We start from the raw sequence: 57,304 nt of genomic DNA, 5'->3' as shown, positions 1-57,304 counted from the left end.
GGCTTCTTCCGGAGACTTTGCGCGCCAACCTGTCCTATCCCTTTTTCCTGGCCGCCGGTTTTTTGGCTGCAGCCGGTTTCTTGGCAGGCGCGGCCGCTTTGCGGAAGGGCTTCCTGGCGCCATTGCCGCCCTTGGCTTCCTTTTCCGCAATGAGCGCAACGGCATCGTCGATCGTCACCGATTGCGGATCCTTGCCCTTCGGCAGCGTCGCATTCACCTTGCCGAAATTCACATAGGGGCCGTATTTGCCGTCGCGCACGACGATCTTGCCGCCGCCGGAAGGATGCTCGCCAAGTTCCTTGAGCGCAGCGGCTGTGCCGCCATTGCGGCCACTTTTGCCCTTCAATTGCTTCTCGGCGATCACCGAGACGGCGCGATTGAGGCCGATCGAGAACACGTCCTCGATGCTGTCGAGATTGGCGTAGGTGCCGTCATGCAGCACGAACGGCCCGTAGCGCCCCAGCCCGGCCGAAATCATCTTGCCGGATTCCGGATGCTTGCCGACGTCGCGCGGCAGCGACAACAAGGCGAGCGCCTTTTCATGATCGATCGAATCGGCAGTCCAGCCCTTGGGCAGGCTGGAGCGCTTGGCATCCTTACCGTCGCCGCGCTGGATATAGGGGCCGAACCGGCCATTGCGCAGCGTGATCTCCTCGGCGGTATAGGGGTCCTTGCCGAGCAATTTGGTGCCGTCTTCGCCACCGCCGTTCTCACCATTGGGATTGGCGGCGTCGCCAAGCTGGCGGGTGAAGGAGCATTCGGGATAGTTCGAACAGCCGACGAAGGCGCCGAACTTGCCGAGCTTCAGCGACAGGTTGCCGGTGCCGCATTTCGGACAGATGCGCGGGTTCGAACCGTCTTCGCGCGCGGGAAACACCAGCGGCGCCAGTTCCTCGTTCAACGCATCGAGGACGTCGGTGACCCGCAGCTCCTTGATGTCGGCGACGGCGCCGGAAAAATCCTTCCAGAAATCGCGCAGCACGTCCTTCCAGGCGAGCTTGCCGTCGGAGATTTCATCGAGTTTCTCCTCGAGCGAAGCGGTGAAGTCGTACTCGACATAACGCTCGAAGAAGCTTTCGAGGAAGGCTGACAATAGCCGGCCCTTGGGCTGTGGCACCAGCTTGCGCTTGTCGATGGTGACGTAATCGCGATCCTCGAGCGTCTTCAGGATCGCCGTATAGGTCGACGGCCGGCCGATGCCCAGCTCTTCCAGCTTCTTGATCAGCGAAGCTTCCGAATAACGCGGCGGCGGCTCGGTGGTGTGCTGGGTGGCGTTGATCGCCTCGCGTGTGAGCTGCTCGCCGGCACGGATCTCGGGCAGGCGGCGGCTTTCCTCGTCTTCCGAATCTTCTTCCTTTTGCTCGATGTAGGCAGCAAGGAAGCCGTCGAAGCGAACAACGGAACCGACAGCACGAAGCTCGGCGGTACGCGAACCGTTGATGGCCTCGATCTCGACCGTGGTGCGCTCTATCTCGGCCGGCTGCATCTGGCTGGCGATGGCGCGTTTCCAGATCATCTCGTAAAGCCGCGCCTGGTCGGCGTCGAGATACTGCCTGACGGAAGCCGGCGTGCGCATGAAATCGGTCGGACGGATCGCTTCGTGCGCCTCCTGGGCATTCTTGGCCTTGGCGGAATAATAGCGCGGCTTTTCAGGCAGGTATTTGGCACCGAATTCCTTGGCGATCGCATCGCGTGCGGCAGAGATCGCCTCGGGTGCCATCTGCACGCCGTCGGTCCGCATATAGGTGATCAGGCCGGTGGTCTCACCGCCGATCTCCATGCCCTCATAGAGCCGCTGCGCCACCTGCATGGTGCGGTTGGCCGAAAAGCCGAGACCCGACGAGGCTGCCTGCTGCAGCGTCGAGGTGGTGAAGGGCGGCCCGGGATTGCGCTTGGTCGGCTTGGCTTCGACCGACGCCGCCTTGAAGCTGGCGCCTTCGAGCATCGCCTTGATGTCGTCGGCCTGCGCCTTGTTGGAAATGTCGAGCTTTTGCAGCTTCTTGCGCTCGAAGGTGGTCAGCCGCGCCTCGAAATTTTCCTTGCGCGGCGTGCCGAGAATGGCGGCGACCTGCCAGTATTCCTCGCGGACGAAGCGTTCGATCTCGGATTCGCGGTCGCAGACCAGACGCAGCGCCACCGACTGGACACGGCCGGCGGACCGGGCGCCGGGCAGTTTGCGCCACAGCACGGGCGACAGCGTGAAGCCGACCAGATAGTCGAGCGCACGGCGGGCGAGATAGGCATCGACCAGCGGCGCATCGATCTGGCGCGGATTGGCCATCGCCTCCAGCACCGACGCCTTGGTAATGGCGTTGAAGACGACGCGGCTGACCGGCTTGTCCTTCAACGCGCGCTTTTGCTTCAGCACTTCCAGGACATGCCAGGAGATCGCTTCGCCCTCGCGGTCCGGATCGGTGGCGAGGATCAGCCCGTCGGCGTCCTTGACCGCCTTGGCGATATCGGCGAGACGCTTTCCAGACGCGGTGTCGACGGCCCAGGACATGGCAAAGTCCTCATCCGGACGCACCGAGCCATCCTTGGCCGGCAGATCGCGGACATGGCCGAACGAAGCCAGAACCTTGTAGTTCTTGCCGAGGTACTTGTTGATTGTCTTCGCCTTGGCCGGCGATTCGACGACGACGACGTCCATACGGTCTCATATCAGTTGTGATGCGGCAGAAGAATTCCGCTGCGCGCGACGAAATCTCGTTCAATGTGTCGCTCACATGGCCGCGCTTTTGCATCCGGTCAAGGCCAAGCAGTCAAAATGCGGCCCTGCACCGAATGCGCAACCCAGCGGCGCGCCATGCGATTTCCGCAATCCTGGACAAGGGAAATGAGCAGCCTATCGCTGGACAACACCCGGCAATTGATCCTGGAGAACGGGACAAACTCTCCCGCGGATATAAGAGAAACATCGAGCACGCGCCAGCCCCGCTTGAACAGATGCTGTGAAGCGCGCAATCGGTAGCCCGGCATTTGCCCGGATAGTTGCAAGGAATTGGCGTGCTGAAAAGTCGGCCGCCGGGGCGGTTGGGTCAAGCTCCCAGCGACCAGCCGTGTTACCGCCTGTTACAGCGGATCAGAAGCTCAAGGCTTAGTCGGCCTTGGCGATATGCCAGACGCCGCCGACGCCCTCGCCGGTGACGTCGCCGGCCTTCTTGTCCTTGATGAACGTGTAGAGCGGCTTGCCTTCGTAGGCCCACATCCTGGTGCCGTCGGTGCGGTCGACGATCGTCCATTCGCCCTCGGCCTTGGCGTTGGCGTCAGCCTTCAGCGGCGGCCAATTGGCGGCGCATTTGTCGTAACAGTTCGACTTGCCGGCCTCGTCCTTGTCGTAGGTGTAGAGCGTCATGCCGCTGGCGTCGGTGTAGATCTTGGTGCCGCCGACCTCCGCTTCCTTCCACGCCTCGGCGGCTAAGGATCCGGCAGTGCCGAGCAAAAGCGCCGCCATGCCAATTGCGATCGTTTTCATGGACTTCTCCCTGAATGTTCGAAAAGCGCGCGGAACCGCGACTTCTTCTGATCAACGCTGCCCGGCTGCCCTTTCTTCCCGCGCTGTTCTCCATTGATCCAGGCGACGGCGTCGACTTGCTACCCAATCTGATGGGGGCCACGCGATGGTGATTGGCGGACGGACGTTGTCGCGGCTATATGGCTGCGCAGTCATCTGGAGATGGAAATGGCGTTGGACGTCGGCTATGTCAGTGCGATCGGGGCGGGAGCAATTTCGTTCCTGTCCCCCTGCGTGCTGCCACTGGTGCCGCCTTACCTGTGCTATATGGCCGGCGTGTCCGTCGACGATTTCCGCGGCGAAGCCGGCATTACGGCAAAGGCCGGTGTGCGAGGCGCGCTGGTTAATTCCTCCATCGCCTTCGTGCTCGGCTTCTCGACCGTCTTCGTCGCGCTTGGCGCTGGCGCCTCGACCATCGGCCATTTGTTACGGGTCTGGCAGGAGCCGCTGGCAATGGTGGCCGGTGTGCTGATCATCCTGATGGGGCTGAATTTCCTCGGCGTACTGCGTATCCCTTTGCTTTCACGCGAGGCGCGCTTCCAGTCGCAAGGCAAGCCGGCCAGCTTGATCGCCGCTTACGTCATGGGCTTGGCCTTCGCCTTTGGCTGGACACCCTGTATCGGCCCGGTGCTGGGGCCGATCCTGACGCTTGCCGGCGGCCGCGAGACGGTGGGCGAGGGCGCGTTGCTGCTTGCCGCCTACTCGCTCGGCCTCGGTATTCCGTTCCTGATCGCTGCGCTGTTTTCCGGCGCCTTCATGCGCTTTCTCTCGAAATTCCGCCTCCATCTCGGCCGCGTCGAAAAAGCCATCGGCGCGCTGCTGGTGGTCGCCGGCGTGTTTTTCCTGACCGGCGGCGTGCAGACGATGTCATATTGGCTGCTCGAGAATTTTCCGGTGCTGGGGCAATTGGGCTAGGTTTGTAGCCCGACGTGGTCTGTTCAGCCTTCGAAATAGCCCGGCTGGTCGATATCAGCGATCAGCCCAGGTCCGCTCGGCTGCCACCCCAGCAGCGCGCGAGTCCGTTCGCTCGAGGTCGGGACATCCATCGCCGCGAACATCGCGAACCAGCCAAAATGATCGGCGGCTTCTTCCGCAGACTTGGCGAGGACCGGCACGTTCAGGCGCCGGCCGATCACGCCGGCGATGTCCTTGAACGGCACGCCTTCTTCGGCGATCGCGTGATATCGCCCGCCACCGGCTCCATGCTCGAGCGCAAGCCGGTAGACGCGGGCGGCATCGAACCGATGCACGGCAGGCCAGCGATTGAGCCCTTCGCCGATATAGGCCGACACGCCCTTCCTACGAGCGAGGTCGATGAGAATAGGAACAAAGGCGTGGTCGCCCTGGCCATGGACCGACGGAGGAAGGCGGACAACCGATGCGCGCACCCCGCGTGCCGCCAGCGCGGCGGCTGTCGCTTCGGAGGCGCGGGGATAGGAAGCGGACGAGGGGACAGGCGCATCTTGCTCCGTCGCGATACGGGCCCGCGCCTGGAGCGCGGTCCCCGAGGTGACGAGCAGGAGGCGCTCGGAGCCTTCGAGCGCTCCGCCCATCACCTCGATGGCACGCCGGTCCATCTCGCAGTTTTGCGCGAACTTCGAGAAGTCATGGTTGAACCCGGTGTGGATAACCGCATCGGCGGCTGCCGCGCCCCTGCGCAGGCTCTCCACGTCTTCGAGGTCGCCTCGATGCACCTCGGCTCCAGTGGCGGCGAGCGACTTGGCCGATGCCTCCGAGCGGGCGAGGCCGAGCACCTGATGGCCGGCGCCGATGAGTTCTTGAACGACGGCAGAACCGACGAATCCGGTCGCTCCGGTAACGAAAACACGCATCACGACTTGTCCTTGTTCGTTTCTGACCACGACCATTTTCGCGGCCCGGTGACGTCGTGATAGGCGCTTGAGAAAATACGATCTATGCGGTAAGTCCGAATTATCTTCGCAATCGTCCGGAATGACACGTGGATCCTCTTTCAGATGTGCTCTCGCTGCTGAAGCCGCGAAACTATATGTCGGCCGGCTTCGATGCAGGTGGTGAATGGTCGATCCAGTTCCCCGACCAGCAGCAAAGCATTAAGACCGGAGCGGTGGTCTCCGGCCGGTGCTGGCTGTCAGTAGAGGGCGTTGCCGACGCAGTGCGCCTTGAGACGGGGGACTGCTTCCTGTTGCCGAGTGGGCGGCCTTTCCGCCTTGCAAGCGACATGAGTTTGTCGCCTGTTGAAGCCGTCAAGATTTTTCCGCCTGCGCGAGCCGGCGGTGTTGTGACCCACAATGGCGGCGGTGATTTCTTTCTGGTCAGCAGCCGCTTCGCGCTTGGCGGCAATCATGCCGGCATCCTGTTGCGGATGCTGCCAGCCATTGTGCATATCCGCAAAGAGTCGGACAAGTCGGCCCTGCGCTGGTCGGTGGAGCGGATGATGCAGGAGCTGCGCGAGCCACAACCGGGCGGCTTTCTGGTGATCCAGCACCTTGCTCACATGATGCTGGTTCAGGCGTTGCGGCTGCATCTTTCAGAAGGATTGAAAGGTGGCGTCGGCTGGCTCTTTGCCCTCTCGGACAAACAGATGGGCGCGGCGATCAGCGCCATGCATGAGAATCCGGCGCATGGCTGGACGTTACAGGAACTGGCGGAACGGGCCGGCATGTCGCGATCGACCTTTGCGCTCAGATTCAAGGAGACGGTCGGCGCGTCGCCGATGGACTATTTGACGCGCTGGCGAATGCTGCTGGCCGGGGATCGGCTGACGAATTCCAGCGATCCCGTCGCCGTCATCGCGCTGTCGCTCGGCTACGAATCCGAAAGCGCCTTCAGCACTGCTTTCAAGCGGGTCATGAACTGTTCGCCACGGCAATACGGCCGTGGCCGAGCCCCCAGCTTCGCATCACGCAACGAGGCGGAAGCCGCCTGAGCCGATCGGCCTGAGCGTGCCGCGGGTTGGAGGTTCCACCGTCTCACCGGAATTTAACCGCATTGGTGCAGCATGGCGCCGGTGCTACTAACGCTCCGATTCCAGATCCCTTTCAACGGTTGCTGTCCCCATGAGCCAGAGATCCTGCCTGTCCATCATCCTCGCTGCCGGCGAAGGCACGCGCATGAAGAGTGCCGTGCCGAAAGTGCTGCACACAATCGCCGGCCTGCCAATGGTTGCCCATGTCGTCAAGGCGGCCGAAGCCGCCGGCAGCGGCGATGTGGCGCTGGTGATCGGCCATGGCGCCGATGACATGCGCAAGGCCGCACTCAAGTTTGCGCCCAAGGCCGAAGCTTTCGTCCAGGAGAAACGTCTTGGCACCGCGCACGCCGTGCTTGCCGCGCGCGCAGCAATATCAAAGGGGTATGACGACATCCTGGTGATGTTTGGCGACACGCCGTTGATCGATCCAGAAGCGCTCGCGGCGGCGCGGCTGAAGCTGGCCGAAGGTACGGCCGTCGTCGTGGTCGGCTTCCGTACGGAAAATCCTTCGGGCTACGGCCGGCTTATCGAAAAGGCCGGCAAGCTCGTGGCCATCCGCGAGGAGAAGGACTGCTCGGACGAGGAGAAGAAAATCACCTTCTGCAATGGCGGGCTGATGGCGGTCGCCGGCAGGCACGCGCTGAAGCTGCTCGATCAAGTCGGCAGCAAGAACGCCAAGGGTGAGTATTATCTCACCGACATCGTCGAGATCGCCGCTGCGCAGGGACTTGATGTCGTAGCCACCGAAGCCAGTTTCGAGAATGCGCTCGGCATCAACAACCGTGCCGAGCTTGCCCAGGCGGAAGGTATCTGGCAGGCGCGTCGACGGCAGGAAGCGATGCTTTCCGGGGTGACACTGGTTGCGCCCGAAACCGTGTTCTTCTCGCACGACACCGAGATCGGCGCCGACACGATTGTCGAGCCCAATGTTTGGTTCGGCCCAGGCGTGAAAATCGCGACGGGCGCCAAGATCCATGCCTTCAGCCATATCGAAGGCGCCACTATCGCGTCGAATTGCGATGTCGGGCCGTTCGCGCGGCTGCGGCCCGGGGCCGATCTGAGAAACAAAGCCAAGGTCGGCAATTTCTGCGAGGTGAAGCAGGCGATCGTCGAGGAGGGCGCCAAGGTCAACCATCTGACCTATATCGGCGATGCCCGCATCGGCGCAGGCGCCAATATTGGCGCCGGCACCATCACGTGCAATTATGACGGTTATTCGAAATTCTTCACCGATATCGGCGAGGGTGCCTTCATCGGCTCGAACTCCTCGCTGGTGGCACCGGTGTCGATCGGCAAGGACGGCTACATCGCCTCAGGCAGCGTCATCACCGAAAGCGTACCCGACGATGCGCTGGCCTTCGGTCGCGCCCGTCAGCGGACTCTACCCGGCAAGGGCAAGGAGTTGCGCGAACGGTTTGCTTCGGCCGCGGCGGCCCGCAAAAAAGGGTAGGCGCGACGAGCGGGATCATGTCTTTGACTGATTTCTGGAGCCGTTGGGCCGAGATAGGATACAGAAGCGGAGAAACTGAGCAATTGCAGTAACCGGATTGCAAGTGCGCCCTGTCATGGTGCATCTGTGCAGGATAGTCCGGCTGATACCGGACGAAATGGAATGTGATTTTTCGCGACAGCCCGGCAGTCTCTAAATGGCGCCGGGTTTGAGGTCGGAATCGGGGGCAGGCGCGATGTGCGGTATCGTTGGAATTGTCGGTAACTCGCCGGTCGCGCCGCTTATCGTCGATGCGTTGAAAAGGCTCGAATATCGCGGCTATGACTCGGCCGGCGTCGCCACGATCGAGCACGGCAGGCTTGACCGCCGCCGCGCCGAGGGCAAGCTGGTCAATCTCGAGCGCCGGCTGAAGGATGAACCGCTCGACGGCATGATCGGCATCGGCCACACGCGCTGGGCCACGCATGGCGTTCCGAACGAGAGCAATGCGCATCCGCATTTTTCCGACGGCGTCGCAATCGTCCATAACGGCATAATCGAGAATTTCGCCGAATTGCGCGACGAGCTGATGCGCGACGGCTACAGCTTCGCCTCACAGACCGATACCGAAGTCGTCGCGCATCTGGTGGCGCGCGAACTGGCCAGGGGGCTGAAGCCGGTCGAGGCGGCGCATAAGGCGCTGAAGCGGCTAGAAGGCGCCTTTGCGCTCGCCATCATGTTCAAGGGCGACGAGGATTTGATCGTCGGCGCGCGCAATGGCCCGCCGCTCGCCGTCGGTCACGGCGACGGCCAGATGTTCCTTGGCTCCGACGCCATCGCGCTTGCCCCGTTCACCAATTCGATCACCTATCTGGAAGACGGCGACTGGGCGGTAGTGCGCCGCAACGAGGTCGATATTTTCGACATGGGCGGCAACAAGGTCGACCGCAAACGCCAACAGTCGCTCAGCACGAGCTTCATGGTCGACAAAGGCAACCGCCGCCATTTCATGGAAAAGGAAATCCATGAGCAGCCGGAAGTGATCTCGCACACGCTGGCGCATTATGTCGATTTCGTCGGTGGCGCCTCGAAGCCGCTCGCTCTGCCGTTCGATTTCGCCAAGATCGACCGGCTGGCGATTTCGGCCTGCGGCACCGCCTATCTCGCCGGGCTGATCAGCAAATACTGGTTCGAGCGCTATGCGCGGCTGCCGGTCGACATCGATGTCGCTTCGGAGTTCCGCTACCGCGAGATGCCGCTGTCGAAGAACGATGCCGCTTTCTTCATCTCGCAATCGGGTGAGACCGCCGACACGCTGGCATCGCTGCGCTACTGCCGCAAGGCTGGCATGAAGATCGGCGCGGTCGTCAATGTGCGCGAATCGACCATGGCGCGCGAATCCGACGTCATCCTGCCGACATTGGCCGGCCCGGAGATCGGCGTTGCCTCGACCAAGGCGTTCACCTGCCAACTTTCCGTGCTGGCCTCGCTGGCGGTGCGGGCCGGCGTGGCGCGCGGAACGATTTCGCATGAGCACGAGAAAACGCTGATACGCGAGCTGTCGGAAGCGCCGCGTTATGCGAACCAGGTGCTAAAGCTCGACGGGCAGATCGAAAAGATCGCGCGCGACCTCTCGCACTACAAGAATGTGCTTTATCTCGGCCGGGACACCAATTTTCCGCTGGCCATGGAAGGTGCGCTGAAGCTCAAGGAGATCTCCTATATCCATGCCGAAGGCTATGCTGCCGGCGAGCTGAAACACGGCCCGATCGCGCTGATCGACGAGAACATGCCCGTCATCGTCATCGCCCCGCATGACCGCATCTTCGAAAAGACCGTGTCGAACATGCAGGAGGTGGCCGCGCGCGGCGGCAAGATCATCCTGATCACTGACGGCAAGGGCGCGGCGCACGCTACGGTGAAGACGATGGAGACGATCGTTTTGCCGGACGTGCCGGAAATCATCTCGCCGATCATCTACGCGCTGCCGATCCAGATGCTCGCCTACTTCACCGCCGTGTTCATGGGTACGGACGTCGACCAGCCTCGCAACCTGGCGAAATCGGTAACGGTGGAATAGGTCTCGTTTAAAAACTTCGCCATTCCAAAGCGCCTTCCGGTTCAGTAGTGTCGCGCTGCAAACACACGCTGCGGTGAACCATGTCGGACGCTCTCAAGACCTCAGGCATGACCCGGCTGAGAAACTATTTCCTGACCGGCTTCGTCGTTTGCGCGCCGCTCGCGATTACCGCCTACATTGCCTGGTCGCTTATCGGCTGGGTCGATTCCTGGGTCAAACCCTACATTCCGGTACGCTACAATCCGGACACCTACCTGCCGTTTCCAGTGCCGGGTTTTGGGCTGATCGTTGCCCTGATCCTCATCACTTTCATCGGCTTTATGACCGCCAATATCGTTGGCCGCGCCATCGTCAACTTCGGCGAGCGCCTGCTTGGTCGCATGCCGCTGGTGCGCGGCATCTACCGTTCGCTGAAGCAGATTTTCGAGACGGTGCTGTCGAACAAGGGCGACATGTTCCGCCAGGTCGGGTTGGTAGAATATCCGCGCAAAGGGGTCTGGTCGCTTGTCTTCGTCGCCAGCGAGAAGGAAACCGAGATCAACCAGAAGCTCGACCGGGAAGGCGATCCGCTGATTGCCGTGTTCATGCCGTGTACGCCCAACCCGACGACAGGCTTTCTGATGTATGTGCCGAAATCCGACATCGTATCGCTCGACATGACGATCGAGGACGGAGCCAAGCTGATCGTGTCGGCCGGCCTGGTGGCGCCAGCTGTCAAAATGATGACGGTGAACGGCGAGCAGATCCACGGCGCGCTTGCCAATCCTCCGCTCGACACGATGCCTCAGCCGGCACGCAGGAGCCGCACGGCCTCGTCGCGGCCGAACAGATAGAGCAACAGGCGTAGCGCCGTGCCGCGTTCGGACTGCAGTTCCGGATCGCGCGACAGGATCAGCCGCGCATCGTCGCGAGCGGCCTCGAGCAGGTCGGCATGCACCTCGATGCGCGCCACCTGGAAGCCCGGCGTGCCGGACTGGCGGGTGCCGAGCAACTCGCCTTCGCCGCGTAGCTTCAGATCCTCTTCGGCGATACGGAAACCGTCCTCGGTCTCCCGCATCACCGACAAACGGCGTTTTGCCGTCTCGCCAAGCGGGTCCTTGTAGAGCAGCACGCAGGATGAAGGCTTGTCGCCACGCCCGACCCGGCCGCGCAATTGGTGCAACTGGGCGAGGCCAAAGCGCTCGGCATGCTCGATGACCATGATCGTCGCATCAGGCACATCGACGCCGACCTCGATGACGGTGGTGGCGATCAGGATACGGGTGTCGCCCTGTTTAAAGGCGCGCATCGCCTCGTCTTTGTCGGTGCCTTTCATGCGGCCGTGCACCAGGCCAATGCGGTCGCCGAACAGTGGCTTCAGCGAGGCAAAACGGTCCTCGGCCGACATCAGTTTGATTTCCTCGGATTCCTCGACCAGCGGACAGATCCAGTAGATTTTCTGGTCATCGGCGACGGCGTCGAGCATGCGTCCGATCAGTTCGTCGAGCCGTTCAAGCGGCAAGGTGACGGTGCGGATTGGCTGGCGGCCGGCCGGCTTTTCCGTCAGCTTCGACACATCCATGTCGCCGAATGCAGTCAGCACCAGCGTTCGCGGTATCGGCGTTGCCGTCATCACCAGCATGTCGGGCGCGTCGCCCTTGGCGGTGATCGCAAGGCGCTGGTGGACGCCGAAACGGTGCTGCTCGTCGACGACGGCGAACACGAGGTCATGGAACGTAACCGTTTCCTGGAACAGCGCATGAGTGCCGACGACGATGTCGATGTCACCATTGGCCAGCCCGGTCAGCGTGTCGGCACGCTCGCGGCCCTTTTCGCGACCGGTGAGGACGGCGACACGCAGCCCGGCCCGTTCCGCCAACGGCGCAATCGTTGCAAGATGCTGGCGCGCCAGGATTTCGGTCGGTGCCATCAATGCCGCCTGGCCGCCGGCCTCGACGGCACGCGCCATGGCAAGCAGCGCGATCACCGTCTTGCCGGAGCCGACATCGCCCTGCAAAAGGCGCAGCATGCGTTCGGGGTCGCCGAGATCGGCGTTGATTTCGGCAAGCGCCATTTCCTGCGACATGGTCAGCGAATAGGGTAGTGCCACGCGAAGTTGCTCGACTATGCGGCCGTCGCCGACGAGTGGCCGGCCCGATAATCGGCGGACCTTGGCCCGCACCAGCGCCAGCGATACCTGGCCGGCCAAGAACTCGTCATAGGCAAGGCGCCGCCATGCTGCGCCGTCGACCGAGACGTCGATCGGGTCGGCAGGATTGTGGATGCGGTTGAGCGCATCGGTGAAAGCAGGAAAGGCATGGCGGCGCCGGAACTCGCCGTCCTGCCATTCGGGCAGCACCGGCAGGCGGGCCAGCGCCTGGCCGATGGCCCGGCGCAGCACCTTGCCCGAGAGCCCGGCGGTCAGCGGATAGACCGGCTCGACCAGCGGCAGGTTTTCCGCGTCGCCGGCAAGTGCGATATGGTCGGGGTGAACCATGGTCGGGCGGCCGTTGAACCATTCCATGCGGCCTGAGACGACGACATGCTCGCCTACGGGCATTGCTTTTTCGAGATAGGCAGCATGGGCATGGAAGAAGGTCAGCGCGATCTCGCCGGTGTCGTCATGGGCGTAGACCCGGTACGGGACCGACCTGTTGCCGCGTGGCGGCGGCTGGTGGCGGTCGATGCGTACGTCGAGTGTGACAATGGCGCCCTCGGCCGAACCGGCGATGCCCGGGCGGTTGCGGCGGTCGATGACAGTATGCGGCAGCACGAACAAGAGGTCGCCGGCGCGCGCGGCCCGGTCGCCGAGGTCGGCTGCTACGACTTTTTCGATCAGGGCGCCAACTTTCGGCCCGACGCCGGCAAGCGAGGTGATCGGGACAAACAGCGGATCGAGGAGGGAAGGACGCATGATGTCAGCTTATGTTGCGGCGACTGTAGCGCAAGGCTGACACCGCCTTCTATCCACGCTATATGCGCCGCCTAGGCAAGGATGTTGCAAGATGACCGGAACGAAACGATCAAGCGAGGGCCTCGATGCCCGCCGCCGCAAGCTTTTGTTTCGTTCGTGGCACCGCGGCATGCGCGAGATGGACCTTATACTCGGCAGCTTCGCCGACGCCGAGATCGGCGCCTTGACCGGCGACGAAATCGACCAATATGAGAGGCTCCTCGATATTCCCGACACCGAATTCCTGCCTCTCGTCACTGGCGAACGCCCGGTTCCGGCGGATGTCGACTGTGCCGTCCTGCAAAAAATCCTGGCTTCGCGCCGGGAGATGACCTTCTGAACAACGTGTAGCCATGAGCCTTATCCCTACGATCGGTCTGCCGAAAGGCCGCGCCGGCCAGTTCATTGTCGATGGCGTCGCCGACGGCTACGAAGCCTTTGCCCTGGTGCAGGCTGCGCACGAGATCGCCCCCGACAAGCCGGTGCTGTTCGTGGCCCGCGACGGCCAGCGCCTGCCGGCGATCGTCGAGGCGCTTGCCTTTGCCGCGCCGGGCCTCCCGGTGCTGGAACTGCCGGCCTGGGATTGCCTGCCTTATGACCGTGTCTCGCCCGGCGCCGATGCCGCCGCAAGGCGGCTCGATGCACTGGCTGCAATGATTGCGCTGGCGAAGAAGCCCCACCGCGCCGTCGTCCTCACCACCGCGAATGCGCTGTTGCAACGCATTCCGCCGGCTGAACTCGTCGAGGCGCAGATCTTCCACGCCAAACCGGGCAACCAGATAGACATGAACGTGCTGGTGTCGCGGCTGGAGAATTCCGGCTTCGAGCGAGTGCCGACGGTGCGCGGTATCGGCGAATTCGCGGTGCGCGGCGGCATTCTCGATCTCCTCGCGCCCGGCTGGACTGAGGCGCTGCGCCTCGATTTCTTCGGCGATACGCTGGAATCGATCCGCGTCTTCGATACCGCAACACAGCGCACCACCGGCCAGCGCAAGTCGATGGCGCTACAGGCGATGAGCGAGGTGGCGCTGACGCCAGAGACGATCAGCCGCTTCCGCCGCGCCTACATCGAAGCCTTTGGCGCGCCCTCGCGCGAAGATGGACTCTATGCGGCGGTCAGCGAGGGCAGGCGGTTTGCCGGCATGGAGCACTGGCTGCCGTTCTTCTATGAGCGGTTGGAAACCGTGTTCGATTATTTGCCGGATGCGCCGGTGGTGTTTGATCATCTGGCGCATGAGGCACTGGCCGAGCGCCATGCGCTGATCCTCGATCATTATGAGGCGCGCAAAAAACAGGCCGACGGCGCCTTGAAGGATGCCGTGCCCTACAAGCCGGTGTCGCCGGATTTGCTTTATCTGTCGCCCGAAAACCTGATTGCCTCGCTTGGCCCACGCGAAGCGATAGACTTCACGTCCTTCGATGCGCCCGATGCCGGTGCGAAAAAGGTTTTCCATGCTGGCTCGCGCCATGGTCGCAGCTTCGTCGAGGAGCGCGCCGACCCTAACGCCAACGTCTTCGACGTCGTCGTAAAACACATTTCCGACGAGCGCGCTGTAGGCCGCCGTGTCCTCGTCGCCGGCTGGACTGAAGGTTCGCTCGACCGGCTCGGCCAAATCCTGGCCGAGCATCATCTTGGCAATCTGAAACCGGTGGCGACGCTTGCCGAAGCCGAAAAGCTTGAGCCTGGGCAAGCGGGACTGGCCGTGCTGCCGCTCGAATCCGGCTTCGAGACGGAGAAACTGGTCGTCATCGCCGAGCAGGACATTCTCGGCGACCGACTGATCCGGCGTTCGAAGCGCAAGAAGCGCGCGTCCGACTTCATCGCCGAGGCTTCGGCATTGTCCTCAGGCGATATCGTCGTCCATGCCGACCATGGCATTGGCCGCTTCATCGGGCTGCGCACCATCGAGGCGCTCGGTGCGCCGCACGATTGCCTCGAAATCCACTATGCCGGCGACGATCGGCTGTTCTTGCCGGTGGAAAACATCGAGTTGCTGTCGCGCTATGGCTCGGATTCGGCCGAGGCGACACTCGACAAGCTTGGCGGCGGCGCCTGGCAGTCGCGCAAGGCACGGCTGAAGAAACGCCTGCTCGACATGGCCGGGCAGTTGATCCGCATCGCCGCCGAGCGACAAATGCGGGCCGCACCGGCGCTGCTGCCGGCGGAAGGCCTCTATGGCGAGTTTGCAGCGCGTTTCCCCTATGAGGAAACCGACGACCAGCAAACGGCGATCGATTCGGTCAGGGATGATCTGGGCGCTGGAAAGCCGATGGACCGGCTGATCTGCGGCGATGTCGGCTTCGGCAAGACCGAAGTCGCGCTTCGTGCTGCCTTCATCGCGGCGATGGAAGGCTTTCAGGTCGCGGTGGTGGTGCCGACGACATTGTTGTCGCGCCAGCATTTCAAGACCTTCTCGCAGCGCTTCTCCGGCCTGCCGATCCGCGTCGCCCAGGCCTCGCGGCTGGTCGGCGCCAAGGAACTGGCCGAGACCAAGAAGGGCGTCGCCGAAGGCCAAGTCGACATTGTCATCGGCACGCACGCACTGCTCGGCTCCTCGATCTCGTTCAAGAATCTCGGCCTGCTGATCATCGACGAGGAGCAGCATTTCGGCGTCAAGCACAAGGAGCGGCTGAAGGATCTCAAGACCGACGTCCACGTTCTGACGCTATCGGCGACGCCGATCCCGCGAACGCTGCAGCTTGCCTTGACCGGGGTGCGTGAGTTGTCGCTGATCGCCACGCCGCCGGTCGATCGCATGGCCGTGCGCACCTTCATCTCCCCTTTCGATCCGCTGGTCATCCGCGAGACGCTGCTGCGCGAGCGCTACCGTGGCGGCCATTCTTTCTATGTCGTACCGCGCATCAGCGATCTCGCGGAAATCCATGATTTCCTGCGCGAATCCGTGCCTGAGCTGAAAGTGGCCGTGGCCCATGGTCAGATGCCGCCCGGCGAACTCGACGACATCATGAACGCCTTCTATGACGGCCAGTACGATGTGCTTTTGTCGACCACAATCGTCGAATCCGGCCTCGATATTCCGACTGCCAATACGCTGATCGTACACCGCGCCGATATGTTCGGCCTGTCTCAGCTCTATCAGCTGCGCGGGCGCGTCGGCCGCTCTAAGGTGCGCGCCTACGCGCTGTTCACGCTGCCCGCCAACCGCAAGCTCACCGATACAGCCGAGCGCCGGCTGAAAGTGCTGCAGTCGCTCGATACGCTAGGCGCCGGTTTCCAGCTGGCCAGCCACGACCTCGACATTCGCGGCGCCGGCAATCTGCTTGGCGAAGAGCAGTCGGGCCACATCAAGGAGGTCGGCTTCGAGCTCTACCAGCAGATGCTGGAGGAGGCAGTGGCCGAAGTGAAGGATTCCGGCGAGGTGCAGGACGGCGGCTGGTCGCCGCAGATCGCCGTCGGCACAGCGGTGATGATCCCGGAAAGCTATGTCCCGGATCTGCAGCTCAGGTTGGCGCTCTATCGCCGCCTTGGCGATCTCGAAAACACTGAAGAGATCGACGCTTTTGGCGCCGAGCTTATCGACCGTTTCGGGCCGCTGCCGGAAGAGGTGAAGCATTTATTGAAGATCGTCTTCATCAAGGCACTTTGCCGCAAGGCCAATGTCGAAAAACTCGATGCCGGACCGAAAGGCGTCGTCATCCATTTCCGCAAGCGCGAATTCCCCAATCCGGTCGGGCTGGTCAAGCTCATCGGCGAACAGGGTTCGCTGGCCAAGATCCGGCCGGACCAGAGCGTCGTCTTCAGCCGCGACTGGCCGACGCCCGAAAAGCGGCTGGCAGGCTCAGCGGTTGTCATGACGCAGCTGGCACGGCTGGTGGAGAAGGCGGCGGCGTAGCAGGGTATCGCTGGTGCTCTGGACCATGACGGCGCTGGTACTTTCGCCCTGCCGTGCCATTCGCCAGCGCTGAGATTCCGGTCTAGAATAGGAAATCGGCTTCGTGTATGCAGCCGCGACCCCATATGGGGCGGATTGGCGGGCGATGGCGTCCGCGTGAAAAGAGCGTTAGGTGCTTCGATGACGAAATGGTCGCCGAATTCGTGGAGAGCTAAGCCGATCCAGCAGGTTCCTGCCTATCCGGACCTTGCCGCGCTGAGGAACACGGAAGCCCAGCTCGCCACCTTTCCGCCGCTGGTTTTTGCAGGTGAGGCACGCAAGCTGAAGAAGCAGCTTGCAGCCGTCGCTGCCGGTGACGCATTCCTTCTGCAAGGTGGCGATTGCGCCGAGAGCTTCGCCGAACATGGCGCGGACAATATCCGCGACTTCTTCCGCGTCTTCCTGCAGATGTCGGTGGTGCTGACCTTCGCTGGCGCTCAACCGGTGGTGAAGGTCGGCCGTGTCGCCGGCCAGTTCGCCAAGCCGCGCTCGTCCGACAATGAGACCAAGGGCGGTGTGACGCTGCCCAGCTATCGCGGCGACATCATCAACGGCATCGAGTTCGATGCCAAGTCGCGCATTCCCGATCCTGCAAGACAGGAGATGGCGTACCGCCAGTCGGCGGCGACGCTCAACCTTTTGCGCGCCTTCGCCCAGGGCGGCTACGCCAGCCTGGAGAACGTGCATCAATGGATGCTCGGGTTCGTCTCCGACAGCCCGCAGGGCGAGAAATACGAGTCGCTCGCCAACCGCATCACCGAGACGATGGACTTCATGAAGGCCGTCGGCATCACCTCGGAGACCAATTATGCGCTGCGCGAGACCGATTTCTATACCAGCCATGAGGCGCTGCTGCTCGGTTATGAAGAGGCGCTGACCCGCGTCGATTCGACCTCGGGCGACTGGTACGCCACCTCTGGCCACATGATCTGGATCGGCGATCGCACGCGCCAACCCGACCATGCGCATGTCGAATATTGCCGCGGCATCAAGAACCCGCTGGGGCTGAAATGCGGGCCGTCGCTGACGCCGGACGGCCTGTTGCAACTCATCGATCTGCTCAATCCGGAGAACGAGCCCGGCCGGCTGACGCTGATCGCTCGTTTCGGCTCCGATAAGGTTGCCGACCATCTGCCGAGGCTGGTGCGAGCGGTACAGAAGGAAGGCCGCAGTGTGGTGTGGTCTTCCGATCCGATGCATGGCAATACGATCGAGGCCGCCGGCTACAAGACACGGCCGTTTGACCGCATCCTGAAGGAGGTGCAGACGTTCTTCGAGGTGCACCGCGCCGAAGGCACGCATCCCGGCGGCATACACATCGAGATGACAGGCAAGAACGTCACCGAATGCACCGGTGGTGCCCGCGCCATCACCGCCGAAGAATTGCAGGATCGCTACCACACCCATTGCGATCCGCGGCTCAACGCCGACCAGGCGATCGAATTGGCGTTCCTGGTGTCCGATCTGCTCAAGAAGAGCCATCCGGTCCAGCACAAGCAGGCCGTCAACGGCTGATTAGAACGTATTCGATCATCGAGGTGGTCAGCGAAACGCGTCCGGCGGGTGTCGCATTTGCTCGTGCCTAACGCACGCAAAACTGGAATCCTGCGAAGCGACGGCAATTGCATCGGGAGGCCGATATGGCTGACAGTCACACCGGATCATGCTTGTGCGGGGCAGTGCGGTTCCAGACACGAGGACCGCTGCGCGGTGTTATCTACTGCCATTGCTCGCAGTGCCGGAAGCAGAGCGGGCATTTTTATGCGGCGACCAATGTTGCCGACCGCGACATCACGATCACGGGCGCGGACAGCATCACCTGGTACGAGGCATCTTCGTTTGCCAGACGGGGTTTTTGCAAGACATGCGGCTCGCTGCTGTTCTGGAAGCCGACAGATGATGGCTATGTTTCAGTCCTGGCCGGGCTGTTTGACGCGCCAACCGGACTTCGAGGGGAATGTCACATCTTCGTCGGCGACAAGGGCGACTATTACGAGGTCGACGACGGGCTGCCGCAATTCGAGAAGTCAACGCCGTCGATCAAGGTGGCAGGCGACTGATTTTTGAAGAGGTCGCCTTATTCCCTTGGTCCAGCCATTGCGCTAATCCCCTGCCGGTGATTCCGAAGGGTTTTGGCATGCAGCGGCTGATCGACGCTTTTTACAACTCGGTGCGGGCATTTCGCAAACTGGCCGCCAGCGAGGAGGCCTTCCAGCTGGAGCTGACGCTGCTTGTGCTTGCCTTGCCGCTCGGCTGGTTCCTTTCGGAATCGTGGCGCGGCTATGCGCTGCTGATCGGCGCGGTGCTGCTTATGATTATGACCGAGGTGCTGAACACCGGCATCGAGGCGGCATGCGACGCGTTCAGCCGTGAATTCAACATCGATATCCAGCTGGCCAAGGATTGCGGTTCGCTGGCGGTGCTTATTTCGGTGGTAATCGCTGCAGGCGTCTGGGGCGTCGCCATCGTCGAGCGGATCCTCGGGGTACCGATCTGACGTTTCAAACATTACATGCCGTCACTGCACTTCTCGTTTTGACCATGATCTTTTCCGAAAAACCGGTACCACTTTTCGGGATCATGGTCTGAGGGGACCGACATGACCGATACCGCCGGATTTCTGCTGCTTGAACGTGAGGGCCTGCCGGACGATCTGCGCTGGCTGGCCGAAAAATATCCGCGCGAGATCTGGCAGGCGCATGCCAACGTCCACGGCGTGGCCAATATGTGGCTGCAGCGGCACAATATGTTCCGCGAGCTTGGCGACAAGCTCACCAGTGGTATCGGCGATTATCGAGAAGGTAGGCTGAACGCGCCGGAATTCGCGCGCTGGTTCGCGCCGCGCCTCAACCATTTCCTCGGCAATCTCGACGGCCATCACAATGTCGAGGACCATCATTATTTCCCGGTCTTCGCCAGGGCCGAGACCCGTCTGAAGCGCGGCTTCGAGATTCTCGATGCCGATCACCGCACAATCCATGAGGGACTGGAGCGCAATGCCGAGGTGGCAAATGCCTTCATCCGCACGCTTCAGGAGAGCGAGGTCAAGCAGCGCTTCGCCGCCGACACCTATGCCGACGAGAACAGCCGGCTGATCGCCATGCTGACCAGGCATCTTGCCGACGAGGAAGACCTGATCATCCCGCTGATCCTGGAAAAGGGCGACCGTGCGCTCGGCATAGATTGACGATCAGCTTCCCTTGCGAAGCTCCTTCTTGGCGAGGAAGTGCGACGCCAGCCAGCCGAGGATAGCCACGACGAGGCCAATTGCCAGAGCGATCAGCAGCCGCTCGTGGCGGGCCAGCGTCTGGCCGACGATGCGCTCGGCGCCCAGCCCGAACACATAACCGACCGTGCAGAACAGCGCCGCCCAGACCACCGATGAGATGGCATTGAGGATGACGAAACGCGCCGCGGCGATGCCGGACAGCCCCGCCGCGATACCACCGACCAGGCGCAGGCCATAGATGTAGCGGTTCGACAGCACGAAGATGTTGGGATGAGAGGTGACGAGGCGATAGGCGTGGCTGAAGCCCGGCCGGGCACGGAGCCTGATCACGAATTTATGGTCGGCGAAGCTCCGCCCCAAGATGAAGAAGAACGTGTCGCCACCGAAAGCGCCGAGCGCTGCCGCGAGGAAAGCCTGCCACAGGACGAAAACATGCTGATGCGCGAAGAAACCGCCAAGGATGGCGGCGCTTTCGCCTTCGGCCACGCAGCCCAGGAAAACCGCGACCAACCCATATTGCTCAATGAGACGATGGATGGCTTCCGTCATGAAGACGTTCGCTGCTTCGACAGAATGCCGTCGATGCGCTTCACCTGCTCGGCCAGCCGGGCGATCTCGTCTCGCATGCCGATGATCTGGCTGTGGCGCAGTTCGTCGAGCTTTTCGTGTAACGCCATGATCTCGATCTCGGCCTTGAGGTTAACCTCATAGTCGTGGGCGGCGTCGATTCGATCGCGCTCGGTCTGGCGGTTCTGCGCCATCATGATCACTGGCGCCTGCAGGGCGGCAACCATGGAAAGCACGAGATTGAGGAAGATGAATGGATAGGGATCGAAGGCGGCGCTCGACAAGAGCCAGACATTGCCTGCCGTCCACAGGATCAGGAAGCCAATGAATGCCAGGATGAAGGACCACGAGCCGCCGATCCGGGCGATGGTGTCGGCCAGGCGATCTCCAAACGTCTGGTGAAAGGCGACGGCCTTGTTGGTGTCCTTGGAAATCGTGGTGCGCTCGAGCGTAGATTGCAGTACCCGGCTTTCGAGCGCGCTGAGGCCGTCCGGCTTTCGCTTCAGCCAGCGGCTTGCCAGGTCCTCGATCGTTTTGTTCATCGTCGCCTCCGTCGTCAGCGATGAGGTAGAAGCTGCCGGTTCATACGAGAAGTGGTAGATTGACGCGATGGGGTCAGGAAACAATGGTGGATTTTCAGAAAATTCGCGCCCGTGCAGCGAAACGCAAAGGCGGTGAGGCAGCCCTTACGTCGCTGCTGGGTCCAATGCCTGACAATGCCGCGGTGGCAAAGATTGCGGATGACCGGATCCTGTCGACCATGGCCGAGCGGGTCTTTGCCGCCGGCTTCGTCTGGCGCGTCATCGAGCAGAAATGGCCGGGTTTCGAGGAAGCATTTCTTGGCTTCGAACCGAAGCGGCTGCTGTTCCAGCCTGACGATTTCTGGCACGATCTCACCGCCGACAAGCGCATCGTGCGCAATCCGCAGAAGATCAAATCCGTACGCGACAACGCGGCCTTCGTCGAGCGTGTGTCGAAGGAGCACGGCGGCTTCGGCAAGTTCCTGGCCGATTGGCCGGCGGATGACCAGGTCGGGTTGATGGCCTATCTCGGCAAGCACGGCAGCCGGCTCGGCGGCAATACCGGCCAGTATTTTCTGCGCTGGCTTGAGTGGGACGCTTTTGTTGTCTCGGCCGATATGGCGGCCGCACTGCGCGATGCTGGACTCAACATCGCGGAGAGCCCGACCTCGAAGAGGGATTTGGGCAGGATCCAGGCGCAGATCAACGCCTGGGCGGCGGAAACCGGGCTGCCGCGCCGACACATTTCGCGCATTCTGGCAATGTCGATCGGCGAGAACCATCCGCCGGAAGCCTTGCGCGAATATATGAGCGAATAGGATCGACTGTTTGGTCCAAACGAACGCCATTGCCCGACGAATTTTGCCGCGCTAAACCCACGGGCATGACAGACAGGACCGCTCCAGACATATTGCGCATCGCCGTCGCCCAGCTCAATCCGACGGTCGGCGACGTCGCCGGCAATCTCGCCAAGGCGCGCGAGGCGAGGGCGGATGCCGCCCGCCAAGGCGCCGACCTCGTGCTGTTCACCGAGCTTTTCCTTGCCGGCTATCCGCCTGAGGATCTGGTGTTGAAGCCGGCATTCCTGAAGGCCTGCGAGCGGGCGGCGGAGGATTTCGCCGGCGATACCGCCGACGGCGGCCCGGGCTTCATCATCGGCACGCCGTTGAAGCGCAAGACCGGCACGCACAATTCGATCATCTTTGCTGATGGTGGCAAAATCCTTGCCGAACGCTACAAGCTCGATCTGCCGAATTACGGTGAGTTCGACGAGAAGCGCGTCTTCCAGGCCGGCCCCGAGATCCAGGGGCCGGTCAATTTCCGCGGCGTGCGCGTGGGAGTGCCTATCTGCGAAGACATCTGGGGCGAAGTTGCCGTCTGCGAGACGCTGGCCGAAAGCGGCGCGGAAATCCTGCTGGTGCCCAACGGCTCGCCCTACTATCGCGGCAAGGTCGATGTCCGCCACCAGATCGTCATCCGCCAGGTCATCGAATGCGGACTGCCGATCATCTATGCCAACCAGCTTGGCGGCCAGGACGAACTGGTCTTCGACGGCGCATCGTTTGCCATAGGTTCTGACAAGACGCTGGCCTTCCAGATGAGCCAGTTCGAGGAGACGGTCAACGTCACCACCTGGAAGCGAAAGAATGACATCTGGGTCTGCTATGACGGACCGATGTCGAAAATCCCTGAAAAGGAGGAGGCCGACTATCGCGCCTGCATGTTGGGCTTGCGCGACTACGTCAACAAGAACGGCTTCAAGAATGTCGTGCTCGGCCTTTCCGGCGGCATCGATTCGGCGATCTGCGCGGCACTTGCCGTCGATGCGCTGGGCGAGGAACGGCTGCGCGCCGTGATGATGCCTTACCGCTACACTTCGAAGGACTCGCTCAAGGACGCCGAGGACTGCGCCCGCGCGCTCGGCTGCCGCTACGATATCGTGCCGATCTTCGAGCCGGTCGAGGGCTTCCTGCACACACTGACGCAGCTTTTCGAGGGCACCAAGGAAGGCATCACCGAGGAAAACCTGCAGAGCCGCGCCCGCGGCACCATCCTGATGGCGATTTCCAACAAGTTCGGTTCGATGGTGGTCACTACCGGCAACAAGAGCGAGATGTCGGTCGGCTACGCTACGCTCTATGGCGACATGAATGGCGGCTTCAACCCGATAAAGGACCTCTACAAGATGCAGGTCTATGCGCTGGCGCGCTGGCGCAACGCGCATGTGCCGCCGGGTGCGCTCGGTCCGTCCGGCGAGGTGATCCCGAATAATATCATCGACAAGGCGCCCTCGGCGGAACTGCGAGAGAACCAGACCGACCAGGATTCGCTGCCGCCCTATCCGGTGCTCGATGACATATTGGAGTGCCTGGTCGAGAACGAGATGGGCGTCGACGAGATCGTTGCGCGCGGCCATGAGCGGGCGACGGTGACGCGCGTCGAGCACCTGCTTTACGTCGCCGAATACAAGCGCCGGCAGGCGGCGCCCGGCGTGAAGATCACCAGGAAGAATTTTGGCCGCGACCGCCGCTATCCCATCACCAACCGGTTCAGGGATGGCGGGTAGGCGATTGGCTGCATAACGGTTTAGCCATGGCCAACTATGAGATCAGCTTTGACATGTCGCAGATCGACTTCCGGGCGACATCCGACATTTTGAAGGAGAGTTATTGGGGCAGCGGCCGCAGCGATGAACTGCACCGCCGCGCCTTTGCCAATTCACTGTGCGTCGGCGCCTATGTCGGCGGCAATCAGGTCGGCTTTGGTCGGGCGATCACCGACCGTACGGTATTTGCCTATCTCGCCGACATCATTGTCTGCCAGGGTATCGCGGGCAAGGCATCGGAACCCGGCTTGTCCAGGCGCTTATCGATCATCCGGATTGCAAGACTGTCACGCATTGGAGCCTGTCGACCAACGACGCCCATGCGGTTTACGAGAAGCTCGGCTTCAGGCCGTCCACCGACGGCCGCTATATGCGCCTCGACCGTATGCCGGCAATTTGAACAGACGCGGCGTACAACCGGCCGTTGTTGCAAAATCGTCTCACTGCTTGGACCAGATGTGCTTTGGGCTATCTACTGACTTGGCGCGGCGTTGAGGCGTCTCTATAAACGCCTCTCCGCGATTCCCCTTCAGGAGGAACCGAATGCCAGGATTTGAGATCGTTATGCGAGGCCGCGAAGCCTAGTCTTGGTCAGTGCGCCGCGACATAGCCTCGCGGCAAGGCTGAACCAAGGCAGGTATTTTGCCGCTGCCGGTCGCCGCCCTCTACAGGGCCGCCAAATACGCCAAACCTCCGCATCTCCGGGCGCCAAACGGCGCCAACGCGGTTTTTCAATTTCTACTTTCGTGGGATCGGGCTCGTTTGTGCCCGAATGACATCATGGCTCGTTTTCGAATAGATTTGCGCGCGGGCGCCTTTCGCAGCGTTCTTGGCTTCACGCTCAGCCATTGGCGGCGTCAGCCGTGGCGGCTTGCCGGCATTATGGGCACGTTCCTGCTGTCGACCTTGGCCGACGTGCTGACGCCGCTCTATTCCGGCCGGCTGGTGGATGCCGTCGCCAGCAGTGCTGCGGCCGACGATGTTGCGTGGAACGCGGCGATGGCGGCCTTTTCGATGTTGGTTGCCCTGGCGCTCACCGGTGTCGTGCTGCGCAATCTCGCCTTCATGGCCATTGTCGAGCTGACGTTGAAGATGATGGCAGATATCGCCGCCGACGCCTTCCACCGCGTCCAGCGCTTCTCCACCGATTGGCACGCCAACAGCTTCGCCGGATCGACGGTGCGCAAGATAACACGCGGCATGTGGGCGCTCGACCTGCTCAACGACACGATCCTGATCGCGCTGCTGCCGTCGGTCGTCATGCTCGTCGGCTCGACGCTGCTGCTTGGCTGGTTCTGGCCGCTGATGGGCGCGATCGTCGCCATCGGTTCGGTTCTGTTCATCGCGGTGACGACGATGCTGTCGCTTGGCTATGTCGCGCCCGCGGCAAGGCTTGCAAATGCGTGGGATACACGGCTTGGCGGCTCGCTGGCCGATGCGGTGAGCTGCAACGCCGTGGTCAAGGGTTTTGGCGCCGAGGAACGCGAGGAGACGCGGCTTGCCGAGGTCGTCGCCAAATGGCGCGGTCGCACGCGCCGCACCTGGATGCGCGGCACCGTCAACGGCACCACGCAAGGGACGATGCTGCTGCTTTTGAGGGCAGCGGTCATCGGCTTCTCCCTGCTTTTGTGGTCGTGGGGGCAGGCGAGCGCCGGCGATGTCGCCTTCGTGCTGACCTCATTCTTCGTGCTGCAAGGCTATCTGCGCGACATCGGCACGCATATCCGCAATCTGCAGCGCTCGATCAACGACATGGAGGAACTGGTCGACTTCCAGTCCGTACCACTCGGCATCGAGGATCGGCCCGGAGCCAAACCGATCCGGATCACCGATGGCCGTATCACCTTCGACAATGTAACGTTCCATTATGGCAGCCACCGCCTGCCGCTCTATCGCGACTTTTCGGTGGACATCGCGCCGGGCGAACGGGTTGGGCTGGTTGGCCATTCGGGCTCCGGCAAGACGACATTCGTCAAGCTGATCCAGCGCCTCTACGACGTGACTGCGGGCAATATCCTGATCGACGGCCAGGATATTGCCAAGGTGGCGCAGGCGTCGCTGCGCGCACAGATCGCAATCGTCCAGCAGGAGCCGATCCTGTTTCACCGGTCGCTGGCCGAAAACATCGCCTATGCCCGGCCGGCCGCCACGCAGGCCGAGATCGAGCACGCGGCGCGGTTGGCCAGCGCGCATGACTTCATCGCCAATTTGCCGAAAGGCTATGGCACGCTGGTCGGCGAGCGCGGCGTAAAGCTGTCGGGCGGCGAGCGTCAGCGTGTTGCAATCGCACGCGCCTTCCTTGCCGATGCGCGCATTCTCATCCTGGATGAGGCAACGTCGAGCCTCGATTCGGAATCGGAGGTGCTGATCCAGCAGGCGATGGAGCGCTTGATGGTCGGCCGCACGACGCTGGTAATTGCCCACCGGCTGTCGACGGTGCGGGCGCTGGACAGGCTTTTGGTGTTCGATCGCGGCCGCATCGTCGAAGAGGGCTCGCATGACCAGCTGATCCGGCTGCAAGGCGGCATCTACCGCCGGCTGTTCGAACGCCAGGCGCTTGAACTGACCAAAGGCCTGGTGATCTGACGGTTACGGCGCCGCACGTCTTGATAGACGTGCAGCGCTGCAGTCTTTTCTTCGCCTTTGTCATGTTCTATGTCTGCCGCCGAGCGCGGGGGCGCGTCTTGTCAACAGCAAAACCATCCGGTACGCCCCGCTCATGACAGTTACCGTCCGTTTCGCCCCATCACCGACCGGCCGCATCCATATCGGCAATGCGCGCACCGCTTTGTTCAATTGGCTGTTCGCCATCAAGAACAAAGGCCGCTTCATCCAGCGCTTCGACGACACCGACGTTGCCCGTTCGACGCAGGAGTTTTCCGACGCTATCCTGTATGACCTGCATTGGCTGGGCATCTTCCCCGACGCCACGGAGTACCAGTCGCGGCGCGTGGAAATCTACGATGCCGCACTGGAGAAGCTGAAGGAGGCGCGCCTCGTCTATGCTTGCTATGAGACGCCCGAAGAGCTCGACCTGAGGCGCAAGGTGCGCCGCACGCGTGGCCTGCCGCCAGTCTATGGCCGTGAGGCGTTGACGCTGACAGCTGAGCAGGTGGCGGAATATGAGGCCGATGGGCGGCGGCCGCACTGGCGCTTTCTGCTGCCCAACTTCACCAGTGATCCGCTGCAGCCGGAGCGCACCGAAATCCACTGGAACGACCTGGTGCGCGGCGAAGAAACCGTCGACCTCGCCTCGCTTTCAGACCCGGTTCTGCGGCGTGAGGACGGCACCTACCTCTATACATTACCTTCGGTCGTCGACGACATCGACATGGGCGTCAGCCATGTCATTCGCGGCGACGACCACGTCACCAATACCGGCGTCCAGATAGCCCTGTTCCAAGCACTTGGCGCGGAGCCGCCGGCGTTCGGCCACCACAATCTCCTGACAACGGCATCAGGCGAGGGACTTTCGAAGCGCACCGGCGCGCTGTCCATTCAGAGCCTGCGTGAGAGCGGCATCGAGCCGATAGCGGTGGCTTCGCTGGCGGTGCTCGTCGGTACCTCGGAAAACGTCGTAGCGGTGCCAACGATGGCCGAGCTAGCCGAGCGCTTCGATCCGGCTGCAACATCGAAATCCGCCGCCAAATTCGACTCAGACGAGCTCTTCGTGCTCAACCGCACGCTGCTGCACCACATGCCGTTTTCAGAGGCGCGCGACCGGCTGATCGTGCTCGGCATCTCCGGCGAACAGGCCGAGCCTTTCTGGCTGGCGGTGCGCGGCAATCTCGACAGACTGGCCGATGCGGCGATCTGGTGGCGTACGCTTCGAGACGGTCCAGAGGAGCCGGCGGAGTTTTCCGACGAGGACCGCGACTTTCTTCGCCAGGCATTCGAGCTGCTGCCGGAAGAGCCTTGGAACGGCACCGTCTGGAAGGACTGGACGGGCAAGATCCGAGCGGCGAGCGGCCGCAAGGGCAAGGCCCTGTTCATGCCGCTCAGGCTGGCGCTTACGGGACAGTCTTCCGGTCCGGAGCTTGCAGATCTGTTGCCGCTGCTGGGTCGGGAAGGAACGTTGGCCCGACGACCCTGACCTTGCGCTGCTCCGGCGGCGGCAGCGATGTCGGCGAGGGCACAGGTTTGGCGGCAAGCCGTCTGATCGCCTCACGGTCGAGGCCGCCTTGCGAATTGGCCAAGGTCTCCGGGTCGGCGCCCGGATCAGGCTTGGCAACCGGCAGCGGAATGAACGGGGTGGTCTCCACGCTCGCCTCGGATTGTGCCGGGGTTGGCGGGTTGCCGGCGATAATCTGGAAATTCTGCACGGCATTGCAGCCGCAGGTCGGCGGCCGGGGCGTGTCGGATTGCTTGTAGAGGTAGGCCGTCGACAGTTCGATATAAGGCCTGCCGGTCACTGAAGACGTCATCGACGCCGAATCGTCGTTCATGCCGCGCGTGTAGAAAACCTGCATCTCGGTGCCGGGGCAGCTCGATTCGCAATTCTTCTGGTCGCGCTCGAAATCGCCCAGCGAGGCAGCATTCGACATCGGGAAGAAATAGCCGTCGCAGGTCCGCACGCACATGGTGCGGAATTCGCGTCGCGGCTGGCCCAACTCGTCGGCGTTGTTGAGGATGCTGCGGATGTTGCGCGGCTGACTTAGCTCTTCAGCCTGGTCGAGCTCTTCGGGCTGGTCGGGCGCACCAGGTTCACTGCCCAAAAGCTGGTCGAGCAGGCTTCGGTTGCCGTTTTCACGGCTGGCTTCGCGGACCGGTGTGGGCGTCGACGCCGCATCATCGCGGCAGCCATTGGCGTCAAGCGAGGCCAATATGCGCGCGCGATCGCGTCGCGAACCACCGCCGGCAAGCTCAGTGCGCTTGGCCTGCAAGGCGTCGAGATTGGCAGCCATGCGATCGATGGTGGCGTCGAGTGCCGCGCATGCGTTGGCGTTGCGGCGAGACAGCGAGAAGCCGCAGCCGGCGCTGCTGGACTGGCTGACGGCTTTTGAAATCTGCTGGCGCTGCCGGACGATCGCGTCGTCATATTTCCTGAGCAGGGCCGGCTTGCCGCCGCCACCACGAGAAGCGGCGGCAAGATCGGCTTCAAGCTGGCGGCAGAGGCGCGAAGCGGCCTGCGACTGAGTGACGGCAATGCCGCACAGTAGCAGGACGCCGAGCAGCGCGGCTGCCCGCGTCAGCTTGCAATGTGCGCCCGTCATCCCTCCGGACCTCCACCTGCCTGTCATTCAGAACTACCGCGCTCGCGGTTAACCGTTCGTTTAGCATACCGCCAATTCCGGCTTCGGCTCAAATCGGCGATGGCTTGCGCCTGTGCGCGATTACGACGAGGGCTGTCATGCCGACCACCCCCCACGGCCTTTTCGGACAGAGCCAGAACCGCGACATCCTGGCGTTGCACGAAAAAGGCGTATTCGCCGAGAAGAATGCCTGGATTCAGTAATGCCCGGAGGCTTGGGATGACCTCGATTACCCGTCGAGCCGCGGTGCAATTTGGTCTTTTATGCCTGGCGATGCCGGTCGCCATGGCGCAGGAAAAGCTTGTCACGCCGGATTGGGGCACCAGATTGGTCGAAGCCGCTCGTGAGCAGATCGGCGTCACCACGCTCTACGATCCGACCTATACACGCCTAGCCTATCCGGGCGGGGACGTTGAGCCAGAGCGGGGTGTGTGCACGGATGTCGTGATCCGTGCCTATCGCCGCGCCTTCGGTCTCGACCTGCAAGAACTGGTGCATGAGGATATGCGGGCCAATTTTGCCGCCTATCCGAAGGCGTGGGGCTTGAAGGCGCCCGACCGCAACATCGACCACCGCCGTGTGCCCAATCTTGCGGTCTATTTCGAGCGGCGCGGTGCTGCCTTGCCCGTCAGCCAAGACCCCGCCGATTATCGGCCTGGGGATCTCGTCGCACAGATGCTGCCCGGCAATCTGTCGCATATTGCCATCGTGTCGTCCAATCGCTCCACTGTGGTGCCGACAAGAAGGCTGGTTATTCACAATATCGGCGGCGGCGCCAGAGAAGAGGACACTTTGTTTGCCTTCAGGCAGACAGGGCATTTCCGGTTCAAGCCAGTCTGAGAAGGCCCATCGCTAGCCCAGATCGACGATGGCTTGCGCCTTATGCGCGGCTTCGACCACTGCCAGTGCCGTCATGTTGACGACGCCGCGCGAGGTGACCGACGGTGTCAATATGTGCGCCGGGCTGTCGGTGCCGAGCAGGATCGGGCCGACATGCAGCGCGTCCATCATCGTGCGCAGCGCGGTCAGCGTGATGTTCGCCGAATCGAGATTGGGAAACACCAGCAGATTGGCTTCGCCCTTCAGCCGCGAATGCGGATAGACGCGTTGGCGCAGCTGCTCCGATAGTGCCGAGTCGGCATGCATCTCGCCGTCGCATTGCAGGTCGGGCGCGATGCGCGCCAGGATCGCCGCCGCCTGCCGCATCTTCATGGCGCTTGGCGAATCGCGGGAGCCGAAATCAGAATGCGACAGCAGCGCTGCCTTGGGCTCAATGCCGAAACGCTGAATTTCCTCGGCCGCCAAAACGGTCATTTCCGCAATTTCTTCGGCGGTCGGATCGACGGAGACATGGGTGTCGGTGAGGAAAATGATCCCGCGCTGCGAGATCAGCATGGACAGCGTCGACAGGTCGCGATCCCGAATGCCGGGGCGCGGCCCGATGATCAGCGTCACGTTGCGCAAATGGCGCTCGAAACGGCCTTCGAGCCCGCAGACCATGGCGTCGGCGTCGCCGCGCTTCAGGGCAAGGGCCGCGATCACCGTATTGTCGGTGCGCACCATGGTGCGCGCGGCTTCCGTCGTCACCCCACGCCGGCCGGCAAGCTCGATCAAAAGGTCGACATAGTGGCGGTAACGCGGATCGTCTTCCGGGTTGATCAAGCCGAAATCGACGCCCGGCTTGATGCGCAGCCCGTAGCGCTTCAGCCGCACCTCGATGACATGCGGGCGGCCGATCAGGATCGGTTCGGCAATGCCTTCCTCGAGCACGACCTGGGCGGCGCGAAGCACGCGCTCGTCCTCGCCGTCGGCATAGATGACGCGTTTGGCGCTCGACGTCTTGGCCATCGAGAACACCGGCTTCATGACCAGGCCGGAGCGGAAGACGAAGCGGTTCAGCTTGTCGATATAAGCGGCGAAATCGGTGATCGGCCGGGTCGCGACGCCGGTCTCGCAAGCTGCCTTGGCGACAGCAGGGGCAATGCGCAGGATCAGCCGCGGATCGAAAGGCGAGGGGATCAGGAACTCCGGACCAAAGATCGGCGTCTCGCCGGAATAGGCACGCGCGGCAACGTCGGACGGCTCTTCGCGGGCGAGCGCTGCAATCGCTCGCACAGCAGCCATCTTCATCTCTTCGTTGATGGCGCTTGCGCCGCAATCCAGCGCGCCACGGAAGATGTAAGGAAAACAGAGTACGTTATTGACTTGATTGGGGAAATCGGAGCGGCCGGTGCAGATCATCGCGTCGGGCCGCGCCGCCCGTGCTGCTTCCGGCATGATTTCGGGATTGGGATTGGCCAGCGCCAGGATCAGCGGCTTTGGCGCCATGTGGTGGAGCAATTCCGGCTTCAGCACGCCGGCAGCAGACAGGCCGAGAAACACGTCGGCGCCGGGCAGAACGTCGGCCAGCGTACGCGCCTCGGTGTCCTTCACATAAGGGTCTTTCCAGCGGTCCATCTCCTCGACGCGGCCCTTATGGGCGACGCCGAACCGGTCCGTGACCCAGATGTTTTCGACCCGCGCGCCGAGCGAGACCAGCAGGTTGAGGCAGGCAAGCGCCGCAGCACCAGCGCCCGACGTGACGATCTTGATGTCCGAGATGGACTTGCCGGCGAATTCCAGCCCGTTGAGCACGGCGGCGGCGACGATGATGGCGGTGCCGTGCTGGTCGTCATGGAAGACTGGTATGCCCATGCGGGCTTTCAACTGCTCCTCGACTTCGAAGCATTCGGGCGCCTTGATGTCTTCCAGGTTGATGCCGCCGAAGGTTGGTTCCAGCGCCGAGATCGTTTCGACCATGCGCTCGATGCCCGGTGCGTCGATCTCGATGTCGAAGACATCGATGCCGGCGAACTTCTTGAACAGCACCGCCTTGCCTTCCATCACCGGCTTGGAGGCGAGCGGACCGATATTCCCGAGGCCCAGCACCGCCGAACCGTTGGTGACAACTCCGACCAGATTGGCGCGGGCTGTATAGTCGGCGGCGGTTGCCGGGTCGTCGCGGATTTCAAGGCAGGGGGCGGCGACGCCCGGCGAATAGGCAAGCGCCAGGTCGCGCTGATTGCCCAGCGGCTTCGTCGCCTGGATTTCAAGCTTTCCGGGACGGGGGTGCTTATGGAAATAGAGCGCCGCTTCGTCGAGGTCGGATCGGGCCGCCTTCTTGCTTTCGCCTGTCATGACGGCCGCCTCCTCAGTTCAGTCCGTTTGGTGTTTTGAGTCTCTTAGCATGCAGCCGAGGCTTTTCGAGAGGTGATATGTCGCAAGCGCGAGCTTGCGGCTTGCACCCCCGCCCTCCTGTGCGGTCTGCCATTGAGATGTTGGGGCGATAGGCGGGGTGCTGCGGCGAGGTACGCCGCCCAGTTCGAATGTCTGGTGGCGCTCGTCGCTCACAGAGGCCTTGCGGCGAAACAAGTCGACATTGCAGTTCTCCAAAATCCGTGAGATTCTTCGAAAAGTCGCACGAAATAGCGTGCGAACAACAAAGCGCCCCGACGTTTTCGGCGGACATCCAAACGCATCACAGATCGTGCCCCTGATTGTCGGTCGGACTGCTTAACCTGCCAAGGGAGGACGACAATGACTGTACGGCCAGACCCGACTTTCCACGCGACTGCCAAGCTCGCAATGCAGGCGCCAGTCGAAAATTTTGCCTACACTTTGATGTTGAGTCCCGACTTCTCTCAGCCAGATGGACTAGCCATAGTTGACGTAAACCCGAAGTCGAAGGACTACGGCAAGGTCGTCCATAGCGTGATAATGCCGAACAAGGGCGACGAGTTTCACCATTTCGGCTGGAACGCGTGCTCTTCGGCCCTTTCGCCGCTGAATGGTCACCCGTTTCTCGAGCGCCGCTTTCTGATCATTCCCGGTATTCGATCTTCGCGCATTTACGTCATCGACACCAAGGGCGGACCGACCAAGGCCAAGATCCACAAGGTCATCGAGCCAGAAGAAGTGTTTGCCAAGACGGGCTATTCCAGGCCTCATACGATTCACTGCGGTCCGGAAGGTATTTATGTCTCGACGCTTGGGGGCGGTGGCCCTGACGGCACCGACGGACCTCCCGGCATCTTTGTCATGGATTGCCAGACGTTCGACGTCATCGGGCGCTACGAGATCGATCGCGGGCCGCAGGACAAGCAGTATGATTTCTGGTGGAACCTGCCACGCGACTACATGGTGTCGAGCGAGTGGGCCCTTCCGCCCCAGTTCGAGCAGGGCATCGTGCCTGAAGACCTCCTGTCGAACAAATACGGACACCGGGTGCATTTCTGGAATTTGCGCGAACGCAGGAACGTGCAGACCATCGATCTGGGCGCCAACCACCAGATGGCGCTGGAAGTCCGCCCCGCCCATGACCCGGTCAAGGAATACGGTTTCCTTGGAGTGGTCGTCGACACGACAAACCTCGAGGGATCGATCTGGACCTGGTGGCGCGAGGGCGGCAAATTCCATTGCGAAAAGACGGCGACCATCCCGCCCGAGGCAGCCGCCAAGGATGACCTGCCGCCGTTGCTTCAGGGCTTCGAGGCGGTGCCGCCGCTAGTAACCGACATCGACCTGTCGCTCGATGACCGATTCCTCTACGTATCCTGCTGGGGCACCGGCGAGATGCGCCAATACGATGTGACCGATCCGATGAAGCCTAAGCTTGCAGGGTCCATCCATATTGGCGGCATCACGCGCAAGGCCAAGCATCCCGGCGGCGGCGACTACAGGGGCGGACCGCAAATGGTCGAGATCAGCCGCGACGGCAAACGCGTTTACTGGACCAACTCCCTGTATTCGACTTGGGACGATCAGTTCTATCGCGATGGTATTCCGGCAGCCATGGTCAAGGCCAATGTCGGCGAGAACGGTGGAATCACCCTGGACAAGGACTTTTATGTCGAGTTCCCCGAGGGGTATCGCTCGCACCAGATTCGTCTGGAAGGTGGCGATTGCTCGACGGATTCGTTCTGCTATCCGTCGGTGTAACCGACTGCCCGGGTCAATGAAGCGATGAGCGAGTGGACGACGGCCGGTCTCTGGCTGGCCGTCGTCGCCAGCGGCATTTATCACGGCATCAATCCTGGCATGGGCTGGCCGTTGGCCGTTTCGGCCGGCCTTTTGGACAGACGTGCCGGCGAATTGTTTCGGGCGCTCGGCCTTTTGGCAATAGGCCACTTTGTGGCGATGATCGGTATCCTGCTGCCCTTCGGCGCGATGCTGACGCTCATCGTCTGGGAACGACAGATTCGCATCGCGGCGGGGTTGATTGTGATCGCAGCCGGGATCTATCTCCTGATCAACCGGCGCCACCCGCGTGTTCTTGCCCGTATCCCGCCGGCGCAATTGGCCTTGTGGTCTTTCGCGGCCGCCACCGCGCATGGCGCCGGGCTGATGCTGGTGCCGATTTATCTCGGCTTGTGCCAGGCAGGCGATCTCGATGTTGGACACCAGGCGGCTACCACGCTCATGGCCGGTAATCTGATCACCGCCACCACCGTCTCCGTGGTCCATACGGCCGCGATGATTGTAAGCGGCGGTGTTATCGCCATTGCCGTCTATCGATGGCTCGGACCCAAGTTCATCTCACAAAGCTGGTTCAATCTCGACACTGTGTGGGCCCTGAGCCTGATCCTGGTGGGCGGAATTGGGATCGCGAGTATCGGATTCGCTCGCTAGCTTGCATGCATTGGCAAAGGAATTCTCCCTTCTGCGAATGTCAGGAAGGTCAGATCGCATCATGCGGCGCTCGCACCCAACAACCGCAAAGGGTCGTTCTTCCGCCGTCCAGAGGGTAACCAAGCGTTTGGATTCTACCACTAGAACGCGCTGACGTAGAGGCCGCCGTCGACCGGTACGTTCTGCCCGGTCAGGTAGCCGGCATGGACCGAGCACAGGAAGGCGCAGATCTGGCCGAATTCCTCCGGCGTGCCGAGCCGTTTGGCCGGAACATTGGCTGCTGCTTGCGCCTTGCGCGCGGCAGCTGCCGCCGGATCCTCGACACTGCCGGGTTCATGCGGGCCGCGCAGCCGGTCGGTGTCGAGTTTTCCCGGCAGCATGTTGTTGATCGTCACATTGCGGTCGATCACCGTCCGCGCGACGCCGGCGAGGAACGAGGTGAGGCCGGCGCGGGCGCCGGACGACAGGTCGAGGCCGGGGATAGGCACATAGACGGACAGCGAGGTGATGTTGACGATGCGGCCGAAGCCGCGCGCCGCCATGCCGTCGATCACGGCCTGAACCAGTTCGACAGGGGTTACCATGTTCTGGGTGACGCCCTCGAGGATCTTTTCGCGGTCGAGCGCGCGGAAATCGCGAAACGGCGGACCGCCATTGTTGTTGACGAGGATGTCGGGATCGGGGCAGGCGGCAAGCAGCGCCTGCTGGACATCGGGTTTGGATATGTCGCCGACGATCTCGGTCACCTTGACGCCGAATTTCTCCCGCAGTTCAGCGGCGGTTTTGGCCAGCACGTCGGCGCTGCGGCCATTGACGACCAGATCGCAGCCTGCCTCCGCCAGTGCCATGGCGCAGCCGCGTCCCAAGCCTTTGCTCGAAGCGCAGACGATGGCCTTCTTGCCGCGAATGCCGAGATCCATGGTGATTTTCTCCTCTGATTGCCGTGGCAACCTATCCGGATGGCTGGACCAATCGCAACCGTCATACGGTTGTTGCATGAATCGGGGCATAGCCTCACGCGAAAGCAACGGTGACAAATGATGTCCGGCGCAGAGCCCCGCACTTTCCGCAGCATGTTCATCTCCGACGTCCATCTCGGATCGAAAGCGGCGAAGGCCGAGTTCCTGATCGATTTCCTGCGCCATCACGATGCCGATATCATCTATCTCGTCGGCGACATCGTCGACGGCTGGCGCTTGAGACGAAGCTGGCATTGGCCGCAGAGCCACAATGACGTCGTCCAGAAATTGCTGCGCAAGGCGCGCAAGGGCGCCAGCATCACCTATATCGCCGGCAACCACGACGAGTTCGCGCGCCAGTTCCAGGGCGTGCATTTCGGCGGCATTGTCGTCGCCGACCGCGCCATCCACGAGACCGCCGATGGCAAACGCCTTCTTGTCATTCATGGCGACCAGTTCGACACCGTCGTCCACAATGCGCGCTGGCTCGCCTATCTCGGCGACTACGCCTATGACGCGGCGATGCTGGTCAACCGCATCATCACGCGCCTGCGCCAGGTGCTCGGCCTGCCTTACTGGTCGTTCTCGTCCTGGGCCAAGGTCAAGGTCAAGAAGGCGGTGAATTTCATCGGCTCGTTCCAGACCGTGCTGACCGAGGAGGCGCGCCGCTCGCACGTCGACGGCGTGATCTGCGGGCATATCCACCATGCCGCGATCGAAAGCTACGAGGACGTGCAGTACATCAACACCGGCGACTGGGTGGAGAGCTGCACGGCGGTGGTCGAGCATTTTGACGGCCGGATGGAGATCCTGCACTGGGCGCATGTCCTGCCGGAGACTCCGGTCGGCGGCGAGGTGCTCGTGCCGATCGACATCAAGGGCAGGGCAGTCCAGGCGGCTTGACCAAAACCCGGCCGCCCTCGCTTCAATCGGTTAGTCCAGCGGTTTCATCGACTTTTTCGCCGTGTTATGCAGCGGCAGGTGTGGTGGGCCGACCCGGCTGAATGCCGTGCCGACGGATCGCCTGTCAATGTCCTCGCTGCCGCCGCTTTCGCCCGAACAGCTCGTCAAGCCACGCCATTTCGAACTGCGCATGAGCTTGATCTTCTTCACGCTCTTCGTGCCGCTCGGAACGCATGTGCCGTATTTTCCCCTGTGGCTGCAGGCCAAGGGGTTCCACGCCGAGCAGATAGCCGTGATCCTCGCCGCGCCGATGTTCCTGCGTGTGGCAACGACGCCTTTTCTTACCGCGCTGGCAGACAAAGCGAGCGACCGCGCCAATGTCTATGTTGCGCTGGTCGCCGCATCGCTGATCCTGTCCGCCGGCTACCTCCTGCCGCCGACCTACGCAATGGTACTTGCCGTATCCCTGGCGCTGACGGTCGTTTGGACGCCGCATTCGCCGATTGCCGATTCGCTCGCCCTTTCAGGCGTTCGCCGCTTCGGCTCGAACTACGCCGGCATGCGCAAATGGGGCTCGATCTCCTATCTCTGTGCTAATCTCGCCGGCGGTTTCATCTTGTCGGCGAGCGGTGCTCAGGCTGTCCCGGTGATCATCTTCGTGTCGTTATGCGCTGCGCTAGCCGCCGGGCTGATTGCGCCGCGCCTCGGCCGCCCGCGCCGCGCCTCGCCGCTTTCGGCTGCCGACATTCAGCAATCGGCGTCAAAACTCCTCAACCCGTATTTTCTTTATTTTTCGACCGGGGTCGGCGTCATCACCGCCAGCCACGCGTTTCTCTACGGCTTCGTGTCGATCTACTGGAAGTCGATCGGCATCAGCGATTCGGTTGTTGGGCTGCTGTGGGGGTGGGGCGTCGTCGCCGAGATATGCATGTTCGTCGTCTTCACCCGGGCTTTCGCCTCCTTCTCGGCCGTGTCGATCATGCTGATTGCCGGGACAGGCGCTATCGTGCGCTGGATCGCCTTCCCTTTGATCTGGCCGCTTGGGCTTGGCGTTGGCGGGTTTTTCGCGATCCAGACGCTGCACGCGGTTTCGGTGGCGCTGGTGCTAATTGGCCTGCAAAAGATGATCGGTGAGACCGTCGTGGAAGAACGCACCGGGGCGGCGCAAGGCATCGCCTACTTTTCCAACGGCTTCTTCATGGCGGTGGCGACGCTGATTTCCGGTCCTCTTTACGACCGCTTCGGCGCGAGCGGCTTCTTTGCTATGATCCCGATCGCCCTGACGGGCCTGGCGCTGATCGGGCTTGCGGCGCGTTCAGCCCCACAGCGCCGGCTCGGGCGGTGACACCAGCGACCCTCGATAGACGAGACCGGGAACGCGGTCGCGGGCTAGCAGCAACGGACCGTCGAGATCGACGAAATCGGCATCCTGCGCCAACAGAACGGCCGGCGCCATCGCAAGCGATGTGCCGACCATGCAGCCGACCATAACGCCAAGACCCAGTTCGCGGGCGCGGTCGCGAAGCACGAGCGCTCCGGTCAGGCCGCCGGATTTGTCGAGCTTGATGTTGATGGCGTCGTAGAGGCCGACAAGCGCTCCAATATCCTTCGCCTCGTGCACGCTTTCGTCGGCGCAGATCGGCACCGGATGCGCGATGTGGCGAAGAATACCGTCATGTCCCGCCGGCAGCGGCTGTTCGATCAAGGCGATACCTTGCGCAGCGGCAAAGGCGAGGTTTTCTACGATGTTATCGTTCGTCCAGCCTTCGTTGGCATCAAGAATGATTCGGCTGTCGGGTGCCGCCGCCGTCACTGCGCGGATGCGGGCGATGTCGTTGTCGCCGCCGATCTTGACCTTGAGCAGCGGGCGCTGGGCGTTGGCGCGGGCATGCGCCGCCATCGCTTCCGGCTCGGCGAGCGACAATGTGTACGCCGTCTCAAGCGGTCGTAACGGAACGCTTCGTATCGTATGCGCCACCGGTGTTCCGCTGATCTTCGCTTCCAGGTCCCAGAGCGCGCAGTCGATGGCGTTGCGTGCCGCGCCGGCAGGCATGGCACCGAGCAGGGCGATGCGGCTGATGCCGTGCGCGATCTCACTGCGCATCGCCTCTATCGCGCCACGCACACCCTCAACGGTCTCGCCATAGCGCTTGTAAGGAACGCATTCGCCGCGCCCTGTACGGCCGTTTTCGGTGATGGCGCAGGAAATCACCTCCGCTTCGGTCTTCGAGCCGCGCGAAATGGTAAAGGTCCCGGCTATCGGAAAGCGCTCGGCCTCGACCGAAATGACACGCGCCATATTTTTCTGCTCCGGCTGTGCACAAGGAGGATGTCGGCAAATCGACAGCTCGGCCCCGTCAGGCTAAACAGGACGCCATGTTGACCATCCGCAAACGCGACGCAAGCGGCCCTGCCAAGGAGCCCGACCACCAGCCGCGCATCGCGATCGGCGAGGAGGGCGGCGTTCTCGGCTGCGCTTTCTCGGGAAGCTGGACGACACGCACCGTGGCGCTGGTCGATGCCGAGATGCGCAAGATCGAGAAGCGCAGCGGCTTCCAGACGCTGGCGCTCGATCTGTCGCAGATCGAGAAGATGGACACTGCCGGGGCGTGGCTGATCGATCGCCTGGTGAGCAGCTTCGAAAAGAAGGGCGTCGAGATCAAGATGCAGGGGCAAAGCGAGATTGCCTCGATCCTGCTTGGCGCCGTCGGCGATGCGGTTCGACGCGAGCCCGGATCCGGTCCGGCAAAGCCGCCCAACTTCATCATTCGGGGGCTCGAGGCGGTAGGCCGTCGCGTCTATGAGATGCGCGACGATTTCCTGGCCGCAATGAACATCCTCGGCGCCACGATACGCGGCTCTCAGATGAAGCTTGGCCGTGGCCATGCCGTCAATATGGCGGCGATCTTCAACCAGATCGATCGCATGGGCGTCGGCGCCATACCGGTGGTGGTGCTGATGTCGGCCATCGTCGGTGCGATCGTTGCCCAGCAAGGCGCCTATCAGCTCAGTTATTTCGGCGCCGACATCTTCGTCGTCGACCTGGTCGGCGTGCTGATCCTGCGCGAGCTCGGCGTTTTGATGACGGCGATCATGATCGCCGGCCGCTCCGGTAGCGCGATTACCGCCGAGATCGGCTCGATGAAGATGCGCGAGGAGGTCGATGCGCTGAAGGTGATCGGTCTTAATCCAATCGGCGTGCTGGTGTTTCCGCGGTTGGTCGCGCTGGTCGTCGCGCTGCCTTGCCTGACGATCATCGCCAACTTTGCAGCACTGGGCGGCGGCATTTTGGCTGCATGGCTCTACTCTGATATTGCACCGGCAGCGTTCATCGATCGGCTGCGTGTCGCAATCGACCTCAGTACCATCTTTGCGGGCCTGATCAAGGCGCCGTTCATGGCCATGATCATCGGCATAATCGCCTCGGTCGAGGGCATGAAGGTTGGCGGCAGCGCCGAATCGCTCGGCCAGCATGTCACCGCCTCAGTGGTGAAGTCGATCTTCGTGGTCATTATCCTCGACGGGCTTTTCGCCATGTTCTATGCAGCGATCGAGTTCTGAGATGGAGCTGCCGGGCACAAACACGACCAAGGTGGCGACGAAGGCCAAAGAAGACGAGATCGTGCTGTCAGCACACGACATCACCGTATCGTTCGCCGACCAGGTCGTTCTCGACAAATTGTCGCTCGATATCTGGCGCGGGGAGATTCTCGGCTTTGTTGGTGCCTCCGGTGCGGGCAAATCTGTTCTCTTGCGCACCATCCTTGGCTTGACGCGCAAGCAATCGGGAACAATCAAACTGTTCGGCGTCGACGTCGAGAAGGCAACCGAAAGGGAGCGCCTTCGCATCGACATGCGGCTTGGCGTGCTGTTCCAGCATGGCGCTCTATTTTCGGCGCTGACGGTCCTCGAAAACGTCCAGGTGCCGATGCGTGAATATCTCGATTTGCCGAAGAAGCTGATGGACGAACTTGCCATGCTTAAGGTGGAGTTGGTCGGACTGCCGCCGGAGGCGGCGCAGAAATTCCCCTCCGAGCTCTCCGGCGGCATGATCAAGCGTGCCGCCTTGGCGCGCGCCCTGGCGCTCGATCCGGACATCGTTTTCCTCGACGAGCCGACGTCCGGCCTCGATCCAATTAGTGCGGCTGAATTCGACGAATTGGTCGTCAAGCTGCGCGATACGATGGATTTGACCGTGTATATGGTCACGCATGATCTCGACACGCTGTTTACCGCGTGCGACCGCGTGGCGGTGCTTGGCAACAAGAAAGTGCTGGTCGAGGGCACGATCGACGACATGCTCAGGAGCGAGGAACCCTGGGTAAAATCCTATTTCCGCGGAAAACGCGCCCGGCAACTTGATCTTGCGGCGCGCGCATAGCCATAAGTGAGCAATGGAAACCAGGGCCAACTACGTCATTGTCGGCATTTTCACGCTGGCCGCGATCCTCGCGGCTTTCGCTTTCGTCTATTGGACGGCGGCTATCGGCGAAAGGGGCGAGACGGCGGTGCTGCGCGTGCGCATTCCAGGCTCCGCTTCGGGGCTCGGCCGTGGCAGTTTCGTGCTGTTCAATGGCGTCAAAGTCGGCGACGTGCGCCGTGTCTATATCGACGTCGACAATCCCACCGCTGCTATCGCCGACACCGAAATAGACCGGAACACGCCTATCACCAAGTCGACGCAGGCCGATATCGGGCTTGCCGGCCTCACCGGCCAGGCCAACATCGAGCTCAAGGGCGCCGACCCCAAGGAGCCAAAACTCCTCGACGAGGCGGAAAAGGAAGGCCGCGTCGCCGAGATCGTTGCCAACCCGTCGGCGGTCACCAACCTGTTGCAGACGGCGCAGAACATCTTCACCCGGGCCGACAAGGTCCTTTCGGAGCTCGAAGGCTTCACCAAAGATGTTCGCGGGCCGCTGACGCAGACCGTCAACAATGTCCAGACCTTCTCCGATGCACTGGCCAGGAATGCGGACGGCGTCGACAAGTTCCTGGCCAGCGTCAGCTCGCTGGCGGACGAACTGAAGGGTGTTTCGGGCAAGCTCGACGGCACGCTGAAGGCGGCGGAAGGGCTACTCAACGCCGTCGACAAGGACCAGATCAAGAGCATCGTCGCCAACGTCGACACGGTCACCGCCAATCTCAAGGAAACCAGCAAACAGTTCGACACGGTCATCAAGAATGTCGACACGGCGGTCGGCTCGATCAACGACTTCGCCCAGAAGACACAAGGCACGCTGGCCAAGGTCGACGGCGTTCTCGACGGCATCGATCCGGCTGAGGTGCGCACCGCGCTGGCCAATATCCAGAAGGCCAGCGAAAACGCCAACGAGGCTGCCGCCGACATCGCCAAGGTGACCAACAAGTTCGCCAACCGAGCCGATGACATCGATGAAACCATCAAAGACGCGCACCAACTCGCAGGACGCCTCAACGATGCCTCGGTGCGAGTCGACGGTATCCTTGCCAAGGTCGACAAACTGCTCGGCTCCGGCCAGGCCGACGGCGTCATGGCCGACGCCAGAGCGACGCTGAAATCGTTCAAGCAGGTCGCCGACACGCTGAACGCCCGTCTCGGTACCATTACCGACAATTTGGCGCGGTTCTCGGGACAAGGGCTGCAAAACGTCGAAGCGCTGGTCCAGGACAGCCGCCGTTCGATCAACCGCATCGAAGAGGCGGTAACCGATCTCAGCCGCAACCCACAAAGGATCTTGTCGGGCGGCGAGGGCGAGGTCCGGCAGTTCGACGGCAGGGTGCGCCGTTGACTTCGATCCCCGACCACCGCAAGAACATAGCTGGCAGATGCGCATTGTTTCCACGATCCGGGGGGGATCGCGTTTGAAGTCGATCAGTTCAGGCAGCATCACATCGGGCGGGTCTAAGGTCGGGGCGATGTTGCTGGCGCTTTCGCTTGCAAGCTGCGCGGCCTTGCCGGGCGGCAGACCGGCGCCGCTGGATACGTTCGAGCTTTCGGCGCCGTCGCTGGAAGCGCGTGCCCGCAGCCGGCGCCAGATACTCATCGCCCAGCCTTCGGCGCTCAAGGCGCTGGATAGCCAGAACATCGTCATCAAGCCATCACCGCGATCGATCCAGTATCTCAAGGGCGCGCAATGGGCCGACCGGCTGCCGATGATCGTACAGGCGCGGCTGGCAGAGACGTTCCAGCGCTCGGGCAGCTTCACCGGCGTCGGCAAGCCAGGCGAGGGGCTGGCGATCGACTATCAGGTGATCGTCGAGATCCGCTCGTTCGAGGTGCGTGTCGATGGCGGCGAACATGCCGAGGTCGAGCTGTTCGTGCGCCTGTTGAACGACCGCAACGGTGAAGTGCGCGCTTCGAAGACGTTTAGCGCCATCGCGCCCGTTTCGGGCAATGGCAACCAGGCCTATGTCGGCGCGCTCGATGCCGCGTTCGGCGATGCGGCCGGGCAAATCGTCCGCTGGACCGACACTGTGATCTGACGCGGCCGGAACTGCTGGCACGGCACTCTACAGCGCCAATGGAATTCAGTACGGCATGAAAAAGGCGGGAAATCCCGCCTTTTCATTTATTCTCTATCGCCCGCTCTAGTGAAGGCGGCCGCTGGCGTGTGCCAGCATCGTGTAGACCTTGCCGGTATCCGAGGTCAGGTAGGTCTGTGCCATGATGTTGTCGCGGTCGTTGCGCGACACGTCCTCGAGCAGCTTTTCGAAATCGTCGCAGTAACGATCGACAGCAGCTCGGAACTCCGCCTCCGACTGATATTTGCGGCGGATCTCGTCGAACGTCTGCTGGCCCTTCAGCGTGTAAAGTCGGCGCGTGAAGACGTCGCGCTCGCCGCGCCGGTAGCGGTTCCAGAGCTCGATCGAGGCATCGTGATCGATGGCGCGCGCGATATCGACCGAGAGCGAGTTCAGCGATTCCACGACATGAAGCGGCGAACGAGCAGCGGGAGCAGGGCGCGGCGCTTCGGCGGGCACCGCCGGCTTGGCGTCGTCTTCGCGCGATGCACCGGTCAGGAGGTCGCGCACCCAGCCGCCTTGCGGCGTGCGGCCGTTGGGGTCGCGCTGGCGTGGCGCTTGGTCTGCGGGACGTTCGAGGTCGAGCGTGCCGCGCAGCGCCGCCTCGCCCGAAGGCGCCTGCGGGGGACGGCGCTGTTCTGGAGCCGGAGCCGGGCGACGTGGCGGCTCAGCGGCGCGTGCGGCAGGCGCTTGCGGCGCCGGACGCAGGTTGCGCTGTTCCGAACTGTCGGCGCTACGGCCAGATTTCGCAACGATTTCAGAAAGTTCCTTCAGCGCATTGATCTGCTCTGAAACGGCACGGCGGATAGCCGTGGTCGATTCCTTTGCCTCTTCCGGCATCTCGATGACGCCTTTCTTGAGCTCGGCGCGGGTGAGGTCGAGCTCGCTCTTGATCGAGCCGGCGGTACGCCGCATCTCCTCGGTCGCATCGGCAAAGCGCTTGGTGGCCGAATCGACCACTTCGGAAATCGCGGTACGGATCTTGTCGGCGGATTCCAGCGTCTTGCCTTCGGCGTTCTGCAGCGTTTGGCCGACCAGATTCTCGAACGAGCGCATGACCCTTTCGAGATCTTCCGATTTCTTGACAAGGCCGACGGCGAGGTCCTCCAGCGACGATTGCCTTTCGAGCGTGTGCTCGAGATTGCTCTGGGCCGAGCTCAACAGGTCCGAGGCACTGGAAAGCAACCGGCTGTGCTCGTCGAACTTGGTGGCGATGGAAGCAACCTCGCGCAAGGTCGAGGACGACAGCTCGGTGAGCCGCGTCGTGTTCGAATCGACCAGGCGCGCCGAACTGGCGAAGGTCTGCGCGGTCTTTTCCGTGGTCGCTGCGAAGCTTTGCGTGCTCCCGGTCAGGCGTTCTTCAACCTGGCCGAGATTGCCCGCCGCCTGCTCGATCAATTGACCGAGCTGCGAGCTGGAGGTGGTCATGCGGCCGATGAGGTCGGCAACGCTGTCGGCAAGCGTCGAGCGCGCGCCTTCGACGGCCGACAGGGTTTCTGCCGTGCGGCTGGCGAGGGCGTCGACGAGGGCGGCGTTTTGAGTGCGCAGCTTCTCGGTCGCACGTTCTGTGACCTCTTCCATGCTCTTTTGCAGCTCGGAGCCGCCCTGGGCAAAGCGCTCGACCAGAGGCCGTGCCGTCTCGTCCAGGATTTTCGATATTTCGGCCGAACGTGCCGCAAGCATCGTATTGAGCTCGCGAGTATTGGCACCGATGGTCTTTGCAGCGTCATTGGTGCTCTGGCCGATATGCTGGCCGACCGCGGTGAAGGTTTCGGCGATCGTGTTGGCACGCGAGACCAACTGCGCCTCGGCGTTCGCGACCTGCTCGTTGAGCTTTTGGCCCATTGTCTCGGCGGAGTAGGCGAGGCGGTTCTCGACGCCGGCGACCTGCTCCTCGACGCGGGCCGCTGTGGCAGCCGCACTCGATGCCAGGCGTTCGTCGGCACCGGCAAGCACCTGCTCGATTTCACGGGCATGGACGGCGAGTTCCTGGCCAGTCTGTCTGGCGCGCTCGGCAACCCGCTGCTCGGTGCTGGTGAAGGCGCCGACAATGGTGTCGGCATGTTCGCCGATGGCAGTGCTGCTGTCGGCGATACGGGATACCAGGCGATGATCCGCCTCCTCGAAGATGCGGCCGATCTCGGACGCACGGGCCGAAAGTGCTTCGGAGCCTTCGGCAATGCGCGAAATAAGTTGCTGGTCGGCGGCGTCGAAAATGCGACCCAGATCCGACGCGCGTGCCGCGAGCGCTTCGGCGGATTCGCCGATGCGCATGCCCAGTCGCTCGTCGGCCGTTTCGAAATTGCGCAGGATGTCGCCGGCACGTGCCGCCAGCGACTGGGCCGTTTCGATGGCGCGAGAGACCAGCCTGTGGTCCGCCGCGTCGAAGGTGCCGGCAATCTCACTTGCTCTGGCTGCCAGCTGATCGGCCGTTTCCTGGGCGCGCGCGAGCAAGGTGTTCGACGTGTCGTCGACGCGGGCAATCAGTGCGCTCGACGTATCCTCGGCGCGCGCGGCAAGGCGACGGTCCGCCTCTTCAAAGGTGCGGGCGATGTCCTCCGCCCTGGCGAGCAGGGCAGCGGAGGTCTGCTCGGCGCGCTCAGCGATCTTGCGGTCGGCATCGCTGAATGCCGAGCCCGCCTGCTCATGCAGCGCGCTGGTGACTTCCAGGACCTTCTCGCGCAGCGCCCCGGCGACGAAGACCGCGCTTTTTTCGAGCACACTGCGAACGTTGTCGACACCCGTCGACAGCGCCCGCTCCATGGTGCTGGCGCGCTCCTCGATGATGCCTGTCTGCCGGCTGAACGCCTGCTCGATCTTTTCTACGTCGGCAGCGATTGCATCGGAGATGTCGGTGCTCCTGGCGGCGATCTGGTCGATATGGCCGGACAGCGAACGGTCGACATCCTTGCGCGTTTCGGCGAGCCTGGAGAGATCGTCCTGCAATGCGCGGGTCAGCATGTCGCGGCCCTCGCTCAGCTTGCCGACATGACCGGCGACGATCTCGTCGACCTCGCTGCGGCTCATTGCAAGCCTCTCCAGGTCGGCTTCCAACGCGCGCCTGAGGATGTCGCGGCCTTCCGCCAGTTTCTCGACCTGGCCGGCAACCAGCCCATCGATGCTCGAACGGCTTTCGGCCAGCTTGGCGAGATCGTCCTCGAGCGCCTTCGACAGGGTCGAGCGGTCCTGGACGAGCTTCTCTGCGTGGGTTGCGACAAGGCTGTTGACGTTGCCGAGATCGGCTTCTAGCGCACGCGAAAACTGCGCGCGATTATCGGTCAATAGCTGCGACTGATCGGCGATGGCGCCCCTGATCGTGTTGAGATCGGCCTCCAAGGCGCGCTTGAGGATATCGCGGCCTTCGGCCAGTTTCTCGACCTGGCCGGAAACCAGTCCGTCGATGCTCGAGCGGCTTTCGGCCAGCTTGGCAAGATCATCTTCCAAGGCGCGCCTGAGGATGTCGCGACCCTCGGCCAGCTTCTCGACCTGGCCGGCGACCAGCCCGTCGATGCTCGAACGGCTCTCTGCCAGCCTGGCAAGATCGTCCTCGAGCGCTTTCGAGAGGGCCGAACGCTCTTCGGTAAGCTTGTTCATATGTTCGGAGACGACGCCCCGCACGGTCTCGAGATCGGTCTCCAGTGCCCGCGACAGCTGACCACGGTCTTCCGCCAGCTTTTCGGACTGGCTGGCGATGACGCCCTTGACAGTGCTCAGATCGGCTTCGAGCGCACGCTTGAGGATGTCGCGGCCCTCTGCCAGCTTTTCGACCTGGCCGGCAACCATCACATCGATGCTCGAGCGGCTTTCGGCCAACTTGGCGAGATCGTCTTCGAGCGCCTTCGAAAGGGTCGAACGGTCTTCGGCAAGCTTGTTCATGTGATCGGAGACAACGCCCCGCACAGCCTCCAGGTCGCTCTCCAGCGCCCGTGACAACTGGCCACGGTCTTCCGCCAGCTTTTCAGACTGGCTGGCGATGACGCCCTTGATCGCGTTCAGGTCCGATTCAAGCGCGCGCTTGAGGATATCGCGGCCTTCCGCCAGCTTCTCGACCTGGCCGGCAACCAGCCCATCGATGCTCGACCGGCTTTCGGCCAGCTTGGCAAGATCGTCCTCAAGCGTCTTCGAAAGCAGGCTGCGGTCATCGGCGAGCCTGCCAGAATGATCAGCGATCAGACTCCTGATGTCGGAGAGGTCGTTATCGAGTGACTGGGAAAGACCGCTGCGGTCTTGCGCCAATTTCGCCGAATGCGCCTCGATGAGGCCATTGATGCCGGCGATGTCGGCTTCCAGCGCACTGGCGAGTATGGCGCGACCCTCGGCGATCTTTTCGACCTGACCGGCGACGAGGCCGTCGATGGCGGCGCGATTCTCTGCCAACTTGCCGAGGTCGGCCTCGAGCGCGCGCGAAAGGATGCTGCGGCCTTCGGCGAGCTTGCCGACGTGCCCGGCAACCATTTCATCAATTATCGTACGAGCTTGCACGAGTTTTCCGGAGTCTTCGTTCAGGGCCTGGGCCAGCCTGTTGCGACCCTCTTCAAGGCTTTCGAGATGGCTGCCCAGTGAAGCGTCGATCGCTGCGCGCGATTCGTTGACCTTGCGCAGATCCTCCTCAAGGGCGCGCGAGATAAGGCTGCGGCCTTCGGCAAGCTTCTGCACCTGGTTGGCCACCGCTGCGTCGATTTCGGCGCGACCCTCGGCGAATTTCGCCAGATCGGCCTGCATTGCCGCCGCCATCCGGTCGCGGCTTTCGGAAAGCTTGCGGCTATGGTTTTCAACGGCTTCCTCTATGCCGGCGCGAGCATCGGCAAGCCGCTGGATGTCCGTGTCGAACGAACGCGATACGACATGGCGTGCCGCTTCCATGCGCCCGGCGAAATCGCCGGCGCGGGCTTCAAGCATGGTCGAGGTCGATGAAATGATGTCGGCCATGTCGGCACCGATCTGGGTCTTGCCCTGATCGATCATTGCCGACAGCGTCTCCTTGCTATCCTGGAAGGTGTGGGCGATTTCGCGCGCGCGCTCGACCAGCGTCTCGTTGATCTGGCGTGCGCGAGCCTCCAGCGCGGCGTTGAGCTTCTGCGTGCCGGTGTCGAGCGCCTCGGCGCGGGTCTGGAACTCGCTGATCAGCGCCTGGCCACGTTCGGCAAGCGTCCGCTCAATGCCGTTGAGGCTGGCTTCGAATTCCGAATTGAGTGTGCGGGCGGCGCCGCCGAGCAGCGACACCATGCCGCTTGTGCGGTCGTCGAGCAGGTCGGTCAGCGACCGCGTCAGGCCATCGGTGGTGTCCGTCAGCTTGGCGATGCGGGTGTCGAGCAGGCTGGCGAAGGCCTCGCCCGACGTCGACAGCCGATCGGTGATCGATTCGAGCCGGCCTTCCACCGAATCGAAGATCGACATCGAGCTTCCGTTGATCCTGTCGATCAGCGTGTCGCCGGATTCGTTGATCGTCATCGACAGCTTGGTCGAGGCATTGAGAATGCTGTCGCGAATGATATCGCTGGCGGCGTTGATCTCGTCTTTCAGTGTCTCGTGGGCGCCGGTGATCGAGGCGCGCACGCGCTCGGCATGGGTGACGACTGCTTCGCGCTCGCTGCCCAGCCCGTCGACCAGCGAGCGGATGCGGGACTCGTTCTCTGAATAGGAGCGCTCGATCTGGTTCACCTCGCTGTGAACCAGCGTTTCGAGCTCGACGGCACGCGCAAGCGTGCGTTCGATGCCTTCGCCCATGGCTGCCACCTCGCGGCGAACCGCTTGGCCGATCATCATGACGCGATCCTGGGCAAGATTTTCCGGCTCGGCCAGACGGAAGGCCACCTCGGTCATCGACTGCGCGGCAAGGCGCATCTCCTGAGCGCGGCGAATCATCACTGCGAATGCCCAGAACAGGATGACGGGCACGATTGCCGCGACCGCCAGGCCGATCAGCTCGGGACGGGCGAAAAACTGATCGAAGGTGCGGATGTTCCAGATGCCAGGTCCGAACAACAGGTTCGCAAGGCCGCCAGCACCGGCGATCCAGGCCAGCGAAACGAAAGCCACGACCCAATAGATCGTGTTCGAGGCGCGCCGATTGAGGGTGTGCAGGAGCGTCTTATAGTCTTTTTGACGATCGTCGTTGGCCGGCGAGAAAGCTGCCGGCTGCGAGCCATTGCGCGTTGCGACAGGACGCAACTCAGCTGGCTTGGCCTTTGGCGCGGAATTTGCGTTCTGGCTTTGATTGGCGGCTGGTGCCGCGTTCTGGGTCTGGTCCGGCGCAGGCGGTTCGTTCTGGCTGCGACCTTCGCGCGCCAGCTCGTCGGCGGCTTGCGATATTTGCGCTTCCAGATCTTCCATGGATGCCGCCATGTCGAAGTCGCCGCCGGCATCGCCGCTCAGGTCGATATCGAGTGCCTTTTCGAGTTCCCTGGCTACGTCGCTGTCGAGCGTTCTTGTCGTCGTTGGTTTCTTCGCCATGCCTTCGCTACCCTGTACAAGCTGCGGCGGGACTTATGGTTCTGCTTATTGATTCTGCCTAGCGTGTCCCGCGCAGGAGGCTGAAAATGGACCTGTCGTATCGTAATGACACAGCCGGGTAAAGAAAACATGCATTCCGCCCGATACGTAAAACTTTAAATATAAGGTTAACACAGCCGTGATTCCGGCGCCGTTATCGCGACATTTTTCCGGGCCAATCATTAACCCGTTGTCCACCGGATACGCCTAGTTTTTGCGGCGGTCGAAGAACGGAGTCTCAAAGTGATACGTGGCGAAAACGGCATTGCCTTCTCGATGCCCGGCGGCGATGTGTCGGGGACAGCCGGGGCGCGGCCGATCGACCTGGGGCATCTTGCGCGCCAGACGATGGGCGATCGGAGCCTCGAGCAGGAGGTGCTGGCTCTGTTCGTGCAGCAGGCGCTGTCGGTGCGCGACAAGATCGTCGATGCGGATGTCGGGCAGCGGCTGCTATTGGCACACGGGCTCAAAGGCTCGGCGCGCGGGGTCGGCGCCTTCGCCATCGCCGATTGCGCCAGTGCGATCGAATGCCGGCCCGAAGACGCCGGCACGCTGAAGCGGCTTGGCTCGCTGATCGAAGAAGTGCGCGACTTCGTCGCCGCCATCAGCCGATAGCACTTATTCCCGAAACGCCACACAGCGGCGCTTTGGCGCCGCAGTTGACTTGTCCGGCAGAGTGATTATGTCGGCTCAGACTCCCTTCAGGTGACAAATGACCAAGCTGACCTTCATCGCCCATGACGGCACGCGTTTTGACGTGGATGCCGAAAACGGCTCAACCGTCATGGAAAATGCGATCCGCAATGCGGTGCCGGGAATAGAAGCGGAATGCGGCGGCGCCTGCGCCTGCGCGACCTGCCATGTTTATGTCGACGAAGCCTGGACGGCGGAGGTCGGCGAGCCGGAAGCCATGGAAGAGGACATGCTGGATTTCGCCTACGACGTCCAGCCGAATTCGCGGCTGTCATGCCAGATCAAGGTGCGCGACGCCCTCGACGGGCTGGTCGTGCGCGTGCCGGCCCGCCAGGGCTGAAGCCGATTTTTGCCGCTGCCGCTTGGCAGCGGACCAATGGTCATGCAGTGTCGCGCCGTTTTCCCATAAAGGCGCATGCTTCATGACCGCTATCATCAAGACAGACGTACTCATTGTGGGGGCAGGGCCTGTCGGCCTGTTTGCGGTATTCGAGCTCGGCCTCTTCGACATGAAGTGCCATCTGATCGACATACTCGACCGGCCCGGCGGGCAGTGCGCCGAACTCTACCCGGAAAAGCCGATCTACGACATTCCGGGCTGGCCCTCGATCTCGGCACAAGGCCTGGTCGACAAGCTGCTTGAGCAGATCGCGCCGTTCAAGCCCGAATTCACCTATAACCGCATGGTTTCGGGCCTGGAAAGACTGGAGGACGGCAGCTTCCGCGTCACTACCGACGAAAACGAGGTGTTCGAAGCCAAAATAGTCGTGATAGCCGCTGGCGGCGGCTCTTTCCAGCCGAAGCGGCCGCCGATTCCGGGCATCGAACCCTATGAAGGCAAGAGCGTGTTCTACTCGGTGCGCCGGATGGAGGACTTTCGCGGCCATGACCTCGTTATCGTCGGCGGCGGCGATTCGGCGCTCGACTGGACGCTGAATCTGCAGCCAGTGGCCAAGAGCGTGACACTGGTGCACCGGCGGCCCGAATTCCGTGCAGCGCCCGACAGCGTCAACAAGATGTATGCCATGCAGGAGATGAAGCAACTGGAATTCCAGGTCGGACAGGTGACTGGCCTGACCGGCGCCGACGGCCAGCTCGCCTCCGCCATCATCAAGGGACCGGAGGGCGATATCGAAGTACCGTGTACGCGGATGCTGCCATTCTTCGGCCTGACGATGAAGCTCGGCCCAATCGCCGAATGGGGCCTCAATCTCCACGAGAACCTGATCCCGGTCGACACCGAAAAATTCCAGACGTCGGTGCCTGGCATCTTCGCCGTAGGCGACATCAACTGGTATCCCGGCAAGTTGAAGCTGATCCTGTCAGGCTTCCATGAGGTCGCTTTGATGGCGCAAGCAGCCAAGCGCATCGTCAGCCCCGGCGAGCGCATTGTGTTCCAGTATACGACCTCGTCGACCAGCTTGCAGAAGAAGCTCGGCGTGGTCGACTGACCCTCGCTGTATTTTTGTCGGGCCGGTCTACTCCGCCAACGCTGGGGCCACAGCCTCGGCATGGCCTCGAAGCGCTTTTTCCGGCATCAGCCAGAGCGTGATGAACGACAACAGCAAGGTTGCGGCCGCTGCAAGAAAGATCATCACGAACGGCATGGCCGAGGCAACATGGCCGGCCGGCTGCGTGCCTTCGCTGGCCAGCGGCAGGCCGTAGCCAAGGGCGACGGCACCAAGCATGGCGACGCCAAGCGCACTGCCCAGCGAGCGGAGGAAGGTGAGAACGCCGGTCGCCACGCCAAGGTGCATACGATCGACGGCGTTCTGGACCGAGACAGTGGCAACCGGAAAGGTCGTGCCTGTGCCCAGGCCTACGCAGGTCGTCAACACCTCGACGAGCAACAGTGAGGCATGCCCGGCGACCAGGCTGAGCACGCCGAGGCACAGGATCGAGAAAACCGTTCCGATCATGGCAATGCGTTTATAGTGGAAAAAGCGCGGGATCATTCGCGCGCTGAAGGTCGCACCGGCCACCGTGCCGAGCATCAGCCCAAGCAACGCGGTGCCCGATTCGCTGACCAATAGGCCGACGACCGATTGCAGGTAGACCGGCAGATAGACCGACAAGCCGACATTGGCGGCCTGCAGCAGGAACATCGACAGCGTCCCGGCGAGAACGATCGGATTGCCGAGCACTTCGAGCGAGATCAGCGGTTCGGCCGCACGCAGCAGCCGCAGCGCGAACGCGCTCCAGAACACCGCTGAGCAGATGAGCAGTCCAAGGATTTCAGGCGACAGCCAGGGATACTCGCTGCCGCCCCAGTTCAAGGCAAGCAGCAGCAGCGAGGTGGCCGCGACCAGAAGCAGGGCACCGAGGCCGTCGATGCGGTGATGTTTTGCGGAGATCGGCAGCTTCTTGAGCGGGTTGTTGATGATCGCCATCGCCAGCAGGCCGAGCGGAATGTTGATCCAGAAGATCAGCGACCAATGCAGATGTTCGGCGAAGGTGCCGCCGAGCAGCGGCCCGGCGATGCTGGCGACGGCCCAGGTGCCCGAGATCCAGGCGGCGTAGCGAGCCCGCTCGCGCGGCGGCACGAGGTCGCCGATCACGGTCTGCGTCAGGGCGAACAGCCCGCCGCCGCCGGCGCCCTGGATCGCCCGGCCGACAACCAGGACCAGCATGTTGGGGGCGGTGGCGCTGACCAGCGAGCCGGCGAGAAAGATCAGGATTGCAGCATAGACGGTCGGCCGGCGACCATAAATGTCGGAGATCTTGCCGTAGAGCGGCGCCACGGCGGTCGCGGTCAGAAGATAGCCGGTCACGATCCACGGCAGATACTCGGCATGCCCGAGCAGACGTGCCATCGTCGGCATCGCCGGCGCGACGATGGTCTGGTCGAGCGCTGCCAGCAGCATCGACAAGAGCACGCCGCCGATGATGGCGTTTTTCTCGGTTTCGGTCAGCGGCGTGCTGGTTTCCACCATCGCTTGCTTGTCGATAGCCTGGTCCATATCCATTCATCCCATTACGCTTGGGTGCACGTCCGCGAGGCGCTGGAGTGCGTCGAGTGTACAGATTGGCCGTGTTCTCGTGCCTTTGAGATGAGCCCTGCGAACTCGATATATGTCGTTCGCTATAGGCCGATTTCGACAGCGGCTCGAAAGTTTTTCGAAGCTGGCACCATGTTTCGGCAAAATTGGCTTTGTCCGACGACGCGGAGTTCAGCCGGGAGCGAGTCGGCCGTTCTCAATGCGCTCGATGCGGTAATTCAAGAGCCGCAGGATGCGGCTTTGGAAATTGACGCTTTCCACACGATCGAAGCGCATCTGCTCCTGGTCGTGCTTGGCGAGCATGGCCGCCGTTATTTTTGCGGCCTTGGCCTTGGCCAGTTCGCAGGTCTTTTCCGGGTAGCTCGCCTTCAAGGCGTCTTCGAGTTCGCGGCCATGGTTCTTGGCAATCTCGACGTGGCGTTCCTCATGGCGCTTGATGTCGGCGGACAACGTATCCCAGAACAGCCTGACGCCTGCATCGGCTTTCCGCGGGCGGCGCCACTGCGGAAGGATCACCTTGACCTTGACGATGACGACAGCGTCGGCAATCCAGCACGAGCCCGGCTTTTGTGCATAGCTGACGCGGGTGGTGAACGCCATCTGGGTAGCGCCTGGATGCCGCGACCCGGTGCTTTTCACCTGAGGCCCGAGTTTCGACAGTTGGGTCTCGATGTCGTCGAGCGTCCTGCCGCCGATCGGGAAATAACTATATGTCTTGACGAGAGTTGCAGCGCTGGCCGGGAATGCGGTCAGGGCGAGCATCAGGGCGCAAAGGAAGGATCGTTTCATCGTGTTGCCTCTTTGCCCACCTTGCTTTACCGCCGTCTCCGGCGCAACGGAATTGATCCCCGGCCACGCCGCGGGATCGGACATGGTTGATGGGCAATGATGACAGGGCGATGGCAGTTAGCCCACGGACGCCATCTCGACATTGGTGGCAAGGCCGTGGTCGTCGGCATCCTCAACATCACGCCGGACAGTTTTTCCGACGGCGGCCTGTTCGATGCGCCTGAAAAAGCAGTTGACCAGGCGCGCCGCATGGTCGGGGAGGGGGCCTCCGTCATCGACATCGGGGGAGAATCGACACGTCCCGGGGCGTCTGCGGTCTCCGCAAAGGAAGAGCAGGCGCGCATATTGCCGGTCATCGAGGCGCTCGCGACGTCTGGCGGAACGCTGATCTCGGTCGATACCTATCGCGAGGATACGGCCCGGCTCGCCGTCCAGGCCGGCGCACATATCGTCAATGATGTCTGGGGCCTGCAGCGCGAACCGGGCATTGCCCGCGTCGCGGCCGAAACCGGCGCCGGGCTTGTCATCATGCACACGGGACGGGATCGACAGAAACTGCCCGACGTGATTGCCGATCAGCTCTTCTTCCTCAGGAAGTCGCTGGACATTGCGCGACGGAGCGGTGTTGCCGACGACCATATCGTGCTCGACCCGGGCTTCGGCTTCGCCAAGGAAACGGCCGCCGAAAATCTTGACCTGATGGCACGGTTTTCCGAGCTTCGTGCGCTGGGTTTTCCACTGATGGCCGGCACATCGCGAAAGCGCTTTATCGGCACCGTCACCGGCCGCGACGCAGCCGCAAGGGGCGCCGGAACCGCGGCCACCAGCGTCATCCTGAGGCTCAAAGGCGCGCATCTTTTTCGTGTCCACGATGTCGCAATCAACGTGGATGCGTTGGCCATTGCCGATGCTATGCTGGCGCGTGAGATCGGGGAAAGCTGAGCCATGTATGTCATCCGCATGAAAAACTGCGCCTTCTTCGCTCGGCACGGTGTGCTGGACGAAGAAGAGACGCTCGGCCAGCGCTTTTATGTCGATGCGGCACTCACGGTGGATCCCGGGCGGGCGCTGGTCGAGGATTCCATCGAGGACACCGTCAATTACGGCATCGCTTTTGCGGTCATCGAGAAGATCATTACAGGCGAGCGGCGCTTTCTGATTGAAGCGCTGGCGCTCGAAGTGGCGAGGGCGCTGACGGCGCGGTTTCCGCAGATCAAAAAGGCCGAGATCACCGTGCGCAAGCCGAATGCCCCGGTGCCGGGTGTGCTCGATCATGTCGAGGTGACCGTTGTCTGGCCAGAATAATACCGTCTATCTCAGTCTCGGCGGCAATCTTGGTGATCCGGCGAGGTCGATGGCTGCGGCACTGGGCATTCTGGATGCCGACGAGAGCACGCGCGTCGTTGCCGTTTCATCGCTCTACCGCACGCCGCCCTGGGGCAAGCTCGATCAGCCGGATTTCCTCAATGCGGCGGCCGAAATCTCGACCGCGCTCGCACCGCGAGACTTGCTGGATCTCTGCCTTGATGCCGAGCGAAAACTGAAGCGGGTGCGCGAGGAGCGCTGGGGGCCGCGCCTGATCGACATCGACATTCTCGTGTTCGGCGACCGCGTTATCCACGAGACCGGGCTGGAGGTGCCGCATCCGCGCATGCTGGAGCGCGCCTTCGTGCTGGCACCGCTGGCAGAAATTGCGTCGGAGCTTGTGGTCGACGGCAAGAGCGTGTCGGAGCGGCTGGCCGCCGTCGACACATCGGGCATTGAACGGCTGCCCTCAGGCCGGGATTGGTGGAAGGCCTGAGGCTGCCGCCATCGGTGCCCGAAATCAGCCGGAAAACCCACCTCCGTCGAGGAACATTTGTTCGTCCGTTGTCGTCTCGCGGCCAAGCATCCTGTTTCGGTGGGGAAAACGGCCGAAGCGCTGGATGATGTCGCGATGCTCGATCGCATATTTCAGGTAGGACGGAGCCTTGGCGGCGGTAAGCTCCACCGATTTGAGCTGATCGGCGAGGTCCTCCGAATGCTCATAAGGCAGATAGAGAACGACGCGGAGTTCCTCGTCGAGCGCCAGGTCATGGCCGGCAGCGATCGCCTTCCCGGCGAAATGCCGCGCCAGCGGGTCCGTGGCGTACATGTGGCCGGTGCCGCGAAAGCAGTTTCGCGGAAACTGGTCGAGCAGGATCATCAGTGCCAGCGACCCTTCGGCGTGTTCAGACCAGCCGTCGCATTCGCGGCCGGCGGCGGCGAAGTGCAGATCGAAAAACCGGGTGCGGAAGTCGGCATCAAAGGCGTCGTTCTTCTCGAACCATGCCTCCTCCCCGGCGTCGCGCCAGAATCTGGTGACGGAGAGAGCGCGCTCGTCCAGTTCGTTCATCATTCGCGTCATTCCAAGGTTTAATCGGCCGGTTCGGATTTCTGCAGCACGCCGGCGGTCTCTTCGTTGAGCGCCTGGCCCGCGCGTCGTGGCGTGCTGAGCGGCGTCGGAATGGGGGTGCCGATATTGCCTTTGAGAAAGCGTCGCCCGGCGCGGATGCCTTCGGCCAGCTGAAGTTCGAAACGGGCAACGTCGCGGCGACGGACATCCTCGATGACCTCGGCGACCTCTTCTGGGTCGACGCCAAGGGCTTCCAGTGTCGAGCCGCCGAAGACAAGCGCCGATTCGAAGGTCTCGCGGAGCTGGTAGTCGACGCCGGCACGAATGAGCTGCAACGCCGTACCGCGGTCGAAAGCCCGTGCCAGCACCGTCAGCAAGGGAAACTCCGCCTTGATCAGTTCGGCGATGCGCACGGCGGCATCGGGCTTGTCGACGCAGATCAGCACTGCGCGTGCCCGCCCGGCTCCCGCGGCACGCAGGATGTCCAGCCGCGTGCCGTCGCCATAATAGACCTTGAAGCCGAAATCGGCTGCCGCCTGGATCATTTCGACCTCATTGTCGATGATCGATACGTCGATGCCGCGCAACAAAAGCGGCTGGCTGGCGATCTGGCCGAACCGGCCAAAGCCGATGATCAGCACGCTGCCGGTCAGGCCGTTGGCGACATCGACGCCTTCAAGCGACTGCTCGTCGCGCGGCGTCAGATACCGCAGGGCTATGATTGCCAACGGCGTCAGCACCATGGAAATGATGACGATAGCGGTCAGCATCGCATTGGCCTGGCTATCGATGATCCCGACTGCCGCTGCTGCGGAATAGAGGACGAAGGCGAATTCGCCGCCTTGCGCCATAAAGACCGCGCGCTCGAGCGCTTCCCGGTGGCCGGTTTTGAGAAGGCGGGCGACGATATAGATGCCGATCGCCTTCATCATCATGTAGGCGACGACATAGATGG

Annotated in this window: 48 protein-coding genes (2 of these 48 only partly in view); 32 read left to right on the top strand and 16 right to left on the bottom strand. The window is 62.4% G+C overall.

Annotation, left to right across the window (positions count from 1 at the left end; all coding sequences use genetic code 11):
- The 3 genes from rnr to NKH78_RS15895 form a co-directional block, all read right to left on the bottom strand.
- A protein-coding gene (gene rnr / locus NKH78_RS15905) for a ribonuclease R (protein WP_502899809.1) crosses the window boundary here: on the bottom strand, positions 1 to 28 show its start. It extends 2,279 nt beyond the left edge of the window; 28 of the gene's 2,307 nt are visible here — the first part of the coding sequence; it begins with the start codon at positions 26 to 28; its stop codon lies off the left edge, out of view.
- 6 nt (positions 29 to 34) lie between these two features.
- Complete coding sequence (topA, locus tag NKH78_RS15900) at positions 35 to 2,650, bottom strand: type I DNA topoisomerase (RefSeq protein ID WP_352736642.1); 2,616 nt, start codon at positions 2,648 to 2,650, stop codon at positions 35 to 37.
- 447 nt (positions 2,651 to 3,097) lie between these two features.
- On the bottom strand, positions 3,098 to 3,475 hold the full coding sequence (locus tag NKH78_RS15895; protein ID WP_352508822.1) for a COG4315 family predicted lipoprotein: 378 nt from the start codon (positions 3,473 to 3,475) through the stop codon (positions 3,098 to 3,100).
- 14 nt (positions 3,476 to 3,489) lie between these two features.
- On the opposite strand from NKH78_RS15895, the gene NKH78_RS15890 reads away from it, so the two are divergent.
- Positions 3,490 to 3,627 (top strand): hypothetical protein, encoded by a 138-nt coding sequence (locus NKH78_RS15890; protein ID WP_352508821.1) that lies wholly within the window; start codon positions 3,490 to 3,492, stop codon positions 3,625 to 3,627.
- A gap of 55 nt (positions 3,628 to 3,682) precedes the next feature.
- Entirely contained in the window at positions 3,683 to 4,429 is a 747-nt protein-coding gene (locus NKH78_RS15885) for a cytochrome c biogenesis CcdA family protein (RefSeq protein WP_352508820.1), read from the top strand.
- 23 nt (positions 4,430 to 4,452) lie between these two features.
- Here the strand turns inward: NKH78_RS15885 and NKH78_RS15880 are convergent, their stop codons facing one another.
- The gene (locus tag NKH78_RS15880) at positions 4,453 to 5,346 is read right to left on the bottom strand and encodes an SDR family oxidoreductase (protein WP_352691096.1); all 894 of its coding nucleotides are present in this window, start codon (positions 5,344 to 5,346) and stop codon (positions 4,453 to 4,455) included.
- Between the two features lie 128 nt (positions 5,347 to 5,474).
- Here NKH78_RS15880 and NKH78_RS15875 point away from each other — a divergent pair, with 128 nt between their 5' ends.
- From NKH78_RS15875 to NKH78_RS15860, 4 genes are all read left to right on the top strand, one after another.
- Positions 5,475 to 6,422 (top strand): AraC family transcriptional regulator, encoded by a 948-nt coding sequence (locus NKH78_RS15875; protein ID WP_352508818.1) that lies wholly within the window; start codon positions 5,475 to 5,477, stop codon positions 6,420 to 6,422.
- Between the two features lie 130 nt (positions 6,423 to 6,552).
- Positions 6,553 to 7,914: a bifunctional UDP-N-acetylglucosamine diphosphorylase/glucosamine-1-phosphate N-acetyltransferase GlmU gene (gene glmU / locus NKH78_RS15870; protein WP_352691099.1), complete on the top strand. Its 1,362-nt coding sequence runs from the start codon at positions 6,553 to 6,555 to the stop codon at positions 7,912 to 7,914.
- A 235-nt stretch (positions 7,915 to 8,149) separates the two neighbouring features.
- Positions 8,150 to 9,973, top strand: coding sequence for a glutamine--fructose-6-phosphate transaminase (isomerizing) (gene glmS / locus NKH78_RS15865; RefSeq protein ID WP_254820154.1), 1,824 nt, complete (start codon positions 8,150 to 8,152; stop codon positions 9,971 to 9,973).
- An 80-nt stretch (positions 9,974 to 10,053) separates the two neighbouring features.
- Positions 10,054 to 10,806 (top strand): DUF502 domain-containing protein, encoded by a 753-nt coding sequence (locus NKH78_RS15860; RefSeq protein WP_352479017.1) that lies wholly within the window; start codon positions 10,054 to 10,056, stop codon positions 10,804 to 10,806.
- Here the strand turns inward: NKH78_RS15860 and recG are convergent.
- Entirely contained in the window at positions 10,758 to 12,866 is a 2,109-nt protein-coding gene (recG, locus tag NKH78_RS15855; RefSeq protein WP_352691101.1) for an ATP-dependent DNA helicase RecG, read from the bottom strand. The genes NKH78_RS15860 and recG overlap by 49 nt on opposite strands.
- A gap of 91 nt (positions 12,867 to 12,957) precedes the next feature.
- On the opposite strand from recG, the gene NKH78_RS15850 reads away from it, so the two are divergent.
- The 6 genes from NKH78_RS15850 (at position 12,958) to NKH78_RS15825 (ending at position 19,985) form a co-directional block, all read left to right on the top strand.
- On the top strand, positions 12,958 to 13,245 hold the full coding sequence (locus NKH78_RS15850; RefSeq protein WP_352491635.1) for an FAD assembly factor SdhE: 288 nt from the start codon (positions 12,958 to 12,960) through the stop codon (positions 13,243 to 13,245).
- A 13-nt stretch (positions 13,246 to 13,258) separates the two neighbouring features.
- Positions 13,259 to 16,759, top strand: coding sequence for a transcription-repair coupling factor (mfd, locus tag NKH78_RS15845; protein ID WP_352508815.1), 3,501 nt, complete (start codon positions 13,259 to 13,261; stop codon positions 16,757 to 16,759).
- Positions 16,760 to 16,939: 180 nt separating this feature from the next.
- Positions 16,940 to 18,313 carry a class II 3-deoxy-7-phosphoheptulonate synthase gene (locus tag NKH78_RS15840; protein WP_352508814.1) on the top strand — a complete coding sequence of 458 codons (1,374 nt, stop codon included), beginning with the start codon at positions 16,940 to 16,942 and terminating at the stop codon, positions 18,311 to 18,313.
- A 125-nt stretch (positions 18,314 to 18,438) separates the two neighbouring features.
- On the top strand, positions 18,439 to 18,858 hold the full coding sequence (locus NKH78_RS15835) for a GFA family protein (RefSeq protein ID WP_352736638.1): 420 nt from the start codon (positions 18,439 to 18,441) through the stop codon (positions 18,856 to 18,858).
- Positions 18,859 to 18,935: 77 nt separating this feature from the next.
- A complete protein-coding gene (locus NKH78_RS15830) occupies positions 18,936 to 19,295 on the top strand; it encodes a diacylglycerol kinase (RefSeq protein ID WP_352736636.1) in 360 nt (119 codons plus the stop codon).
- Between the two features lie 102 nt (positions 19,296 to 19,397).
- Positions 19,398 to 19,985: a hemerythrin domain-containing protein gene (locus NKH78_RS15825; protein ID WP_352736634.1), complete on the top strand. Its 588-nt coding sequence runs from the start codon at positions 19,398 to 19,400 to the stop codon at positions 19,983 to 19,985.
- Between the two features lie 3 nt (positions 19,986 to 19,988).
- On the opposite strand, the gene NKH78_RS15820 is transcribed toward NKH78_RS15825, so the two are convergent.
- On the bottom strand, positions 19,989 to 20,576 hold the full coding sequence (locus NKH78_RS15820; protein WP_352736632.1) for a DedA family protein: 588 nt from the start codon (positions 20,574 to 20,576) through the stop codon (positions 19,989 to 19,991).
- Positions 20,573 to 21,136: a DUF1003 domain-containing protein gene (locus tag NKH78_RS15815; protein WP_352479010.1), complete on the bottom strand. Its 564-nt coding sequence runs from the start codon at positions 21,134 to 21,136 to the stop codon at positions 20,573 to 20,575. The genes NKH78_RS15820 and NKH78_RS15815 overlap by 4 nt, the downstream gene beginning before the upstream one ends.
- 83 nt (positions 21,137 to 21,219) lie before the next feature.
- Between NKH78_RS15815 and NKH78_RS15810 the strand changes: the two genes are divergently transcribed.
- From NKH78_RS15810 to gltX, 5 genes are all read left to right on the top strand, one after another.
- On the top strand, positions 21,220 to 21,933 hold the full coding sequence (locus NKH78_RS15810; RefSeq protein ID WP_352706621.1) for a DNA-3-methyladenine glycosylase I: 714 nt from the start codon (positions 21,220 to 21,222) through the stop codon (positions 21,931 to 21,933).
- 65 nt (positions 21,934 to 21,998) lie between these two features.
- A complete protein-coding gene (locus NKH78_RS15805) occupies positions 21,999 to 23,681 on the top strand; it encodes an NAD+ synthase (RefSeq protein ID WP_352706623.1) in 1,683 nt (560 codons plus the stop codon).
- Between the two features lie 26 nt (positions 23,682 to 23,707).
- Positions 23,708 to 24,199, top strand: a complete 492-nt coding sequence (locus NKH78_RS32610) for a hypothetical protein (protein ID WP_502899808.1) — start codon at positions 23,708 to 23,710, stop codon at positions 24,197 to 24,199.
- A 301-nt stretch (positions 24,200 to 24,500) separates the two neighbouring features.
- Positions 24,501 to 26,306: an ABC transporter ATP-binding protein gene (locus tag NKH78_RS15795; protein WP_352736623.1), complete on the top strand. Its 1,806-nt coding sequence runs from the start codon at positions 24,501 to 24,503 to the stop codon at positions 26,304 to 26,306.
- Between the two features lie 133 nt (positions 26,307 to 26,439).
- A complete protein-coding gene (gene gltX, locus NKH78_RS15790) occupies positions 26,440 to 27,813 on the top strand; it encodes a glutamate--tRNA ligase (RefSeq protein WP_352736622.1) in 1,374 nt (457 codons plus the stop codon).
- Here gltX and NKH78_RS15785 read toward each other — a convergent pair.
- Positions 27,731 to 28,933 carry a DUF2865 domain-containing protein gene (locus tag NKH78_RS15785; RefSeq protein ID WP_352736620.1) on the bottom strand — a complete coding sequence of 401 codons (1,203 nt, stop codon included), beginning with the start codon at positions 28,931 to 28,933 and terminating at the stop codon, positions 27,731 to 27,733. The two genes, gltX and NKH78_RS15785, sit on opposite strands and share 83 nt — an antisense overlap.
- A gap of 258 nt (positions 28,934 to 29,191) precedes the next feature.
- On the opposite strand from NKH78_RS15785, the gene NKH78_RS15780 reads away from it, so the two are divergent.
- Positions 29,192 to 29,812, top strand: a complete 621-nt coding sequence (locus NKH78_RS15780; protein ID WP_352736618.1) for a DUF1287 domain-containing protein — start codon at positions 29,192 to 29,194, stop codon at positions 29,810 to 29,812.
- 12 nt (positions 29,813 to 29,824) lie between these two features.
- Here the strand turns inward: NKH78_RS15780 and NKH78_RS15775 are convergent, their stop codons facing one another.
- A complete protein-coding gene (locus NKH78_RS15775) occupies positions 29,825 to 32,149 on the bottom strand; it encodes an NADP-dependent malic enzyme (RefSeq protein ID WP_254820171.1) in 2,325 nt (774 codons plus the stop codon).
- Between the two features lie 399 nt (positions 32,150 to 32,548).
- Here NKH78_RS15775 and NKH78_RS15770 point away from each other — a divergent pair, with 399 nt between their 5' ends.
- Entirely contained in the window at positions 32,549 to 33,949 is a 1,401-nt protein-coding gene (locus NKH78_RS15770; RefSeq protein WP_352688254.1) for a selenium-binding protein SBP56-related protein, read from the top strand.
- A 24-nt stretch (positions 33,950 to 33,973) separates the two neighbouring features.
- The gene (locus NKH78_RS15765; protein WP_254820173.1) at positions 33,974 to 34,639 is read left to right on the top strand and encodes a hypothetical protein; all 666 of its coding nucleotides are present in this window, start codon (positions 33,974 to 33,976) and stop codon (positions 34,637 to 34,639) included.
- Between the two features lie 140 nt (positions 34,640 to 34,779).
- Here the strand turns inward: NKH78_RS15765 and NKH78_RS15760 are convergent, their stop codons facing one another.
- A complete protein-coding gene (locus NKH78_RS15760; RefSeq protein WP_352736616.1) occupies positions 34,780 to 35,559 on the bottom strand; it encodes an SDR family oxidoreductase in 780 nt (259 codons plus the stop codon).
- Positions 35,560 to 35,679: 120 nt separating this feature from the next.
- Here NKH78_RS15760 and NKH78_RS15755 point away from each other — a divergent pair, with 120 nt between their 5' ends.
- Positions 35,680 to 36,501 (top strand): UDP-2,3-diacylglucosamine diphosphatase, encoded by an 822-nt coding sequence (locus NKH78_RS15755; protein WP_352507849.1) that lies wholly within the window; start codon positions 35,680 to 35,682, stop codon positions 36,499 to 36,501.
- A gap of 127 nt (positions 36,502 to 36,628) precedes the next feature.
- Complete coding sequence (locus tag NKH78_RS15750; protein ID WP_352736614.1) at positions 36,629 to 37,846, top strand: MFS transporter; 1,218 nt, start codon at positions 36,629 to 36,631, stop codon at positions 37,844 to 37,846.
- Here the strand turns inward: NKH78_RS15750 and dgcA are convergent.
- Complete coding sequence (dgcA, locus tag NKH78_RS15745) at positions 37,817 to 38,800, bottom strand: N-acetyl-D-Glu racemase DgcA (protein WP_352883223.1); 984 nt, start codon at positions 38,798 to 38,800, stop codon at positions 37,817 to 37,819. The two genes, NKH78_RS15750 and dgcA, sit on opposite strands and share 30 nt — an antisense overlap.
- Before the next feature lie 77 nt (positions 38,801 to 38,877).
- Between dgcA and NKH78_RS15740 the strand changes: the two genes are divergently transcribed.
- The 4 genes from NKH78_RS15740 (at position 38,878) to NKH78_RS15725 (ending at position 42,963) form a co-directional block, all read left to right on the top strand.
- On the top strand, positions 38,878 to 40,062 hold the full coding sequence (locus tag NKH78_RS15740; RefSeq protein WP_352645537.1) for an ABC transporter permease: 1,185 nt from the start codon (positions 38,878 to 38,880) through the stop codon (positions 40,060 to 40,062).
- 1 nt (position 40,063) lies between these two features.
- Positions 40,064 to 40,882 (top strand): ABC transporter ATP-binding protein, encoded by an 819-nt coding sequence (locus NKH78_RS15735; RefSeq protein WP_352507853.1) that lies wholly within the window; start codon positions 40,064 to 40,066, stop codon positions 40,880 to 40,882.
- Positions 40,883 to 40,895: 13 nt separating this feature from the next.
- Positions 40,896 to 42,269 (top strand): MlaD family protein, encoded by a 1,374-nt coding sequence (locus NKH78_RS15730; protein WP_254820180.1) that lies wholly within the window; start codon positions 40,896 to 40,898, stop codon positions 42,267 to 42,269.
- A 127-nt stretch (positions 42,270 to 42,396) separates the two neighbouring features.
- Positions 42,397 to 42,963 (top strand): ABC-type transport auxiliary lipoprotein family protein, encoded by a 567-nt coding sequence (locus NKH78_RS15725; RefSeq protein WP_352479047.1) that lies wholly within the window; start codon positions 42,397 to 42,399, stop codon positions 42,961 to 42,963.
- 105 nt (positions 42,964 to 43,068) lie between these two features.
- Here the strand turns inward: NKH78_RS15725 and NKH78_RS15720 are convergent, their stop codons facing one another.
- On the bottom strand, positions 43,069 to 49,455 hold the full coding sequence (locus NKH78_RS15720; protein ID WP_352777850.1) for an apolipoprotein A-IV repeat region-like domain-containing protein: 6,387 nt from the start codon (positions 49,453 to 49,455) through the stop codon (positions 43,069 to 43,071).
- A gap of 285 nt (positions 49,456 to 49,740) precedes the next feature.
- On the opposite strand from NKH78_RS15720, the gene NKH78_RS15715 reads away from it, so the two are divergent.
- From NKH78_RS15715 to NKH78_RS15705, 3 genes are all read left to right on the top strand, one after another.
- A complete protein-coding gene (locus NKH78_RS15715; protein WP_254817406.1) occupies positions 49,741 to 50,109 on the top strand; it encodes an Hpt domain-containing protein in 369 nt (122 codons plus the stop codon).
- Between the two features lie 97 nt (positions 50,110 to 50,206).
- The gene (locus NKH78_RS15710; RefSeq protein WP_254817397.1) at positions 50,207 to 50,527 is read left to right on the top strand and encodes a 2Fe-2S iron-sulfur cluster-binding protein; all 321 of its coding nucleotides are present in this window, start codon (positions 50,207 to 50,209) and stop codon (positions 50,525 to 50,527) included.
- Positions 50,528 to 50,609: 82 nt separating this feature from the next.
- A complete protein-coding gene (locus tag NKH78_RS15705) occupies positions 50,610 to 51,638 on the top strand; it encodes an NAD(P)/FAD-dependent oxidoreductase (RefSeq protein ID WP_254817396.1) in 1,029 nt (342 codons plus the stop codon).
- A gap of 27 nt (positions 51,639 to 51,665) precedes the next feature.
- Here NKH78_RS15705 and NKH78_RS15700 read toward each other — a convergent pair whose 3' ends face one another.
- Positions 51,666 to 53,147, bottom strand: coding sequence for an MDR family MFS transporter (locus NKH78_RS15700; RefSeq protein WP_352883220.1), 1,482 nt, complete (start codon positions 53,145 to 53,147; stop codon positions 51,666 to 51,668).
- Between the two features lie 210 nt (positions 53,148 to 53,357).
- The gene (locus NKH78_RS15695; protein WP_352507857.1) at positions 53,358 to 53,975 is read right to left on the bottom strand and encodes a DUF922 domain-containing Zn-dependent protease; all 618 of its coding nucleotides are present in this window, start codon (positions 53,973 to 53,975) and stop codon (positions 53,358 to 53,360) included.
- 96 nt (positions 53,976 to 54,071) lie between these two features.
- Here NKH78_RS15695 and folP point away from each other — a divergent pair, with 96 nt between their 5' ends.
- Genes folP through folK form a run of 3 tightly spaced genes read left to right on the top strand, consistent with a single transcriptional unit; the run spans position 54,072 to position 55,776 of the window.
- Positions 54,072 to 54,917 (top strand): dihydropteroate synthase, encoded by an 846-nt coding sequence (gene folP, locus NKH78_RS15690; protein ID WP_352478991.1) that lies wholly within the window; start codon positions 54,072 to 54,074, stop codon positions 54,915 to 54,917.
- Positions 54,918 to 54,920: 3 nt separating this feature from the next.
- Complete coding sequence (gene folB, locus NKH78_RS15685; protein ID WP_023674838.1) at positions 54,921 to 55,280, top strand: dihydroneopterin aldolase; 360 nt, start codon at positions 54,921 to 54,923, stop codon at positions 55,278 to 55,280.
- Entirely contained in the window at positions 55,264 to 55,776 is a 513-nt protein-coding gene (folK, locus tag NKH78_RS15680; RefSeq protein WP_352736608.1) for a 2-amino-4-hydroxy-6-hydroxymethyldihydropteridine diphosphokinase, read from the top strand. Before folB ends, folK begins: the two co-directional genes overlap by 17 nt.
- 24 nt (positions 55,777 to 55,800) lie before the next feature.
- On the opposite strand, the gene NKH78_RS15675 is transcribed toward folK, so the two are convergent.
- Both NKH78_RS15675 and NKH78_RS15670 read right to left on the bottom strand, forming a co-directional pair.
- Entirely contained in the window at positions 55,801 to 56,352 is a 552-nt protein-coding gene (locus tag NKH78_RS15675) for a DUF924 family protein (protein ID WP_502899807.1), read from the bottom strand.
- Positions 56,353 to 56,369: 17 nt separating this feature from the next.
- On the bottom strand, positions 56,370 to 57,304 hold the 3' portion of the coding sequence (locus tag NKH78_RS15670; protein WP_352736607.1) for a monovalent cation:proton antiporter-2 (CPA2) family protein. 901 nt of this gene lie beyond the right edge of the window; the window shows 935 of its 1,836 coding nt (coding positions 902-1,836); its start codon lies off the right edge, out of view; the stop codon is at positions 56,370 to 56,372.

It is taken from the genome of Mesorhizobium sp. M0910 (genome assembly GCF_040319465.1).
GTDB lineage: Bacteria > Pseudomonadota > Alphaproteobacteria > Rhizobiales > Rhizobiaceae > Mesorhizobium.
This window is presented reverse-complemented; position numbering and strand designations above follow the sequence as displayed.

Excerpts from the sequence above, each read along its gene's own strand:
- topA (WP_352736642.1), bottom strand. The coding sequence starts at position 2,650 with ATGGACGTCGTCGTCGTCGAATCGCCGGCCAAGGCGAAGACAATCAAC.
- NKH78_RS15895 (WP_352508822.1), bottom strand. The coding sequence starts at position 3,475 with ATGAAAACGATCGCAATTGGCATGGCGGCGCTTTTGCTCGGCACTGCC.
- NKH78_RS15890 (WP_352508821.1), top strand. The coding sequence starts at position 3,490 with ATGTTCGAAAAGCGCGCGGAACCGCGACTTCTTCTGATCAACGCTGCC.
- NKH78_RS15885 (WP_352508820.1), top strand. The coding sequence starts at position 3,683 with ATGGCGTTGGACGTCGGCTATGTCAGTGCGATCGGGGCGGGAGCAATT.
- NKH78_RS15880 (WP_352691096.1), bottom strand. The coding sequence starts at position 5,346 with ATGCGTGTTTTCGTTACCGGAGCGACCGGATTCGTCGGTTCTGCCGTC.
- glmU (WP_352691099.1), top strand. The coding sequence starts at position 6,553 with ATGAGCCAGAGATCCTGCCTGTCCATCATCCTCGCTGCCGGCGAAGGC.
- glmS (WP_254820154.1), top strand. The coding sequence starts at position 8,150 with ATGTGCGGTATCGTTGGAATTGTCGGTAACTCGCCGGTCGCGCCGCTT.
- NKH78_RS15860 (WP_352479017.1), top strand. The coding sequence starts at position 10,054 with ATGTCGGACGCTCTCAAGACCTCAGGCATGACCCGGCTGAGAAACTAT.
- recG (WP_352691101.1), bottom strand. The coding sequence starts at position 12,866 with ATGCGTCCTTCCCTCCTCGATCCGCTGTTTGTCCCGATCACCTCGCTT.
- NKH78_RS15850 (WP_352491635.1), top strand. The coding sequence starts at position 12,958 with ATGACCGGAACGAAACGATCAAGCGAGGGCCTCGATGCCCGCCGCCGC.
- mfd (WP_352508815.1), top strand. The coding sequence starts at position 13,259 with ATGAGCCTTATCCCTACGATCGGTCTGCCGAAAGGCCGCGCCGGCCAG.
- NKH78_RS15840 (WP_352508814.1), top strand. The coding sequence starts at position 16,940 with ATGACGAAATGGTCGCCGAATTCGTGGAGAGCTAAGCCGATCCAGCAG.
- NKH78_RS15835 (WP_352736638.1), top strand. The coding sequence starts at position 18,439 with ATGGCTGACAGTCACACCGGATCATGCTTGTGCGGGGCAGTGCGGTTC.
- NKH78_RS15830 (WP_352736636.1), top strand. The coding sequence starts at position 18,936 with ATGCAGCGGCTGATCGACGCTTTTTACAACTCGGTGCGGGCATTTCGC.
- NKH78_RS15825 (WP_352736634.1), top strand. The coding sequence starts at position 19,398 with ATGACCGATACCGCCGGATTTCTGCTGCTTGAACGTGAGGGCCTGCCG.
- NKH78_RS15820 (WP_352736632.1), bottom strand. The coding sequence starts at position 20,576 with ATGACGGAAGCCATCCATCGTCTCATTGAGCAATATGGGTTGGTCGCG.
- NKH78_RS15815 (WP_352479010.1), bottom strand. The coding sequence starts at position 21,136 with ATGAACAAAACGATCGAGGACCTGGCAAGCCGCTGGCTGAAGCGAAAG.
- NKH78_RS15810 (WP_352706621.1), top strand. The coding sequence starts at position 21,220 with ATGGTGGATTTTCAGAAAATTCGCGCCCGTGCAGCGAAACGCAAAGGC.
- NKH78_RS15805 (WP_352706623.1), top strand. The coding sequence starts at position 21,999 with ATGACAGACAGGACCGCTCCAGACATATTGCGCATCGCCGTCGCCCAG.
- NKH78_RS32610 (WP_502899808.1), top strand. The coding sequence starts at position 23,708 with ATGGCCAACTATGAGATCAGCTTTGACATGTCGCAGATCGACTTCCGG.
- NKH78_RS15795 (WP_352736623.1), top strand. The coding sequence starts at position 24,501 with ATGGCTCGTTTTCGAATAGATTTGCGCGCGGGCGCCTTTCGCAGCGTT.
- gltX (WP_352736622.1), top strand. The coding sequence starts at position 26,440 with ATGACAGTTACCGTCCGTTTCGCCCCATCACCGACCGGCCGCATCCAT.
- NKH78_RS15785 (WP_352736620.1), bottom strand. The coding sequence starts at position 28,933 with ATGACGGGCGCACATTGCAAGCTGACGCGGGCAGCCGCGCTGCTCGGC.
- NKH78_RS15780 (WP_352736618.1), top strand. The coding sequence starts at position 29,192 with ATGACCTCGATTACCCGTCGAGCCGCGGTGCAATTTGGTCTTTTATGC.
- NKH78_RS15775 (WP_254820171.1), bottom strand. The coding sequence starts at position 32,149 with ATGACAGGCGAAAGCAAGAAGGCGGCCCGATCCGACCTCGACGAAGCG.
- NKH78_RS15770 (WP_352688254.1), top strand. The coding sequence starts at position 32,549 with ATGACTGTACGGCCAGACCCGACTTTCCACGCGACTGCCAAGCTCGCA.
- NKH78_RS15765 (WP_254820173.1), top strand. The coding sequence starts at position 33,974 with ATGAGCGAGTGGACGACGGCCGGTCTCTGGCTGGCCGTCGTCGCCAGC.
- NKH78_RS15760 (WP_352736616.1), bottom strand. The coding sequence starts at position 35,559 with ATGGATCTCGGCATTCGCGGCAAGAAGGCCATCGTCTGCGCTTCGAGC.
- NKH78_RS15755 (WP_352507849.1), top strand. The coding sequence starts at position 35,680 with ATGTCCGGCGCAGAGCCCCGCACTTTCCGCAGCATGTTCATCTCCGAC.
- NKH78_RS15750 (WP_352736614.1), top strand. The coding sequence starts at position 36,629 with ATGTCCTCGCTGCCGCCGCTTTCGCCCGAACAGCTCGTCAAGCCACGC.
- dgcA (WP_352883223.1), bottom strand. The coding sequence starts at position 38,800 with ATGGCGCGTGTCATTTCGGTCGAGGCCGAGCGCTTTCCGATAGCCGGG.
- NKH78_RS15740 (WP_352645537.1), top strand. The coding sequence starts at position 38,878 with ATGTTGACCATCCGCAAACGCGACGCAAGCGGCCCTGCCAAGGAGCCC.
- NKH78_RS15735 (WP_352507853.1), top strand. The coding sequence starts at position 40,064 with ATGGAGCTGCCGGGCACAAACACGACCAAGGTGGCGACGAAGGCCAAA.
- NKH78_RS15730 (WP_254820180.1), top strand. The coding sequence starts at position 40,896 with ATGGAAACCAGGGCCAACTACGTCATTGTCGGCATTTTCACGCTGGCC.
- NKH78_RS15725 (WP_352479047.1), top strand. The coding sequence starts at position 42,397 with ATGTTGCTGGCGCTTTCGCTTGCAAGCTGCGCGGCCTTGCCGGGCGGC.
- NKH78_RS15720 (WP_352777850.1), bottom strand. The coding sequence starts at position 49,455 with ATGGCGAAGAAACCAACGACGACAAGAACGCTCGACAGCGACGTAGCC.
- NKH78_RS15710 (WP_254817397.1), top strand. The coding sequence starts at position 50,207 with ATGACCAAGCTGACCTTCATCGCCCATGACGGCACGCGTTTTGACGTG.
- NKH78_RS15705 (WP_254817396.1), top strand. The coding sequence starts at position 50,610 with ATGACCGCTATCATCAAGACAGACGTACTCATTGTGGGGGCAGGGCCT.
- NKH78_RS15700 (WP_352883220.1), bottom strand. The coding sequence starts at position 53,147 with ATGGACCAGGCTATCGACAAGCAAGCGATGGTGGAAACCAGCACGCCG.
- NKH78_RS15695 (WP_352507857.1), bottom strand. The coding sequence starts at position 53,975 with ATGAAACGATCCTTCCTTTGCGCCCTGATGCTCGCCCTGACCGCATTC.
- folP (WP_352478991.1), top strand. The coding sequence starts at position 54,072 with ATGATGACAGGGCGATGGCAGTTAGCCCACGGACGCCATCTCGACATT.
- folB (WP_023674838.1), top strand. The coding sequence starts at position 54,921 with ATGTATGTCATCCGCATGAAAAACTGCGCCTTCTTCGCTCGGCACGGT.
- NKH78_RS15675 (WP_502899807.1), bottom strand. The coding sequence starts at position 56,352 with ATGATGAACGAACTGGACGAGCGCGCTCTCTCCGTCACCAGATTCTGG.